Origin of the sequence: Acinetobacter sp. YH12239, assembly GCF_013417635.1 — a bacterium.
In the GTDB taxonomy this organism is placed as follows: domain Bacteria; phylum Pseudomonadota; class Gammaproteobacteria; order Pseudomonadales; family Moraxellaceae; genus Acinetobacter.
Genome location: NZ_VPDP01000005.1, coordinates 57,672 through 115,342, shown reverse-complemented (window position 1 = coordinate 115,342; position 57,671 = coordinate 57,672). Strand labels below are relative to the sequence as shown.

49 protein-coding genes and 2 pseudogenes (2 of these 51 cut by a window edge) are annotated in these 57,671 nt (G+C 38.9%); 21 read left to right on the top strand and 30 right to left on the bottom strand.

Features of this window, described 5'->3' with window-relative positions; translation table 11 throughout:
* A protein-coding gene (locus FTV17_RS06615; RefSeq protein ID WP_179998663.1) for a GNAT family N-acetyltransferase crosses the window boundary here: on the top strand, nt 1–368 show its 3' portion. Its footprint begins 88 nt before the window's first position; only the last 368 of its 456 coding nucleotides appear in the window; the start codon falls outside the window, past its left edge; its stop codon occupies nt 366–368.
* 42 nt (nt 369–410) lie between these two features.
* On the opposite strand, the gene FTV17_RS06610 is transcribed toward FTV17_RS06615, so the two are convergent.
* From FTV17_RS06610 to FTV17_RS06580, 7 genes are all read right to left on the bottom strand, one after another.
* On the bottom strand, nt 411–1,001 hold the full coding sequence (locus FTV17_RS06610) for a tetratricopeptide repeat protein (protein WP_092766758.1): 591 nt from the start codon (nt 999–1,001) through the stop codon (nt 411–413).
* The gene (metW, locus tag FTV17_RS06605; protein WP_092766759.1) at nt 998–1,591 is read right to left on the bottom strand and encodes a methionine biosynthesis protein MetW; all 594 of its coding nucleotides are present in this window, start codon (nt 1,589–1,591) and stop codon (nt 998–1,000) included. The genes FTV17_RS06610 and metW overlap by 4 nt, the downstream gene beginning before the upstream one ends.
* Nucleotides 1,591–2,751, bottom strand: a complete 1,161-nt coding sequence (locus FTV17_RS06600) for a homoserine O-acetyltransferase (RefSeq protein ID WP_179998662.1) — start codon at nt 2,749–2,751, stop codon at nt 1,591–1,593. The genes metW and FTV17_RS06600 overlap by 1 nt, the downstream gene beginning before the upstream one ends.
* 101 nt (nt 2,752–2,852) lie before the next feature.
* Complete coding sequence (leuA, locus tag FTV17_RS06595) at nt 2,853–4,550, bottom strand: 2-isopropylmalate synthase (protein WP_179998661.1); 1,698 nt, start codon at nt 4,548–4,550, stop codon at nt 2,853–2,855.
* A gap of 318 nt (nt 4,551–4,868) precedes the next feature.
* A complete protein-coding gene (locus FTV17_RS06590) occupies nt 4,869–5,552 on the bottom strand; it encodes a Fe2+-dependent dioxygenase (protein ID WP_179998714.1) in 684 nt (227 codons plus the stop codon).
* A gap of 64 nt (nt 5,553–5,616) precedes the next feature.
* Nucleotides 5,617–7,908 (bottom strand): TonB-dependent siderophore receptor, encoded by a 2,292-nt coding sequence (locus FTV17_RS06585; protein WP_179998660.1) that lies wholly within the window; start codon nt 7,906–7,908, stop codon nt 5,617–5,619.
* Between the two features lie 273 nt (nt 7,909–8,181).
* Nucleotides 8,182–10,440 (bottom strand): TonB-dependent receptor domain-containing protein, encoded by a 2,259-nt coding sequence (locus tag FTV17_RS06580; protein WP_179998659.1) that lies wholly within the window; start codon nt 10,438–10,440, stop codon nt 8,182–8,184.
* 265 nt (nt 10,441–10,705) lie between these two features.
* On the opposite strand from FTV17_RS06580, the gene tig reads away from it, so the two are divergent.
* From tig to FTV17_RS06560, 4 genes are all read left to right on the top strand, one after another.
* Nucleotides 10,706–12,037 carry a trigger factor gene (gene tig / locus FTV17_RS06575; RefSeq protein WP_179998658.1) on the top strand — a complete coding sequence of 444 codons (1,332 nt, stop codon included), beginning with the start codon at nt 10,706–10,708 and terminating at the stop codon, nt 12,035–12,037.
* Nucleotides 12,038–12,231: 194 nt separating this feature from the next.
* Complete coding sequence (gene clpP, locus FTV17_RS06570; RefSeq protein WP_035265270.1) at nt 12,232–12,843, top strand: ATP-dependent Clp endopeptidase proteolytic subunit ClpP; 612 nt, start codon at nt 12,232–12,234, stop codon at nt 12,841–12,843.
* 33 nt (nt 12,844–12,876) lie between these two features.
* Entirely contained in the window at nt 12,877–14,187 is a 1,311-nt protein-coding gene (clpX, locus tag FTV17_RS06565) for an ATP-dependent protease ATP-binding subunit ClpX (protein ID WP_179998657.1), read from the top strand.
* A gap of 138 nt (nt 14,188–14,325) precedes the next feature.
* Nucleotides 14,326–15,078, top strand: a complete 753-nt coding sequence (locus FTV17_RS06560) for a DUF2846 domain-containing protein (RefSeq protein ID WP_179998656.1) — start codon at nt 14,326–14,328, stop codon at nt 15,076–15,078.
* A 27-nt stretch (nt 15,079–15,105) separates the two neighbouring features.
* Here FTV17_RS06560 and FTV17_RS06555 read toward each other — a convergent pair whose 3' ends face one another.
* From FTV17_RS06555 to FTV17_RS06520, 8 genes are all read right to left on the bottom strand, one after another.
* A complete protein-coding gene (locus FTV17_RS06555; protein ID WP_179998655.1) occupies nt 15,106–15,648 on the bottom strand; it encodes a DUF2059 domain-containing protein in 543 nt (180 codons plus the stop codon).
* A gap of 71 nt (nt 15,649–15,719) precedes the next feature.
* Nucleotides 15,720–17,246: a fumarate hydratase gene (locus tag FTV17_RS06550; RefSeq protein WP_179998654.1), complete on the bottom strand. Its 1,527-nt coding sequence runs from the start codon at nt 17,244–17,246 to the stop codon at nt 15,720–15,722.
* Between the two features lie 495 nt (nt 17,247–17,741).
* Nucleotides 17,742–18,119, bottom strand: a complete 378-nt coding sequence (locus tag FTV17_RS06545; RefSeq protein ID WP_179998653.1) for a surface-adhesin E family protein — start codon at nt 18,117–18,119, stop codon at nt 17,742–17,744.
* A 14-nt stretch (nt 18,120–18,133) separates the two neighbouring features.
* A complete protein-coding gene (locus FTV17_RS06540; protein WP_179998652.1) occupies nt 18,134–19,000 on the bottom strand; it encodes a hypothetical protein in 867 nt (288 codons plus the stop codon).
* A gap of 5 nt (nt 19,001–19,005) precedes the next feature.
* Nucleotides 19,006–19,479, bottom strand: coding sequence for a hypothetical protein (locus FTV17_RS06535; protein ID WP_075167434.1), 474 nt, complete (start codon nt 19,477–19,479; stop codon nt 19,006–19,008).
* A 173-nt stretch (nt 19,480–19,652) separates the two neighbouring features.
* The gene (gene pta, locus FTV17_RS06530) at nt 19,653–21,794 is read right to left on the bottom strand and encodes a phosphate acetyltransferase (RefSeq protein ID WP_179998651.1); all 2,142 of its coding nucleotides are present in this window, start codon (nt 21,792–21,794) and stop codon (nt 19,653–19,655) included.
* Between the two features lie 56 nt (nt 21,795–21,850).
* Nucleotides 21,851–23,074: an acetate/propionate family kinase gene (locus FTV17_RS06525; RefSeq protein WP_179998650.1), complete on the bottom strand. Its 1,224-nt coding sequence runs from the start codon at nt 23,072–23,074 to the stop codon at nt 21,851–21,853.
* Nucleotides 23,075–23,457: 383 nt separating this feature from the next.
* Entirely contained in the window at nt 23,458–24,723 is a 1,266-nt protein-coding gene (locus FTV17_RS06520) for a glutamate-5-semialdehyde dehydrogenase (protein ID WP_179998649.1), read from the bottom strand.
* Between the two features lie 287 nt (nt 24,724–25,010).
* Between FTV17_RS06520 and FTV17_RS06515 the strand changes: the two genes are divergently transcribed.
* Entirely contained in the window at nt 25,011–26,333 is a 1,323-nt protein-coding gene (locus tag FTV17_RS06515) for an alpha/beta fold hydrolase (protein WP_179998648.1), read from the top strand.
* 63 nt (nt 26,334–26,396) lie between these two features.
* On the opposite strand, the gene FTV17_RS06510 is transcribed toward FTV17_RS06515, so the two are convergent.
* Together FTV17_RS06510 and nagZ are read right to left on the bottom strand one after the other, a co-directional pair.
* Entirely contained in the window at nt 26,397–27,242 is an 846-nt protein-coding gene (locus FTV17_RS06510; protein WP_179998647.1) for a class I SAM-dependent methyltransferase, read from the bottom strand.
* Nucleotides 27,243–27,312: 70 nt separating this feature from the next.
* Complete coding sequence (nagZ, locus tag FTV17_RS06505) at nt 27,313–28,332, bottom strand: beta-N-acetylhexosaminidase (protein WP_179998646.1); 1,020 nt, start codon at nt 28,330–28,332, stop codon at nt 27,313–27,315.
* A 196-nt stretch (nt 28,333–28,528) separates the two neighbouring features.
* Here nagZ and FTV17_RS06500 point away from each other — a divergent pair, with 196 nt between their 5' ends.
* The 7 genes from FTV17_RS06500 to FTV17_RS06470 all read left to right on the top strand — a co-directional run bounded on the left by FTV17_RS06500 (nt 28,529) and on the right by FTV17_RS06470 (nt 38,368).
* Entirely contained in the window at nt 28,529–30,712 is a 2,184-nt protein-coding gene (locus tag FTV17_RS06500) for a carboxy terminal-processing peptidase (RefSeq protein ID WP_179998645.1), read from the top strand.
* Between the two features lie 214 nt (nt 30,713–30,926).
* Nucleotides 30,927–32,993 carry a bifunctional diguanylate cyclase/phosphodiesterase gene (locus FTV17_RS06495; protein ID WP_035265296.1) on the top strand — a complete coding sequence of 689 codons (2,067 nt, stop codon included), beginning with the start codon at nt 30,927–30,929 and terminating at the stop codon, nt 32,991–32,993.
* A 120-nt stretch (nt 32,994–33,113) separates the two neighbouring features.
* Entirely contained in the window at nt 33,114–34,706 is a 1,593-nt protein-coding gene (locus FTV17_RS06490; protein WP_179998644.1) for a peptide chain release factor 3, read from the top strand.
* An 83-nt stretch (nt 34,707–34,789) separates the two neighbouring features.
* Nucleotides 34,790–35,614 (top strand): hypothetical protein, encoded by an 825-nt coding sequence (locus tag FTV17_RS06485; protein WP_179998643.1) that lies wholly within the window; start codon nt 34,790–34,792, stop codon nt 35,612–35,614.
* Nucleotides 35,615–35,744: 130 nt separating this feature from the next.
* On the top strand, nt 35,745–36,692 hold the full coding sequence (locus tag FTV17_RS06480; RefSeq protein WP_179998642.1) for an RsiV family protein: 948 nt from the start codon (nt 35,745–35,747) through the stop codon (nt 36,690–36,692).
* Nucleotides 36,693–36,699: 7 nt separating this feature from the next.
* Nucleotides 36,700–37,533, top strand: coding sequence for a TatD family hydrolase (locus FTV17_RS06475; RefSeq protein ID WP_373687192.1), 834 nt, complete (start codon nt 36,700–36,702; stop codon nt 37,531–37,533).
* A gap of 67 nt (nt 37,534–37,600) precedes the next feature.
* Nucleotides 37,601–38,368 carry a ThiF family adenylyltransferase gene (locus FTV17_RS06470; RefSeq protein ID WP_179998640.1) on the top strand — a complete coding sequence of 256 codons (768 nt, stop codon included), beginning with the start codon at nt 37,601–37,603 and terminating at the stop codon, nt 38,366–38,368.
* A 62-nt stretch (nt 38,369–38,430) separates the two neighbouring features.
* On the opposite strand, the gene dusA is transcribed toward FTV17_RS06470, so the two are convergent.
* Nucleotides 38,431–39,453 (bottom strand): tRNA dihydrouridine(20/20a) synthase DusA, encoded by a 1,023-nt coding sequence (dusA, locus tag FTV17_RS06465; RefSeq protein WP_218945298.1) that lies wholly within the window; start codon nt 39,451–39,453, stop codon nt 38,431–38,433.
* 132 nt (nt 39,454–39,585) lie between these two features.
* On the opposite strand from dusA, the pseudogene FTV17_RS06460 reads away from it, so the two are divergent.
* Nucleotides 39,586–40,189, top strand: a pseudogene (locus FTV17_RS06460) (integrase); the annotation flags it as partial.
* Here FTV17_RS06460 and FTV17_RS06455 read toward each other — a convergent pair.
* Nucleotides 40,138–41,282 (bottom strand): annotated as a pseudogene (locus FTV17_RS06455) (IS3 family transposase). The pseudogenes FTV17_RS06460 and FTV17_RS06455 sit on opposite strands and share 52 nt — an antisense overlap.
* A 310-nt stretch (nt 41,283–41,592) precedes the next feature.
* Here FTV17_RS06455 and FTV17_RS06450 point away from each other — a divergent pair.
* The 3 genes from FTV17_RS06450 to FTV17_RS06440 are packed head-to-tail and all read left to right on the top strand — an operon-like array spanning nt 41,593 to nt 43,803.
* Entirely contained in the window at nt 41,593–42,648 is a 1,056-nt protein-coding gene (locus FTV17_RS06450; RefSeq protein ID WP_179998639.1) for a hypothetical protein, read from the top strand.
* 5 nt (nt 42,649–42,653) lie between these two features.
* Complete coding sequence (locus tag FTV17_RS06445; RefSeq protein WP_179998638.1) at nt 42,654–43,091, top strand: hypothetical protein; 438 nt, start codon at nt 42,654–42,656, stop codon at nt 43,089–43,091.
* Nucleotides 43,084–43,803 (top strand): hypothetical protein, encoded by a 720-nt coding sequence (locus FTV17_RS06440; RefSeq protein ID WP_218945297.1) that lies wholly within the window; start codon nt 43,084–43,086, stop codon nt 43,801–43,803. Before FTV17_RS06445 ends, FTV17_RS06440 begins: the two co-directional genes overlap by 8 nt.
* A gap of 522 nt (nt 43,804–44,325) precedes the next feature.
* Here the strand turns inward: FTV17_RS06440 and FTV17_RS06435 are convergent.
* The 4 genes from FTV17_RS06435 to FTV17_RS06420 all read right to left on the bottom strand — a co-directional run bounded on the left by FTV17_RS06435 (nt 44,326) and on the right by FTV17_RS06420 (nt 47,941).
* Nucleotides 44,326–44,817: a GFA family protein gene (locus FTV17_RS06435; protein ID WP_257219896.1), complete on the bottom strand. Its 492-nt coding sequence runs from the start codon at nt 44,815–44,817 to the stop codon at nt 44,326–44,328.
* Between the two features lie 153 nt (nt 44,818–44,970).
* Complete coding sequence (locus FTV17_RS06430) at nt 44,971–46,140, bottom strand: zinc-binding dehydrogenase (RefSeq protein WP_179998637.1); 1,170 nt, start codon at nt 46,138–46,140, stop codon at nt 44,971–44,973.
* A gap of 153 nt (nt 46,141–46,293) precedes the next feature.
* A complete protein-coding gene (locus FTV17_RS06425; RefSeq protein ID WP_179998636.1) occupies nt 46,294–47,496 on the bottom strand; it encodes an MFS transporter in 1,203 nt (400 codons plus the stop codon).
* The gene (locus FTV17_RS06420; RefSeq protein WP_179998635.1) at nt 47,489–47,941 is read right to left on the bottom strand and encodes a RidA family protein; all 453 of its coding nucleotides are present in this window, start codon (nt 47,939–47,941) and stop codon (nt 47,489–47,491) included. The genes FTV17_RS06425 and FTV17_RS06420 overlap by 8 nt, the downstream gene beginning before the upstream one ends.
* Nucleotides 47,942–48,007: 66 nt before the next feature.
* Here FTV17_RS06420 and soxR point away from each other — a divergent pair, with 66 nt between their 5' ends.
* On the top strand, nt 48,008–48,508 hold the full coding sequence (soxR, locus tag FTV17_RS06415) for a redox-sensitive transcriptional activator SoxR (protein WP_035265311.1): 501 nt from the start codon (nt 48,008–48,010) through the stop codon (nt 48,506–48,508).
* Nucleotides 48,509–48,561: 53 nt separating this feature from the next.
* Here soxR and FTV17_RS06410 read toward each other — a convergent pair whose 3' ends face one another.
* Nucleotides 48,562–49,485, bottom strand: a complete 924-nt coding sequence (locus tag FTV17_RS06410; protein WP_179998634.1) for a DMT family transporter — start codon at nt 49,483–49,485, stop codon at nt 48,562–48,564.
* A gap of 797 nt (nt 49,486–50,282) precedes the next feature.
* On the opposite strand from FTV17_RS06410, the gene FTV17_RS06405 reads away from it, so the two are divergent.
* From FTV17_RS06405 to FTV17_RS06395, 3 genes are read left to right on the top strand one after another with little or no spacing between them, the layout of a single operon-like run.
* A complete protein-coding gene (locus tag FTV17_RS06405) occupies nt 50,283–51,410 on the top strand; it encodes a Re/Si-specific NAD(P)(+) transhydrogenase subunit alpha (RefSeq protein ID WP_179998633.1) in 1,128 nt (375 codons plus the stop codon).
* A gap of 11 nt (nt 51,411–51,421) precedes the next feature.
* Nucleotides 51,422–51,745, top strand: coding sequence for a proton-translocating transhydrogenase family protein (locus tag FTV17_RS06400; RefSeq protein WP_035265316.1), 324 nt, complete (start codon nt 51,422–51,424; stop codon nt 51,743–51,745).
* A gap of 3 nt (nt 51,746–51,748) precedes the next feature.
* Complete coding sequence (locus FTV17_RS06395; protein WP_179998632.1) at nt 51,749–53,194, top strand: NAD(P)(+) transhydrogenase (Re/Si-specific) subunit beta; 1,446 nt, start codon at nt 51,749–51,751, stop codon at nt 53,192–53,194.
* A 41-nt stretch (nt 53,195–53,235) separates the two neighbouring features.
* On the opposite strand, the gene FTV17_RS06390 is transcribed toward FTV17_RS06395, so the two are convergent.
* The 6 genes from FTV17_RS06390 to FTV17_RS06365 form a co-directional block, all read right to left on the bottom strand.
* Nucleotides 53,236–53,853, bottom strand: coding sequence for an N-acetyltransferase (locus tag FTV17_RS06390; RefSeq protein ID WP_179998631.1), 618 nt, complete (start codon nt 53,851–53,853; stop codon nt 53,236–53,238).
* Nucleotides 53,854–53,956: 103 nt separating this feature from the next.
* Nucleotides 53,957–54,364 (bottom strand): ribosome silencing factor, encoded by a 408-nt coding sequence (rsfS, locus tag FTV17_RS06385; RefSeq protein ID WP_179998710.1) that lies wholly within the window; start codon nt 54,362–54,364, stop codon nt 53,957–53,959.
* A 99-nt stretch (nt 54,365–54,463) separates the two neighbouring features.
* On the bottom strand, nt 54,464–55,237 hold the full coding sequence (locus FTV17_RS06380; RefSeq protein ID WP_179998630.1) for a hydroxypyruvate isomerase family protein: 774 nt from the start codon (nt 55,235–55,237) through the stop codon (nt 54,464–54,466).
* Nucleotides 55,238–55,249: 12 nt separating this feature from the next.
* Entirely contained in the window at nt 55,250–56,122 is an 873-nt protein-coding gene (locus FTV17_RS06375) for an NAD(P)-dependent oxidoreductase (protein WP_179998629.1), read from the bottom strand.
* A 39-nt stretch (nt 56,123–56,161) separates the two neighbouring features.
* Nucleotides 56,162–56,950 carry a crotonase/enoyl-CoA hydratase family protein gene (locus FTV17_RS06370; protein ID WP_179998628.1) on the bottom strand — a complete coding sequence of 263 codons (789 nt, stop codon included), beginning with the start codon at nt 56,948–56,950 and terminating at the stop codon, nt 56,162–56,164.
* 110 nt (nt 56,951–57,060) lie between these two features.
* Nucleotides 57,061–57,671, bottom strand: the 3' portion of a protein-coding gene (locus tag FTV17_RS06365; RefSeq protein WP_179998627.1) for an ATP-binding protein. It continues 2,194 nt past the right edge of the window; the window shows 611 of its 2,805 coding nt (coding positions 2,195–2,805); its start codon lies beyond the right edge, outside the window; the stop codon is at nt 57,061–57,063.

Below are 57,671 nucleotides of genomic sequence, written 5' to 3'. Positions count from 1 at the left end.
ACTTTGATGAAATACCAAAAAGTAAGTCCCTATTTTCAAAAGAAGCTCTTGTATCGCACATCAATCATCAAGAGATAAAATACTTTGTTGCAGAATTAAAGCAGTCGCTTGTTGGGGTGATTGCTTACAAACAACCCGCCCATATTTTTCATTTTTTTGTTCATCCAAATCTACAATTTCAAGGCGTTGGAACTCATTTATTTAATTATGTGTTAGATCAATTAACTCAAATGGAGATCCAATCCATAACAGTCAATGCGCATATAGGGGCTGTTCATTTTTATAAAAAATTAGGTTTTACTTCGCAGAGTGAAGTGGAAATATTCGAAGATATGAAATTCATAAGAATGAATAAGATGGTCGAATAAAAAAAGCACCGATAGGTGCTTTCTTCAAACTTATAAGCGTAATTAACGGCTTTGAATCCATTGATCAGCACGGTCACGTGCAGTACGAATTTGTTCTGGTGTCAGGTTGGCAGCCAAAGCCGTCTTTTTTGTCTCAGACATATTGATCACTTTATTATCTAACATGCCATCACGTGTAGAAAGCTCATACCATTGGTAAGCACCCATATAGTTTTTCTTTTGCTCTTCCATAACGGCTAAATTGAAGCTTGCACGATTGTCACCATGACTTGCTGCTTTTTCGAAGTATTGGCGAGCTAAGGTTTCATTTTTAGCAACACCAATACCGTCAGCATACATACGACCCACATTCAGCTGAGCAGATGAAATACCTTGATCGGCTGCTGCCTTATACCAAACGAAAGCTTGCTTTAGGTCTTTAGCAACATCTTTACCATGTTGATAATGTGTTGCCAAATAAAACTGGGCAGCCGGTTGGCCTGCTCGAGCAGCTTTTTGGAGCTCAGATACAGGCATACGTGAATACTGTGCAGCCAGTGCAGAAGTTGATGGTTGTTGAGGTACATAATCTGCATGAACTTGGAAACTCAACAACCCTAGAAATAATGAAGTACCTAAGAATAACTTTTTCATAGAGCGCTCACTCGATAAATCGCGACCTCGCCAAACAAGTTCGGGATATGCTTGCTGAGCAAACTCCCTTGTTGATTCCCATTCACGGCTAAACGGTCAATAATTTTAATTTGATTCTCAGCACAAAGTGCTTCGAAGTCCTTAAACGTGCACAGATGAATATTTGGAGTGTTATACCACATATAGGGTAAGGCATCCGAAACAGGCATTTTCCCTTTTAAAGCAAGAAAAGAGCGTGTTTTCCAGTGTGCAAAGTTAGGAAAAGTAATAATTGCTTGTTTCCCAACACGCACCATATCGCGCAAAAGCACATCAGGTGCATCTACAGCTTGCAAAGCTTGTGCCATGACAACATAGTCAAATGACTGGTCTGCAAAGCGTCCCAAACCGAGGTTCAAGTCTTGTTGGATGATATTTAACCCTCGACTGACTGCAATTGCAATCTTTTCTTGATCAATTTCTAATCCGTATGCACGAATGTTGTGCTTTTTGCTCATATGAGCCAGTAACTCACCATCGCCACAACCAAGATCTAAAATGCTTGAATCTGGTTTAATCCATTTCTCTGCAAGCTTCTGATCGATACGCATTACACGGTCTCCTTAGGGGTTGAAGCAAGATGGTCTACACCACCTAAGAAAGCCCTTAAAGTCTTGACATATAAAGGGATAGGGAACAAGAACGAGTCATGACCTTGTTCTGCATCAATATCAACATAGCTCACAGGCTTATGATTGGTAATCAATGCATCCACAATTTCAACAGAACGGGAAGGAGAGAATCTCCAATCCGTAGTAAATGAAATTACAAGGAATTTACATTTTGTATTCGACATTGCTTTAACTAAAGATTGTTCATACTCGCGAGAAGGATCGAAGTAATCCAAAGCTTTAGTCATGATCAAGTAGGTGTTCGCATCAAAGTTACGACTAAATTGTTCACCTTGATAACGAAGATAACTTTCAACTTGGAATTCAACATCGAAACCATACATGAATTTGCCAGATTTTAAATCACGACCAAATTTTTGTTTCATGGCTTCTTCAGAAAGGTAGGTAATGTGACCTACCATGCGCGCTAGAATAAGACCACGTTTAGGATAGCTATCTTTTTCTAAATAGCGACCATGATGAAAATCAGGATCGGACAAAATGGATTGGCGCGCGACCTCATTAAATGCGATATTTTGCGCTGAAAGTTTAGGCGCACTGGCAATAATGACACAGTTATTTAATCGGTCAGGATAATCTACAGACCACTGAAGTGCCTGCATGCCTCCCAAAGAGCCACCAATAATAGAGTGCCAAACAGTGATACCAAGACGATCAGACAGCATTGCTTGAGTTTTAACCCAATCACGCACGGTCACTAATGGAAAATCTGGACCATAAGGACGATTTTCATTTTCAGGATTTGGGGAGGTTGGTCCTGTTGATCCGTTACAACCACCAATATTGTTTAATGCCACCACAAAAAATCTATTGGTATCAATTGCTTTGCCTGGCCCAATACAAGCATCCCACCAACCTGCTTTTTTATCATCTTCATGGTGATAACCAGCAGCATGATGATGACCAGAAAGCGCATGGCAGATCAAAATTGCATTGGATTTATCTGCATTGAGTGTGCCATAAGTTTCGACCATCAATTCGAAACGTGGTAAAACGCGGCCACATTCTAATGCGAGTGGTTCTTCAAATTGGAACTTTTGTGGAACAACAATGCCCACTGAGTCAGCTGGAAAAGACACAGGATAAATTCGCCTAAAATCTTAAGTATGAATAAATAAAAGGATACCACTTGAGGGTATCCTTCTAAAGTCATTTTCGTGCTAAATATTATTGCTAATATTTATACTGCCGCAGCGATCACTTGATCTGTGCTCAAAACACCTTGATCAATTAAACGATTTGTACATGCAATAATTCCTTCAATAGATGAAGTCACGATGTTGTCATGTACACCAGCACCGAATGCTGATTTACCTGTACCTTTGACTTGAAGTTCAATTAGTGCCAACGCTTTAGCATTTGCACCAGAACCAATGCTACGTTCTTCATAGTTCACAACATCGATTGGCAACTGTAAAGCATCTAAAATTGCAGAGATTGGTCCGTTGCCTTCACCACGTAGATGTTGAACTTGACCACCGACTTCAATATCTAATTCAATGACTTGATTGCCATTTTCATCAGATAATCGATAGTTTTTCGCGACATAATGTTTATCTTTCTGATTTACATATGTACTTTGGAATAAACTCCAAATTTGCTCAGCAGAAACTTCTACGCCTTCTTTGTCAGCGACTTGTTGCACGACTTGCGAGAACTCAATTTGTAAGCGACGTGGTAATACGACGTTGTAGTTCGACTCTAACAAGTATGCGATACCGCCTTTACCTGATTGTGAATTGACACGAATGACTGCGTCATAATCACGTCCCAAATCTTTAGGATCAATTGGTAAGTAAGGCATATCCCAAATTTCTTCGTTTTTCTGGAACTCAAAGCCTTTTTTAATCGCATCTTGGTGTGAGCCAGAAAATGCAGTAAATACTAAATCACCCGCATATGGATGACGTGGATGAACGGGTAAACCTGTACATTCTTCAATAGTAGAAATGATTTCATTAATATTTGAAAAATCTAGATTTGGAGCGACACCTTGGGTATACATATTTAATGCAATCGCTGCAACGTCAACGTTACCTGTACGTTCACCGTTACCAAATACACAACCTTCCACACGATCAGCACCAGCCATGATCGCTAACTCAGATGCTGCAATACCGCATCCACGGTCATTGTGACAGTGTACAGAAATAATGACACCGTCGCGGCGTTGTAAGTTGCGATGCATCCATTCAACTTGGTCAGCGTAAACATGAGGCCCAGAAACTTCAACAGTCGCGGGTAAATTCAAGATAACTTTATTATCTGGGCGAGCATCCCAAATTTCAGTGACTGCATCACAGACATCTTTTGCAACTTCTAATTCAGTCGCGGTAAAGCATTCAGGAGAGTATTGGAACACCCATTCAGTTTCAGGATATTGCGCTGCATATTCTTTCACTTTTTGAGCCGCATTCACCGCTAAGGCTTTCGCACCCGCTACATCAACATTCAATACTTTTTGACGGAATGTTGGTGAGTTTGAATTATAGATATGCACAATTGCACGTTTTGCACCTTGTAATGATTCAAATGTACGTTGAATCAAGTGATCACGAGCTTGAACTAATACTTCAATATAGACATCATCTGGAATATGATTTTCTTCGATTAATTTACGGGTGAAGTCAAAATCAATCTGTGAGGCAGATGGAAAGCCAATTTCGATATGTTTGAAACCAATTTTCACCAACATTTGGAACATCTTGAATTTTTGTTCGATGTTCATTGGTTCGAAAATAGCTTGGTTACCGTCACGAAGGTCGGTGCTCATCCAAATTGGCGCTTTATTAATTTCGTTATTTGGCCATTGACGGTCAGGTAAGTCTACACGTTGGTACATGCGACGGTATTTTTTGCTTGGATCAGCCAACATCATGAGATAACTCCTTTCATAGCACAACATGCTTGGGTCTTGTGTAAAGGCACTGCGCTATTTATATCGATTGTGTCTATTCTATCAATTTACAAGTGGCTTACTGCATCATTTTGCTGAATTCTCTAAAAATCTTTTGAATATATAGAGCTTAGCTATACCGTCACAGTGCTTGTAAATTCTTTCTTTTATTATAGTGCGATCTTCAAGAGAATTATTCCCTGATTTAGATCAAAGTATGATGAATGTGAAATTTTTTTTCATAATATAATGATCATTTAATAATTAATTTCATTATAAAAATTTAAGATGAAAAATAAATTACAGTTCTGCCCATTTTCGAATTAAATTGTGATAGAGGCTCGTGAGTTTGATGACTTGCTCATGTTGATCCCCTAATTCCATACGAAGTTGCTGAATAGATTGATCTAAAGTAAATAACATATGTCGATTTGAATCATCTCGAATCATACTTTGTATCCAAAAAAATGATGCCAAGCGACACCCCGATTGGATAGAAGTGACTTCATGTAAGCTAGTAGATGGATAAAGTATCAAATCTCCTGCAGGGAGTTTGACTTCGTGATATCCATAGGTATCTTCAATGACTAATTCACCGCCGTCATATTCGTGCGGATCACTCAAGAATAAAGTGCAAGATAAATCTGTTCTTAAGCGTTCTTGTGAGCCTTGAACTCTGCGAATCGAATTGTCGACATGAAAACCGAATGATTGATGCTGTTCATAGCGATTAAACAGAGGGGGGATGATATCTAGTGGAATTGCTGCTGATAAGAATAAAGGATGTTGACCTAGGGATTCTAAAATAATATCACCTAGATGTTTGGTGAGGGGATGATCATTAGAAAGTTGCTGATTATGTTTCACTGTTGCAGAGAGTGTTCCAGCTGTTACCTTTCCATTGACCCAATCTACTTTAGACATTTCTTCACGAAAATATCGAACTTGTTCGGGGCTTAGAATATTTGGAATATGATGAATCACTACGATCACTCACTGCTTTAGGTGATGAAAAGCATAGCTCGTATAGAGCTATGCTGAAATGAAATTAAAACTTGAAATTTAAAGACAATACAGCATTTCGACCTTCAGCTTCAGTTGCATAATGTGAAGCATAAGCTTTCGTGAAATAACGTGTATCTGAGAGATTATTGACGTTCAATTGAAGATCAATATCTGAATTTACTTGATAGCGAGCCATGGCGTCATAACGAACATAGCCTGGTACAAATTTGGTATTTGCAGCATCTCCATACACTCGATCCATAGCTAAAACACCAGCACCTAATTGTAATTTAGGGAGAACTTGGTAAGTTGTCCACAAAGTGGCAGAGTGTTTTGCGACATTTTGGACTTGGTTACCATTAGTTGGGCTAGCCGAATAACTTCCATCGCTATTTTTGACATAACCTGCATCAATAATTTCACTATCTAAATATGTGTATCCTACAGATAAAGCCCATTTATTTGTGATATTGCCGTTTAAGCCTAATTCAACGCCATCAACACGTGTCTCACCAATATTTCTTGTAAATCCATCACTATCTAAAGCGCGAGTATTTTCTTTTTCTGTACGGAAAATAGCAGCTGTGAGATTAATTCTGTTATTCAAAAGGTCCCATTTGGTTCCGATTTCATAGGTTTTGACTTCTTCAGGTTTGAGGTTGTTAATTGCTCTTGCTTGTGCATCAGTTGTATTGCGTCCAGGGACACTTAACCCTTCTGAACCATTACCAGCATCGATTCCAACGGGATTAGCTGAAGTCGCATAGCTTGCATAAATTGATCCATTTTCTCTTGGTTTAAAGGTTAATCCAGCTTGATAATTGAAGAAATCGTGTTTTGAATTATATTTTGTTCCTGCTTGAATTGCTGAAGTGCCTGAACCAGTATCTTGATTGTATTTCATTTCAGTTTCGAATTCATCCCAGCGAATACCAAGGTCAAGGAGCCACTGAGGATTAAGCTCAATATTATTTAGGGCATATACTGATTGTGTTTCAGATTTAATCTTCATGACATTTGGATTCGCTTGAACTTTACCTAGCCAAGCATCATTCGAATTGGGGTTATAAAGATCAGTACACCAACCATTTGAAATATTTAATGAGCATGCATTATTAGCACCACTACCGCCTATTAACGTGGTATTAGGGTCGGTTACAATGTTTATGCCGCGTTCAGAATCTTGTTTACTGTATTCAGCACCCAAATTGAAATTATGTTTTATGATGCCTGTTTGGAATTTACCTGTTAATGCGAGTTGATCTGTAAAACTGTCAGTGGTTGTTAGGTTGGTATTTAGACGACGCCAAACTTTTCCATTTGCGACGTTGCCCTGACTGTCATCTGGTTGAGTCCATAAGTAATTATTTTTTGATTTGCTATAGACAGCAGTATTCGTCAAGCTTAAATTTTCGCTAAAATCGTGCTCTAGCTTAAGGGTCCCACTTTGATTTTCTTGCTTTTGAAAATCACGATTTAACCAACCGTAGTATGTACCCTGTTTAACATCAACGGGTGAGCCGACGGTCGCTTTTCTGTCAGTGTCGTATTTATATGGAATACCTGAATCTGGCTTATCATCAGACTTTAGGTAGTAGTAGGCTAGTGTCGCTCGAGTGGGCGTGTCTAACCCAAAGCTAATACTTGGTGCAATACCAGCACGTTCATATTCAGCGCCATTATGTTGTCCCGCTTTTTCATTCTGGTGACCCATTGCCACGACACGAGTCGCAATACCATTCCCAAAATCTTTATTTGCATCTAATGTGATACGTGCATAAGCATCAGTACCGCCAGCAACAGAGCCTTGGAAAGCATCTCCAGATTTGGCTAATTTGGAAATTAGGTTAATACTACCACCCGTAGAACCTCCACCACCTAAAGTAGAGGCGGAGCCTTTGGTGACTTCAACCTGCTCGACTGCAAACATTTCACGGTTTTGAGAAGTAGAGTTCCTCACACCGTCAACGTACATTGAACTTTCAGAGTTATAACCACGGATAAATGGACGGTCACCATTTGGGTTGCCACCTTCGCCCGCACCAAGTGTAATTCCTGGAACAGTTCTTAAAGCATCAGACAGCGTAGTCACTTGAGTATCTTGTATCTGTTTTTGAGAAATAACAGAGATTGATTTGGGGGTATCGAGTAGGGGGGCAACGTATTTAGCGTTTGAGGATTTGTCGACTTTAAATGACTGCTCTGATTGAGCCTCTGATTTAATTGTTTCTAAATGCGCTGTATCTTCTTGTGCAAAAGTTTGACCTGAAATAACAGCCAATGACGTTGCTATAGCAGATGAAACGATTTTTTTACGTGTTGTGATAAAGGCCATGTTTAACCTGATATGAATTTGTTTTCAGGTTGAGAATAATAATGATTCTTTTTTAGCTTGAACGGGTCTTAAAATTGATATTTGCGATTTAAGTTAAACTAAATAACGGAAGCTTAAATGTAATAATGTAATATTTTATATATAAGTAAATGAATTTAAATAATATTGGAAAAATTAAAGTTTCTACATTTTTGTATGGCTATTTTTAATAGGGAATTTTATTTTATTAAAATAAAAAACCCTGCTAGCGCAGGGTTTATTAAATTCAACAGTTTAAAATTTGAAAGTTGTACTTAGTTGAACGCGACGACCTTCTTGAGTGTTGGTATAACGGTTGTAGTACTGATCATCTAAAGTGACATATTGAAGATCAACAAAATCTTTATCAAAAATGTTGTAGATAGCAATGCCGACATCTATATTATCATTCACAGTATAGTTTGTACCAAGGTGCCATTGGGTGTAACCTTTGAAATCACCTAACGCATTTTTAACATTGCCTTCTTCACGTAATTGGCTACTACGATATTCACCACGCAACCATAAGCTCATGTTATCAGCAGGCACATAGTTAACTAAAAGGTTTGCCACATGTTCTGCATTATCTATGTCATCTGTTGTATTACCCAAAGCATCGGTAAGTTCACCTTTAGTCCATGTATAGTTCGCCGATAACTTCCACTGGTCATTTAACTGATAACCTGCACCTACTTCAATACCATGAGATTCTGCTTCATCCGCATTATAAGGGCGAGCAAGGGTTAAGTTACGATTTGATGCGGTGTTCCAATCTATGCCCCATTCTGCAAACTTGGCATTACATGCATCTACTGCACCAGAACAATCGAATTCAATTGGACGACCGTTATAACTCACCCCAGGCACATAAGTACCTTTCGCAACTAAATCAGCAATATCTTTATCCTGAATATGTACTAAAGAGTAACCAGCACCAACTGTTGTGATTTTATCTTTAGTCTTGTTTTGGAAGAATGTTAAGTTGGCATTAAAGCCAGCTTGGTTGTCGAAATAAACACCAAGTTCGTAGTTTTCACTTGTTTCAGGCTCTAAGTTAGCGCTACCTAATACCGGTGCACGACCTTGGCTCGCAACGTTTGATAGACCTTGAGTTAATTGCTCTAAACGTGGCACTTTATAGCCTTCAGAATATCCACCTTTTGCAGTCCATTGTTCATTCACATTCCATACGACATATGCACGTGGTGTGAAGAAATCACCAAAGCTGCTGTGGTCGTCAAAACGCCCCCCTAAAGTTAAGTTTAAGTTTGGTAAGATGCTCCAAGTATCTTCAATAAATAAGCCATATTGGTCAAAAGACAGTTCAGGGTTGGCACGGCGGATGCCATCCTTAACGCTTGATTCCCACCACTGGGCACCAACGGTTAAGCTATGATTTTCAAATTTTTGGGTGCTAAATTTAGTATCGAAATAGGTGTCTTCACTTGTTAGTTTGCGATCATTGAAATTATTTTTTTCAGCAGCACTTAACATGCCTGCAGGGATTAGACGACCAATAGTTTCAGTTTCAACATGTGAAATGCTGCTCTCAAGCTTACCAAAGTCGGCATCCCATTCATGTGAGATATATCCTTTAGTACGTTCATATTCTTGGCTTGGGCCATAACCCTGTGTTGCTGATGGGGCTAATGGTTTACCAAAGTTATCAAGGTAAGTACCTAATTGACCGCGGCTGTTATCGAACCATTGTTGTGTATTTTCAACATCTAATGCAATTGTATGGTCAGCATGTGGTGTTAAAGTAATACGTGCACCTAAAGTTTCAATGTCAGACTTAGTCGGGCTATTACCTTGTGTTAAAGCACCATTTGGATCACTCAGATAAGATTGTTGACGCTCGGCTTTACGGCCACGTAATTGCACGCCAACTAAATCTTTAATTATAGGGCCAGAAGCAAACACTTCAGCTGAATATTGGTTCCCAAAGTCAGAACTATTCGGGAGAATGGTACCATTAAGTGTTAATGATCCTGTCCATACATCTGAGACTTTTTTGGTGATAATATTAATTACCCCACCCATAGCATCTGAACCATAAAGGGTTGACATTGGACCACGAATAACTTCTATTCGTTCAATTGCAGAAATTGGTGGAATAAAATTATTATTTGATTCGCCGAAGCCATTAGGGGTGATGCTACCTACAGAGTTTTGCCGTTTTCCATCAATTAACACTAAGGTGTATTCTGCTGGCATACCACGCATACGGATATTAAGTGTACCTGTTTTACCAGCTGCTGGACTAATATCAACACCTTCAACTCCTTTAAGTGCATCAGCAAGAGAGGTTACACGTTTGGTTTTGAAATCTTCGCTTGTTAAAACTGTAATTGATGCAGGAGCATCTTTGATTTTCTGTTCGTAACCAGCTGCAGAAACTACAATTGTAGAAAGTTGATGAGCACTATTTTCATTTGTCGTATTTGCAGATGTTACACCGCTAGACAAAGCGAATAATGCAACTGTAAGAGGTTGAAGCTTAAACTTACTCATATTATGTTCTTCCGCTGGTATGAGTGATGCTTGAGGGCATGATCAAATTTGATGCAAATATTAATGATAAACTTTATCATTTGCAATAAAAAACAAACAATAATTAAGAAAAATGAATTGAATATGGTCAAACCTTATGAGCAAAAAAATATTCTCAGGTATATAAAAAAGATGGTTTGAAAAAGGTATTTTGTATATCTTTGATTGTTGTCATATAATGTGGCACTTTAAAAATTGCAATTACTATTTCTATATCGAGGAAGCCATGCAAGTAACTTCTGAAGCGGTTTCGGGCGTAGCCCGTCGTTTAAATGTATCTGTACCGACGAGCCGTGTTAATGAGCAATTCGAAGCTCGTTTAAAACGTACTGCTAAAACAGTTAAGATCAACGGCTTCCGTCCAGGTAAAGTGCCTTTAAATGTTGTTCGTCGTGAATACGGCGCGAGCATTTACCAAGAAGTGGTAAATGATGTTATTCGTGACACAGTATTCGAAGCAATTCAACAAGAGAAAATCAATGCTGTAGGCATGCCTAACATTGAAAAAGTTGAAAACAAAGAAGATGCTTTAGTTTATGAAGCAACTGTTGAGGTTTACCCAGAAGTTTCAGTTAAGTTTGACGGCTTAGAAGTTGAACGTAAATCTACTGAAGTAAATGATAAAGATGTAGATCAAATGATCGAAAATCTTCAAAAGCAACGCGCGACTTGGACTGAAACAAAAGGCATGGCTAAAAAAGACATGCAAGTTACTTTTGATTTCGAAGGTTCTATTGACGGCGAAAAATTTGAAGGTGGTTCTGCTGAAGACTTCAAACTTGTACTAGGTTCTGGTCGTATGATCCCTGGCTTCGAAGACGGTATCGTTGGTATGAAGAAAGGCGAAGAGAAAGTAATTGATGTAACTTTCCCTGAAGATTACCAAGCAGAAAACCTTGCAGGTAAATCAGCTCAATTCAAAATCACAGTTAAGCTTGTTGAAAAACAAAAGCTTCCTGACGTAGATGCTGAATTCCTAAAAATCTTTGGTTTAACTGAAGAAGAAGGTGTTGAGAAGTTAAAAGCTGACGTTCGCAAAAATATGGAACGTGAAGTGAAAAACGGTCTTCGCAATCAAGTGAAAGGTGCAACTTTTGATGCGCTTGTAGCTGCAAATGAAATCGAAGTACCTACATCTATGTTGTCTCAAGAAATTGACCGTCAACGTCAACAAATGATCCAACAGTTTACTCAACAGTTTGGTGCTCAAGGCGCTAAAGCATTTGATTCAAGCATGCTTCCAGATGAATTATTCAAAGAGCAAGCTGAAAAATCAGTAAAATTAGGTGTTTTGGTGAGCAGTATTCTTGCTGAAGCAAAAATCGAAGTTGATCAAGCACGTGTAGAAGCTTATATCGAAGATATGGCGACTTCTTATGAAGATCCTACAGAAGTTATTGAATACTTCAAAAATGATAAGCAACAACGTGCACAAATCGAAGCTGTTGTTTTAGAAGACCAAGTTGTAGATCACATCTTAGCGTCTGCTAAAGTAACTGATAAAGCTGTTAGCTATGAAGAATTGTTGAAAGAACAACAAGCTCGTCAACAAGGCTAATCGGTTATCCGAAGGAAGAGGCGCTTAACGCGCCTTTTTTCTTGTAAAAAAAATATGGATCAACTTGTCCTGTATTCACAAAGCCTAATCAAAAAATATCTGATATTTAATGGTGAATATTTTGCATTTTCGACAATTATCCCTCATATTGTGAAAATGTATTGAGTGACAAAAAATTCAGGAATAAATAACGTATGTATGTTCCAACAATTGATAATGCTTTGGTTCCAGTTGTCGTAGAGCAATCATCTCGTGGTGAGCGTTCTTTTGATATTTTCTCGCGTCTTTTACGCGAACGTGTCATTTTCTTAACGGGTGAAGTTGAAGACAATATGGCGAACTTAATCGTTGCGCAAATGTTGTTCTTAGAAGCTGAGAACCCAGAAAAAGATATTCATTTGTACATTAACTCACCTGGTGGTTCAGTGACTGCGGGTATGGCAATTTACGATACGATGCAATTCATCAAACCAGATGTCGTGACGTATTGCATGGGCCAAGCGGCATCAATGGGCGCTTTTTTATTGAATGCTGGTGCTAAGGGTAAACGTTACTGCTTGGAAAACGCTCGTGTTATGATTCACCAACCATTGGGTGGTTTCCGTGGTCAAGCCTCAGATATTGAAATTCATGCACGTGAAATTCTATTTATTAAAGAGCGTTTGAACCGTCTAATGGCTGAACACAGTGGCCAAGATTACGAAACTGTTGCACGTGATACAGACCGTGATAACTTTATGACCGCTCAAGCTGCAAAAGAATATGGTTTGGTCGATGAAGTTTTAACGAAACGTCCGCAACTTTAAGCTGTAAAGCATAGAAATTTATTTGGAGTGAAGATGTCTGAAAATCCTCAAGGACAAAAGCATTGTTCATTTTGCGGTAAAACGCAGTCTGAAGTGGGTAAACTCATTGCAGGCGAGGACGCTTACATTTGTAATGAATGTGTAGATGTATGCTTAGATTTAGTTCAGACGAGCCAGCAAGTCGAAACAGGTGAATGGGCAACTCGTCCATTACCTAAGCCGCATGAAATTCGTGCAGCTTTAGATCAATATGTGATTGGTCAAGACACTGCGAAAAAAACGCTCTCTGTTGCGGTATATAACCACTATAAACGTCTCAAAGTGACTCAATCTACTGCAAAGTCAGAAGATCGTGTAGAACTTGCTAAAAGTAATATCTTACTCATAGGACCAACAGGTTCGGGTAAGACTTTATTGGCACAAACTTTAGCGCGCTTATTAGATGTTCCATTTGCCATGGCTGATGCAACGACATTAACTGAAGCTGGTTATGTTGGTGAAGATGTTGAGAATATCGTACAAAAATTGCTACAAAAAGCAGATTACGATGTTGAGAAAGCACAGAAGGGTATCATTTATATCGACGAGATCGATAAGATTACCCGTAAGTCTGAAAATCCTTCAATAACACGTGATGTCTCAGGTGAAGGTGTTCAACAAGCGCTTTTAAAAATGATCGAAGGCACGGTAGCTTCAATTCCACCTCAAGGTGGTCGTAAGCATCCACAGCAAGAGTTCATTCAAATTGATACGTCTAATATCTTGTTTATCTGCGGTGGTGCATTCTCTGGTTTGGAGCGTGTCGTTCAACAGCGTCAAGAAAAAGGTGGAATTGGTTTCACTGCTGACGTGAAGACTAAAGATGACTCTAAGAAGTTATCTGAATTATTTAGTCAGGTAGAAGCTGCCGATCTTGTGAAATTTGGTTTAATCCCTGAATTCATTGGTCGTCTGCCAGTGATTGCAACGCTCGAAGAATTGGACGAAGAAGCATTAATGCAAATTTTGACTGAACCAAAAAATGCGTTAACGCGTCAGTATCAATACTTGTTCGAAATGGAAGATGTTGATCTATTATTCGAAGATTCAGCATTGCGAGCAGTTGCGAAAAAAGCACTTGAGCGTAATACAGGTGCTCGTGGTCTGCGTTCAATTCTTGAAAACGTCTTGCTCGATACGATGTACGATTTACCAAGTCGCTCTGATATTGGTACTGTTGTGATCAATGAAGCTGTGATCAATGAAAATGCTGAACCAGAATATCGAGCTGAGCGCCAACCTAAACAAGAACAACAAGTTGAAGAAAAGGTCGATTTAAAGATTTTAGATACTAAATCTGCTTAATTGATTGTAATTCATCTGAAACGCGTAAAAAGTCCCACTTTTTGCGCGTTTTTTGTTTTTAATCTCGGATTGAGATGATAATCTAACGATAACAAAAATATGACATAGAATAAAAAGTATACGTGATGAGGGATAATCATGCGATCAACCGTAGCAGTATGTGCTTTGAGTCTGTTTCTTGTGGCATGTCAGACACATAAAGGGCTTAACGAAAATAATCAAACTCATGTGGTTTCAACGTTAAAATCGGTAGATTTTAGTGAGAAAAAATCTTTTGTATCTCAGAAGCTAGATCAATATAAAGTTGCAGGATTTGATCTGGGCTCATGGGTAAATCAAAAACCCGGACAGTTTTTTAGCCGTGTAAAACCTCAACATCAGCAAGCCGCAGTGTTGTATCTGTACCGTCCTGATAGTAAGTGGAATCGTCAGGAAATTATTGCACCGAGTTTTTTTCTAAATGGTAAGCGCATTCCGAGTTTAATCAGCAATCATTATTATTGGATAGAGCTGGCTGAAGGGGATTATCAACTTAGTATCAGTCGACCTTTAACTGTGATGCATTTTCAAAAACCTTTGGTTGCAAGTTTTAGTGTTAAAGCGGGGCAGCAGTATTTCTTAAAATATGAAGAAGAACAGTTTCGAGGTGGACCAAATGGTAGTGAAGATCTCCTCAGAGTTGGACCATTGATGCAAATGCCAACAAAACAGGCATTAAGAGAAATTGGCATGACTCAGTTGAAAACGCCTGGGCTTAACTATGTTGCTGTTATTCAACCGAACGGAACATTGCAAAAATCAAAAGAAAAAATTAAAAACAAAGAATATAAAGCCAGTGATGATGTGCGCTTAACAGAACCTTTTAAGATATATGATCCACGCACATGGTAACTCTGATTCAGCAGAATGGTTTTTAGCTTATTTCGAGTCAGTATGAATACTTTGTTTTTGTAGTTGTTCTAATTTCTTTTGAACTTCAGCAAAATTCTTTTCTGTAGATTGTAAAGAGCCTGCAAGTTGTTGATTCAGGATTTTCATGGATTCTTGAGCAACAAGTGGACCTTTATTTAAAATGGATTGACCTGTTGGAGAGGAATAAAAGTCGATCTGGGCTTGAACTTCTTGTGCATCATAGACATCTTTGTAAATTTTGAGATAGATCGGTTTAAGTTTTTCCCAAGAAGTTTGCTTAATATTTTCTTGGTGAATTTTATCAGCCAGCTCATTGGCAATAACTTGTTGTTGTGGTGTTAATTTTTCGGTCTTAACAATATTTTTAACAATGCTATAGGCCTGTTGATCAATTTGGGGTCGGATTTGTTTAAGCGTACTTTGTAAGAGCTGATCTAAATTCAATACTTGTATGAGTTTTTCGATTTGTTGATCAGATGCTTGAGCTGCCATAACAGCAGGTGAGCAGATGATGCATCCGCTCAAAAATAATGTTCTTAAAATTTTCATGAGTATTCTCGGTATAAAAAAGCACCCTAATGATAGAGTGCTTTTTGAACTTGAGACAAGTCGAATATTATTTATTGTGCAGCTGCATCTACAACTGGAATTTTACCAATTTTAGCCTGCCAGATTTTTGGTGCAGTGGCGTGTACAGATGTACCGTTTACGTCTACTGCAACAGATACAGGCATATCTTTAACCACGAACTTGTAGATTGCTTCCATACCTAAATCTTCGAAAGCGACAACTTCAGCTTCACGAATTGCTTTAGATACCAGATACGCAGCACCGCCTACAGCCATGAGGTAAGTTGCTTGGTTGTCTTTGATCGCTTCAATCGCAGCAGGACCGCGGTCCGCTTTACCGATCATACCGAAAAGACCAGTTGCTTCTAAAACTTGACGTGTGAACTTATCCATACGTGTTGCAGTTGTTGGACCTGCAGGACCTACAACTTCGTCACCCACTGGATCAACAGGACCAACGTAGTAAATAAACTTACCTTTAAGGTCTACAGGAAGCTCTTCACCGTTGTTTAACATATCAACCATACGTTTGTGCGCAGCGTCACGACCTGTATAGATTGTACCGTTAAGAAGAAGCGTATCACCTGGTTTCCAAGAGTTCATTTCTTCTTGCGTGATGTTATCTAAGTCAACACGTTTAGAAGAAGATGAGTCCCAAGTGACTTCAGGATAGTCTTCAAGTTTAGGTGCAATAATATTCGCAACACCTGTACCGTCTAGTGTGAAGTGTGCATGACGAGTCGCAGCACAGTTCGGAATCATACCCACTGGTTTGCCCGCAGCGTGACAAGGGTAATCTTTAATTTTGATGTCTAGAACAGTCGTTAAACCACCAAGACCTTGTGCACCAATACCTAAAGCGTTTACTTTCTCGAAGATTTCGATACGAAGTTCTTCAAGTTTATTTTGCGGACCACGACGAAGTAATTCGTCCATGTCGATCTCTTCCATCAATGCTTCTTTTGCAAGCATCATGGCTTTTTCAGCAGTACCACCGATACCAATACCAAGCATACCTGGCGGACACCAACCTGCACCCATAGTTGGAACAGTTTTCAGTACCCAATCCACGATTGAGTCAGATGGGTTAAGCATTGCAAGTTTAGATTTGTTTTCTGAACCGCCACCTTTTGCTGCAACAGTGATATCTACTTTGTTACCTGGAACAAGTTTGTGGTAGATCACAGCAGGGGTGTTGTCTTTGGTATTCTTACGACCAAAAGCAGGATCAGCAAGTACAGATGCACGAAGTACGTTAGAGTTTTCTAAGTAACCTTGGCGAACACCTTCGTTAATCGCGTCGTCTAAGCTCATCGTTAAATCAAATTTAACGTCCATGCCCACTTCAACGAATACGTTGACGATACCAGTATCTTGACAGATCGGACGGTGACCTTCGGCACACATACGTGAGTTGATTAAGATTTGTGCGATCGCATCTTTGGCAGCTTTGTTTTCTTCACGGTCATACGCACGACTCATTGCTTGGATAAAGTCTTGTGGATGATAGTAAGAAATGAACTGAAGCGCATCTTTAACGGATGTGATCAAGTCGTCTTGCTTGATAATAGTTGTCATACAAATATCTCTTGAGCGGGCTGATAGCTAGCGGGCTAAATTATAAGACAAAATGGCAATGTTGTGGGTATTTTGGCAGGGGATTGGGCGAAAGTTTATAGAGTCTTTAGGCGACTTTTTTGTCGCGAAAAAAAGACGTTTTATGACAGGGTTTTGTAATAATTGAGGTGATATGACCGTCAAAATATGTCATATTATTTTACTTGAAAATTTTAAGTTTTTGAAAAATATAATTATTTAATTTTAAGATTATTTGTCATATTTTATTATTGTTATATAAATGTCATAAATCTTTCGCATAATCCACTCATCGAAACAAGAGACTCTGAACAATGCTTACAGGTATTTTGATGGCAGCTGGTTTTTGTGTATATATCGCTGCAACTTGGATGTACGGTCAGAAAGAAGATCAAGCCTAAGCTTCATCTTCTTTTTTATGTCTTTAGTATTGATCATAAAAATAATCAAACATTTAAAATCATAAAAAATAAATTTTTAAGATTTAATTTCATTTTCACAAATATATTCAATCATGCCGGAATTGTTTTTCTCCAGTTTAAAGCTTTCTGGATTGGCCATTTCCCAGACCATGCTGCCATTTTGGTAACGGCTTAAGCGTGAAATGTATTCACGGTTTGAAGCGCAGTCCAAAATGAAATCTGAGCGTAATTCATTATATTTGAGTTTACCTTCTGTTTTGCTGCTGTTAAATTTTTGCGCCACAACGACATGGTGATATTGCCCTTGTTTCTTAATGCTATCTAAATCAATTTGGAAGGTGATTCCATTATTTCTCAGCATAGTTTTAAAGTTTTCTGCGTATACACTTTGGATCGTAATGATACTCATGAGTATAAGAAGTATTTTTTTCATTTTTTATTTTCATCCTAATTTAAAAAGACTTTTTTGATAAAATTTTCTGTTTGTATTTTATTTTGACGGTAGTCTGAAATACCTTTGGCAGAAAAAATTGCATAATCACATCTGACGATCGGTGCAACATTTGGCTTTGTAGGGTTGGTTTTGCAGTTAATCGGTGAGACAGCTTGATCGACTCGATATTCATGGTCGAAATTGACTTGAAGATATATTTCACCATTATCTTTAAAGATTTGGACTGAACCAAATTGATGCCCAAGTTTTTGTGCTAATTGTTCAGCTTTGAGCTTCGACTTAAATTCAATACGATCATAATATCCGAAGGTAGATTTCAAAAGGTTTTGATCCAGTACGCCAACTGAGCTATAGACATTAGGAACCTCAATTTTTGAGAGTGCAAAACTTTGCTGATGCTGGTCGACGTTAATACCTTCAAAATTAATCTGATAGGCTGAACCCATATCTTTGATATGCGTTTTTAAGGTGACTTCACTGCATGAGTTGGAGACAGAAGAAGGCTGTCTTCGATCTTCAGCAAAAGTACTGTTACAAATACGCAGCTTTGTCGTGGTATCAGAGAGTGATCTTAAAGATGAATAATAACGTTTCCAAATATGATCAAAATATTGACTACGCGCTAAACTAGAAAAGTAGTTTTGGTTTGATACCAATCCCTTAAAACGTGTGGTTTCATTGACACTACTTTTTGGCACAATAATACTAAAACGATTTTTTGCGCCATTTAAGGGTTCACTTTTGGTAGATTGACCTGAATAGCTTAAAACTTTTTGATAAAGATTATTTTGTTCGCCTGTCACTTGGCAGCCTGTGAGTAACAACAGACTTGATGTGATGATTAAAAATTTCTTATTCATGATCATTACTCAAATACATAACTGACATCGACCGACAAAATTGGCGTTAAGCTTTGAATAATGCGTTGATTTTGATGATCAAAATAGACTTTCCAAGGATTGGCAATATTTTGACATTCAAATAAACCATAATATTTTTGTAAGTTTGGTGTATCTAAAATTTCTGCTCCACGATATGGGTATAAAGATTTAGGATGTTGTTCAATTTGAACCAGTTGTCCTAAGTCTTTTTCACAATATTGTTGAGCGCGTTCATACATTACCACACCAGCTTTGTATGAAACATTATTCAATGTAATTTGACGTGGACTTTTAAATTTATCGTGAAAATACTCTTGAACTGTAGGATATTGAACAAAAATGTTTTCATTTAGGTCGCTTGAAGAGTTCCATTTGTCAATGGCTTTGGTAAGCCAGCCAGCTTGAGTAAAGGTGCTGGTTAAGGTGAAACAGCCAAGTAGCATGAGTTGACGAATCATGTCTTATTCCCTATAAAAATTAAAATATTTATAAAGTTTTAGTAAAAAATGTTTATATATCATGAGGTAATGAATATAAATCAATAAAGGTGAAAGATACAGGAAAGAACCTGCAGATACAAATAGACCATTCAAATTTGACTAAATTGAATGGTCTAGTGAAGCTTAGTTTTTTAGACCGATTGTTGATCTGCTTGAATGGCAGTCAATGCAATGGTGAAAACAATGTCATCGACCAAAGCACCACGAGATAAGTCGTTGACCGGCTTATTTAAACCTTGCAACATTGGTCCAACACTTACAACGTTTGCAGAGCGCTGAACAGCTTTGTAGGTGGTATTACCTGTATTTAAGTCAGGGAAAATAAAGACATTGGCACGTCCAGCCACCTGCGAGTCAGGAGCTTTAGAACGCCCCACACTTTCCACAGAGGCAGCATCATATTGAAGTGGTCCATCGATCAATAAATCTGGGCGACGTTCTTTTGCGATGCGTGTTGCTTCAGCAACTTTTTCAACATCAGCTCCTGTCCCTGATGTTCCTGTTGAATATGAAATCATGGCAATACGTGGATCAATACCAAACGCTTTTGCTGAATCGGCAGATTGAATCGCGATTTCTGCAAGTTGCTCTGCGTTTGGATCTGGATTGATTGCACAGTCACCATAAACATAAACTTCGTCTGGTAGTAACATAAAGAAAACAGACGAAACTAAAGAGTAATCAGGTGCCGTTTTAATCAACTGAAATGCAGGGCGAACTGTATTGGCTGTGGTATGAACTGCACCTGAAACTAATCCATCCACTTGATCTAGTGCCAACATCATCGTTCCAAGAACCACTGTATCTTGTAACTGTTCTTTCGCTTGCAGTTCATTTAACTTGCCTTTTCGCAACTCAACCATTGGCGCAACATAGTTGTCACGGATGAGGTCTGGATCAATGATTTCTAAATCATCTGGTAATTCAATCCCTCGAGCTTTGGCCACATCCAATACTGCTTCTGGTTTTGCCAGTAAGATACAGTGAGCAATACCGCGTGATTGGCAGATCGTGGCTGCTTGAATCGTACGAGGTTCATCGCCTTCAGGAAGAACAATTCTTTTCTTCGCTGCGATTGATTTTTGTACCAGCTCATGACGGAATGCAGATGGAGAAAGACGTGGTTGGTATGAGCCATTCAGCAACTGCGTTACCCAATCCGCATCAATATGGCTAGATACAAATCGAGTAACTTGTTCAGCGCGAGCAGTATCATCTACAGGAATTTCATTGCTTAAATTAGCCAGTTGAGTCGCCGTTTCAAATGTACTCAATGGTGTGTGTAAAATAGGTAAACCCTGTTTTATCGCAGCTTGGCAGAAAGCCAGTACTTGTTGATTAGGCGCATAATGTTCAGTCAGTACTAAACCTGCAAGAGGAATACCATTGCTGCTTGCTAAACTACTTGCAAGTAATACATCAATACGATCTGATGCGCTAATAATCAGTTCGCCTGCCGTGAATTTGTGCAGTTCGCGCTCGATATTTGAAGCGATCAGGCTACTATGCAAAACGCGTCGTTGTGCAGCCTCACCTAAGTTAATCCATTCTGCTTGAATATGTTGCGCGATATCAGACATTCGCGGCACACTTAAAGTATTGCTGAAGGGGACTAATGCAATAACAGGAAGTTGTTCCGAACCAATGAGCGGATACGTTTTTTGAATTTCGCCGACAAATTGTTGAGTCTCTTGTGTCAAACGCAGACTTGGATCAATGGTCACTGGAATCTGTGCAGACTCCTCAGACAGACCTTTGGTTCGCATGAAAAGCACACCAGCTGTACGGTTGCTGTTTGCTCCACCAAAATTACGTAATTGGGTTTCTACTTTTTCTGCTGTATAGGCTGGTTGTTTGATATCAGCATTGCTCACAATGATGACTTTCGCATCTAGTGCTTGAGCAAGTTGAGCATTCAGTTCAGATGCAAAACTATCACGACTGTTTGGAACTAACCCTTCCACAATAATAAGATCATGTTTTTTAGCAATTTGACGATGTAGACGAACAGCTTCCTCTAATAACTCATCACTTTCATCAGCATTTAATTGCTGAACTACATTTTGATATGAGATTGGTTCAACTGTTTCGTTCTGAGAAACATGGCGGAATAACGCTGTGGTACGATCGAAATTTTCAGCATGTACTTCTTGTGAAAATGGCTTAACAAAACCAGCTTTTACACCTTGACACTCAAGTGCATAAATTAAGCCTAAACACGCTGATGTCAGACCTACACCTTCACCAGTTGGAACAAGTACAATTGTTTTCATATCATCAAAATCTATATCTAAAAATAAAAAAGAAATATGTCTGAGCGGGCGACTACTTAAGCAGTCGCGGTTTCAAGTTCAGACTTTTTTTCAGATGAATTCACATCTCCGATTTGATTCACCACATGTTCTGTTTCTTGTGCAATACGTCCTTCTTCATCTGTAGGAATGACCCAAATTTGTGGACCAGTACCATTATCAATGCGACCTTCTGTACCGCGAGCTAATTGGTCATTTTTTTCTTTGCTAAAGTTAAAACCAAAATGTGGCAAATAAGATAATGTTTTTTCACGGATAAATGCTGAGTTTTCACCAATACCACCTGTGAAGAATAAGCCATCAAGACGAGGTAAACCACAGCTGAGTGCTGCTAATGATTTAGCAAGACGATAGCAGAATACTTCAATAGCAAGTGCAGCATCTTCATTGCCTTCTTCTGAAGCTTCGATGAGTGTTCGCATATCGTTTGACAGGTTTGAAAGTCCTAATAAACCAGATTGGCTATTGAGCATTCTGTCAATTTTGTAAATGTCCCATCCCAGATTTTTGGCTAAAAAATTATGTAAGCTTGGGTCTACATCACCACTACGGGTACCCATCACTAAACCTTCGAGTGGCGTTAATCCCATAGAGGTGTCAACACTTTTACCATTCCAAATTGCACAAGTAGAACTACCGTTGCCTAAATGAGCGGTGAGCCAACCACCTTCACGGAAACTACCAGCAAGCTCAGAACCACGATCTGATACATAGGCATGGCTCGTACCGTGGAATCCATAGCGGCGAACATTATGTTCAGTGTATAAAAATTTTGGTACCGCATAACGATAGGCATGCGCTGGCATTGTTTGATGGAACGCTGTATCAAACACTGCAACTTGCGGTAAGTCTGGGAACAAACGTTTAGTCGCTTCGATCCCAACGAGATGTGCAGGATTATGTAATGGAGCTAAAGGTGTTGCTTCACGGATTTTTTCAATAATTTCATCGGTGATTAACTCTGCTTGAGTTAAAGAACCACCATGTACAATACGATGACCAATGGCATCAGGCTTGTGATTCGCTAAGCGAGATAATCCAACTTCAAGTGCTTCTTTGTGGTCTGCATTTGGAATACGAATATCAACTGGTTCGTTGCCTACAGTCACGCCTTTGATGCGCGCTTCTGGCGTACCTAAGTTTTCAGCAAGACCATGAATTCGGAAATCTTGATCTTTAAGTAATAATGCAAACTTGATCGAAGAAGAACCGCAATTGATGATAAGAACTGAATGAGGCATGGTATGTTCCTTTACTGGCAATTTTAATATTTCGTTTGTTTTCTTCCAAATGAACAAAAAATGTTATTTCTTGATCGTGGAGCATTTGTAACATGCGTTTTTTTATTGTCCTAGATAGACTTTAGGTGATTAGACTTAAGCACTATCGACCACTAAGGCAATAATAATTAAAATTTATAGTCTTTCTTTATTCATTTATTAAATAAATGATGGTTATATTTTAATTAAATTGTATGGGTAAAACATAGCATGTATTGTATTTTTTATATACCACTTCTGCTTTGTAATTGATTTAATTTATACGTTTTTTATTTCGTTATGATGAGTTGAATCACTCAAAAACAAAGCCCTTTACTCAAAGGGCTTTGTTTTTTAAGTTAGGTTTATTGACGGATTTGGCCATCGCCTAAAACAATCCATTTTTGTGAGGTGAGTCCTTCTAATCCGACTGGACCTCTGGCATGAATTTTATCTGTTGAAATGCCGATTTCAGCACCTAAACCATATTCAAAACCATCAGCAAAACGGGTAGAGGCATTGACCATGACTGAACTTGAATCGACGCGAGTAAGGAATTTTCGCGCCGTGCTAAAGTTTTCAGTAATAATCGAATCAGTGTGATGCGATCCGTATTTATTGATATGCAAAATTGCTTCATCAACGCCACTGACTACTTTAACCGCTAAAATAGGTCCTAGATATTCCTCATACCAGTCTTCTTCGGTCGCAGTTTTAATCTGTTCACCTAAAATTGCTTTGACTTTCAAGCAACCACGCAACTCAACTTGTTTTTCAGCATAAAGTTCAGCAATGCGAGGCAGAAAGTCGTCAGCAACTTTTTCATCAACCAGCAACGTTTCCATGGCATTACATACGCCATAGCGATGAGTTTTTGCATTTAACGCAATTGGCAATGCTTTTTGTAGATCAGCTTGGGCCTCAACGAAGACGTGACAATTACCATCAAGATGTTTGATTACAGGAATAGTCGCTTCACGTGTAATACGTTCAATTAAGCCTTTGCCACCACGTGGAACAATAACGTCAACATACTCAGAGAGGGTAATCAATTGCCCAACTGCAGCACGATCTGCTGTATTGACAACTTGGACTGCGTTAACTGGTACACCAGCTTGCTCTAAACCTTTTTGAATTGCGGTAGCAATGGCTTTGTTTGACTCTAATGCTTCTGAACCACCGCGAAGAATGATGGCATTGCCAGACTTAATCGCTAAAGAGGCTGCTTCTAGAGTGACGTTAGGACGTGATTCATAAATCATACCTACGACACCTAAAGGCACTCGCATTTTTCCAAGCTGAATACCAGACGGGCGATAAGCTAGGTCGGTAATTTCACCAATGGGATCAATTAAACTGATGACATCTTTAAGACCTTGTAACATTCCACTGAAGCGTGTGGGTGTAAGTTCCAAACGATCGAGTAATGCGCTGTCTAAATTGTTTTCATGACCACGAGTCATGTCTAGTTTATTCGCAGCTAGAATTTGAGCTTGATGGTCTTCCAAAGCGGTATGGATTGCCGTCAAAGCATTATTTCGTTCAAAAGTCGAAGATCCAGCCAAAAAGCGTGAAGCTTCACGCGCATTCTGACCGACGACTTGCATGTACTGTTCGATGGAGTCTTGCATAGCAGTTTAACTGATCATTTTAAAATCTCATTCAAATAGTAGCAGCGCAGATGACAACAATCTATGTTTATCAGCGAAAAAAGCTAAGTTGATAAAACTTGTAACTATTTTTAGAACCTAACGGCAGTTAAAAAAGATAAAAGGTGAATTCTTGCATTGCGCAGATTTCATGCATCTGTATAAAATGAAATGAATGTTAATTATGTTGCATAATCATAACGAATTGAGAGTATGATCAAATTAACGGCTGTGAAAACAAAACAATAAAGCCAAATGGAGATAAGGGAATGAATTCCATGATAAAAATGGAGCTTGAAGATTATTCAGCTGAAGACAGCACTCATTTTTTTGATCTGTACCATAAAAATAGTTTTAAAGAGCCGCCACGAACCACATGGATTGATGGCTGGAAAATTGAATATATGGCGATCGCATCGCCAGAAACACTGTACCAGACGCCAACGCTGATTGTCGGAGGCGCATTTCAAAATTTTAATTCATATAAATATTGCGTTGAACAGCTCTTCGAGAAAGGACCTGTTATTTTAATCGACTTACCATCTTTAGGTTCAAATCAACAAATCCACAATCGTGATACTGGAATTTCTGCTGGTACTCTAGAGCTACCAGAGCTTTCAAAAATGTTAGGTCAATGGTTGGATTTGGTGGAGATTAAGAAAGTCTCTGTCATGGGGATGTCATTAGGCTCTGTGGTTGCTTCCTGTTTTGCTCATTATCGCCCAGAACTGGTAGATCGATTGATTCTGATGGGCGTCATGCAGAAGACGCGGAAAAGCTGGCGTATGTTGCTTGAAGAGTCATTAATATTGATGCAAGAGCAACGTATGGATGAGTTTGGTCAGGCTGTCATTTTGTATTTGGTGAATCATGCAAAATTAGATCAAACGCGTATGTCTCCAACAGCTAAACGACTTTTTTATAAGCAGATGTCTGAGTTTGATATCGCTGAGCGTGAGCGATATGAAATCAACTGTAATCGTTTATTGCGTCTTTCCCATGTTCCAATTCCGATGTGTAAAACATTGGTCGCATGTGGTCAATTCGATAGTTTTACTTTGCCATTTGAGAATGCGAATTTTGCCTTGCAATGTCCAGATGTTGAGTTTGCAATGATTGCAAATGCGGATCATGTGCCTCAATTGCAACGTCGTAAAGAAACCATGAATCTTTTTACCAGTTTCTTAAAAGGCGAATCGATTCAAAATCTAGATGGGATCATTTATTTAGATAAAGACCAAATGCAATCATTGGATCGTAGAGGGGAAGTTCGATTTGCCCTTAAAAATGCACATTCTGTTTTAATTCATCAAACAAATGCAGAACGTTTTGAAGTTGAAATTAAAGACCTGAATTACTTTGGTGTATCATTCTTTTTGGATGACCCATCTCAAGTTGAAGTCTTACAGGAAGATGCTCGAAGTTTTGCAATTGAATTTGAGGATGAGCAAGGACATTTTGCTGTCGAATGTTTAATGTTCGATTTTATTGGAAATGAAGTAAGAGCATTATTCAAGCATGGTTATTTTGAGGTGGCTGATCGCTTACTTCAATTTATAGATACCCATAAACACAATGACAGCGTGGATTAGGCTGTCATTGAATTCAATTGAATCAGAAAATCGACTCTTCTTAATATTTAGATAAACGAATCATTATTTTATTGCATGAATCATCCATACTAGATCACCAAGATGCTGATCTGTATCCATATTTTGATTCTTTTTTTCAAAATACAGTTGAGGTTGAATGACTTCAATTTCAGTAAAACCTGACAGTTTAAAAAAGTGCTGTACCTCTAAAGGGTCTTTAAAGTGGAAGGTAAATGCACTTCTTGAAGCGTATTTGAGTAATTTGCTGCTCGACCAAATTAAGTTAGCCAGTTTATGTTGGACAGGTTCGGGATAAAGGTCAGTTAAATAATGAAGCGTTTGAAATGGTTGACCAAAACGTACAATTGAATTCAGCAATTGTTTGAGTAAATCTTGATTAAAATAATTGATTAATCCTTCACTGATAATCACTAGCGGTCGTGTTGGGTCGAATTCGTCAAAAGCTGTTTTGAAATCATCCGTGAATAAGTCTGCTGATAAAACTTTAGGGCTTTCGGGATCGATTTTATTCAAAGCGGATTGTTTTGTGGCAGCCATGTCTGGTAAATCTAATTCGCGATAATTTATTTCGGGATAATGAGATCTAAACCACCAACCACGAGGTGAAAGTCCCGCTGCAATTTCTAAAATTTGCAGGTTTGGATATTGTTTGATTAATAATTTTAAGTGATCGTCTAATAATGTATGTCGTGTCTTCAAGGTTGAACGCATACTTCCACCGACAAACTTCTCAGCCATACTTTCAAAAGGGTGAGCGAATTGCGCTAATGCTTTGCCTTTCGAAGTCGCAAATGCTTCGTGAGAGATACCCATTTGATACCATATATAGCCAGTGTAGTGAGCAGTAAACGAAATATGACGGTGCTTTGATTGTTTTGATTGAGACATACACATCCTTGGCTATGATTATTATTGGATTGGTCAAGATAAAGGGAGCATTAGAATGCTCCCTGTATTATTAAAATGATTGTCTAAAATCTTCAATGACCTTTTTGACAGATTTCCATTCGTTGCCTAAGTCAAGTTGTTCACCAATGCGAATCTCTTGAATCTTACCGCGCATACGCTCTAACCGTTCTTGGTTCGGCAATGGATAATTCTCTATGGCACTGAGCGCGACACATGCAGATTCCCGATTATTGCAGACTAAGCCCATATCACAGCCAGCTTCAAGCGCGGCTTTGATGCGAGCATCTGCACCACCTGCAACACAAGCTGCTTGCATACTTAAGTCATCAGAAAACAAGACACCATCGAACTGAAGTGTTTCACGAAGTACTTTTTGAACCCAATACTGAGAAAAACCAGCAGGATTTGGATCTACTTTTTCATAAATCACATGTGCTGGCATGAGTGCGTCAAGTTGAGGTTGGAGTTGAATAAAGCTTTGCATATCTTGAGCTTCAATTTCAGCATAACTTCGTGTATCCACAGCTGCAGCAATATGTGAATCTGCTTTAACCGAGCCATGGCCAGGGAAGTGTTTACCCGTGGTTGCCATACCTGCGCGTTTCATACCTTGCATAAAGGCTTGGGCTAAAGGGATGATATCTGAGATATTTTTAGCAAAAGCACGATCACCAATAACATCGCTGATGTCGTTAAGGTCTAATACAGGTGCAAAGCTAAAGTCGATCCCGACTGCAAGAACTTCGGTAGCCATGAGCCAACCGCATTGTTCAGCCAATTCAATTGCTCGTTCTGGCTGTCTTAGATAGAGCTCACCGAAACGTCCCATAGCAGGAAGGAGAGTGAAGCCTTGTTTTAAACGTTGTACGCGTCCGCCTTCTTGATCAACTGCAATTAAAATATCGGGGCGAACTTGGCGCATATGATCCGTTAAGGCGCGAACTTGTTGAGGTGATTCAATATTTCTTCCAAACAAAATGACTCCACCGACTTGTGGAGATTGTAGGAGTTGAATATCTTCTTGATTAAGTGTTGTGCCCTCAATATCAAGCATCAATGCGCCAATCATAGTGGAATCCGTGATTCTAATTTTAAAAGAGAAAACAATACCCGAATTCTGCAATGATTTGCTACATTTTCTTAGTACAGATTATGATAAAACTATACGGCAGAAATAAAAAAGTTGTTTAAGGTTTTGAATATTAATATTTCTATCTGAAAACAATAGTGTAAATTTGGTTTATCCAAGGAAAGACAAATTCGTTATGAAACTTCAAACAATCGCTTGCGCGGTAGCCATTGCCACTGGTGGTTTATTTTTTGGTCATACAATTAATGTTGCGATCGCAGCGAATGAACCAGCGGTTCAACAGGTTCAGAATATAAAGCCCACACAAGAACAAGCTTTAGTTTCAAGACAATTAGCAACTTTGGTGGATCGTCAGCACTATTTAAATATGCGTTTAGATGCTACGACCTCACAACGTATTTTTGATATGTATATTGATAGTCTTGATCCTGACCATAGCCTTTTCTTGGCAGATGAAGTGGCAAACTATAAGAAAAAATACGGACCAACTTTTGGAGCGGCGCTTAAAGCGGGTAACCTTGAAGGACCTTATGCCATTCACGCTCAATACCGTGACCGTTTAAAGTCATTCTATGAGTTTATGTTGGCAGAGTTAAAAAAACCGCAAAACTTAAATCAACCTAATGTGTTTATCGAGTCTGATCGTGAAAAGGCTCCATTTTTCAAAAATAAAGCTGAGCAAGAAAATCAATGGCGCAAAATGCTGGTGTCTCAGTTAATCAATTTAACGATTGCTAAAGAAGAAGATTTGGCTAAGCAAAAAGCGCTGAAAGATGATCCTTCTTTAGCAGCAGGGCAAGATCTCACTTCAGCTGAAGATTTAACGCCAGTTCAGACTTTGACCAAGCGTTATATGCGTCAATTAGAACGTATGAAGCGTACAAAAAGCGATGACGTTTTAGAAAAAACGCTCAATGCTATGTTGGCGACTTATGACCCGCACAGTAATTATTTCCCACCAATTGATGCGATTGAGTTAAATCGTCAGACCACATTGCAGCTTGAGGGGATTGGTGTGTCGATCCGCCCAGAACGCGGGAATGAAGATTATACGCGTATCGAGACGATTGTAGATGGTGGTCCTGCGTTTAAGACGGGACAGGTTAAGTCTGGTGATCGTATTATTGGTGTCGCGCAAGACGGTGACAAAATGGTCGACGTCATTGGATGGACCAGTTCTGAAATCGTTGGATTGATCCGAGGTAAACGTGGGACTAAGGTCACCATTAAATTGCTCGGACCTGGAGCATCTATGAGTCAGGCACGTACCGTAACTATCGTACGTGATGTGATTCAAGAAGAGGATGCAGGTGTACGTTCAAGAACAGTAGAAATTGTACGAGATGGCAAGAAACATAAAGTTGGGGTAGTTGAAATTCCATCGTTCTATTACAACTACCGTGCCCGTCGTGCTGGTGAAAGCTATCGTTCAGTATCTGAAGATACCAATAATGCATTGAAAAGTTTAGCTGCGCAAAATGTCGATGGCATTATCGTCGATCTTCGTAATAACCCTGGCGGTTCACTCGAAGAAGTGGCAAAAATGATTGGGCAAGTGATTAAATCTGGTCCAGTGGTTCAAATTCGGGATGGGAATGGTAACGTCAGTGTCTTCGAAGATCGTGATGGAGGCGCTCAAACCTACGCAGGTCCATTGGCTGTCATGGTGAATCTGGCTTCTGCATCAGCAAGTGAAATCTATTCAGCTGCTGTGCAGGATTATGGTCGTGGGATTGTGATTGGAAGTACTACGACAGGTAAGGGTACAGCTCAAGTTCAATTGGACAGCTTAGCGTATGGTCAAGCGACATTGACGCAACGAAAGTTTTACCGTGTTACTGGTGGAAGCACACAAAATAAAGGGGTTGTGCCTGATATTCAATTGGTTGATATCTACGATGAAGAGTTTGGGGAGCGTAAAGCTAAGAATGCTTTAGAGTGGGATACCATCCCTACAGCTCCTTTCAAACGTGAGGGAGAAGTGCAAGCCTTTGTACCCAAATTAGCTGCTCATTCAAAACAGCGTGTTGCGAATGATATTCAATTTAAGTATCTAGAAGCGCGTAAAGCGATTTCGCAGAAAGCTAAAGAGAAAAAACAAATCGTGTTGGATATCGATCAACGTAAAGCTGAACTCATCGCTTTGGAAAAAGAAACGTTGGCAGAAGAAAACAAACGCCGTATAGCAATGGGTAAAACTGCTTATCCAAATTGGGAAAGTTATCAGGCGTCGATGGAAGCTTTGGCTGAATCGCGTGCTAAGATGAAAACTAATCAACGCCCACCTTTACCTGAAGAAGAGGCATTTGTCACTGAATCAGCTCATATCTTACTCGATTACATTGCCTTGCAAAAATAAAAATATTTATTGTTAAGTTTTACTTAAAAATGGCGTATTTCGATACGCCATTTTTTATGGATCTCGCCGAAAAACAACTTGACGTTCAATGAGATGGTGATATTGTTGTAGGCGACAAATGCTCATTAAAAAGTTGAACCTTCTTACATTTATTTGCTGTACTTTTGGGGTTTAAATAAAATAAAAACAGGTTCAGGTACGGATAAGTCTCTATATGATTCATATGAGTTACGATTATGCAATGGTGGCGGGTTCTGCTGTGGCGGCAGTGATCGTCTGCTTTATTGCTATTTCATTTGAACAACTCATTAGTACCCACAAAAACCCAGTTGGTCAAAAAGTGCTGCTCGGTGTAAGTGGCATGATTTTTGGACTTGCGATTTGGGTCATGCATTTTGTTGGAATGCTGGCTTGTCATTTACCCGAAGATCATAGTTTCGATATAGGTTTAACGCTATTCTCTTATGTGATCGCAGCTCTCGCTTCAATTTTTGCCATATGGCTCACGACTAGATCTACACTTCCTTTAGCTAGATTGGTTTTGGGTGCACTTCTGATGGGTTTCGGTATTTCAGGTATGCACTATACTGGAATGGCGGGATTGATCGTTCCCAACTACATTATTCGTTATGACACCATTTTGGTGATTTTCTCTGTACTGATTGCTGTATGTGGTTCAGGATTGTCATTCTGGCTGATGTTTAAATATAAGCGTACCTATCACAATAAATTGGCTTTCAAGCTTGCCGTGGCATTCATGATCGCTTTTAGTATTGTGGGAATGCATTATATTGGTATGGCGGCTGCGACTTTCCAACCCGTGGATGCCAAATATGCAGCATTGAATCAACTCCATGAAGGTCAAGGTTTATTACTTTTTGTCATTATATTTGTCACATGCTTAGTCTTGGTGGTCAGTTTTTTTGTCGCTATTTTAGAATTACGACTTGAAGAGCGAAATCAACAATTAATCAAAATGAATAAGGAATTGGAAAGCCTTGCCCTTCAAGATAATCTGACCAAACTTCCAAATCGACTTTTTTTGCTTGATTACACCACTTCATTATTTTCACTACACCAATCTAAAGATCATAAAGTTGCATTCATTTATATTGATTTAGATCGTTTCAAGGCAGTGAATGATGCTTTTGGACATCATATTGGTGATCAGCTTTTAGTGAATTTAGCGCATCGACTGCATGCACTACTCGAAAAAAACCAAAAATTAATTCGTATTGGTGGTGATGAGTTTTTATTGGTTGTTGAAGATTTTTCTACAGACCAAATTGATCAAGTTGCGAATCTAGTATTGAGTAAAATCCAAGAAGGATTTGTGATTTCGGGGAAGGAAATCAATATCTCAGCAAGTTTAGGTGTGGTCTATTATCCAGATCATGGTGCTGATTTACATGATTTGTTGGTGAATGCTGATGCTGCAATGCTGATGTCAAAAGAGCAAGGTCGCAATACTTATAGTGTGTTTAACTATTCATTAGATCAACAAGAAATCGCACGTAGCCAATCAAAACTTATCAATGATTTGTATCGTGCCGTTGAAGAACAACAATTCATTTTATTTTATCAGCCGAAATTCACAGCAGATTTTAAAATTTGTGGTGTTGAAGCTTTAATTCGTTGGAAGCATCCAAGTCTAGGACTTCTAGCACCGAATATGTTTATTGAGGGTGCGGAGCAAACAGGTCTTATTATTAAAATGGGCTACTGGGCTCTTGAACAAGCGTGTATACAGATTCAAGCTTGGCAAAAAAAGAAATTGCCTTTCTGCCCGATCGCTGTAAATTTATCAGCTGTTCAATTTGAACATAAAGCGTTGGTAGATACATTAAGATGTTTAATCACACAATACCAGATCGATCCAGCCCATTTAATTATTGAGATTACTGAATCGACAGCAATGCATCATATCGATGTCAGTATTCGTACTTTTGAGAGCCTACGTAACTTGGGGATTGGGCTTGCGATTGATGATTTTGGAACAGGTCATTCAAGCTTCTTATATTTAAAGAATCTCCCAGTAGATGAACTTAAAATTGACCGTGAATTTATTCGAAATCTTTCACCCAATACAAAAGATGAAATTATCTTAGAAAGTATTATTGTATTGGCTAAACGTTTAGGTTTGGTGGTGACAGCTGAAGGCGTTGAAACTCAAAAACAAGCCGATATCTTAAAACGTTTAGGTTGTCAGCAATTACAAGGCTATTTATTGGGTATGCCATTACCTGTGGATCGTTTAGAAAGCACATTTAAGAACTATTAACTTCTGGTCAGTTTCTGATTCATCACATTCACATTCGGTATTGATCTGCTACAATATCGCCAATTTTTATTTTGATCTTTTTTGATCTTCTAAACTGCATGTCTGCAGTAGGTGTTATTCATGAGCTTTAAGCAAGAGTTAGCGGAGCAAGTTGCTCAGCGACGTACATTTGCCATTATTTCCCACCCCGATGCGGGTAAAACCACAATGACGGAAAAGTTATTGTTGTGGGGGCAAGCGATCCAAGTTGCAGGTATGGTAAAAAGCCGTAAATCTGACCGTGCTGCGACATCAGATTGGATGGAAATGGAAAAAGAGCGTGGTATCTCGATCACGACCTCTGTGATGCAGTTCCCTTATAAAGACAAAATGATCAACCTGCTCGATACACCAGGGCATGAAGATTTCTCTGAAGATACATATCGTACCCTTACAGCCGTAGACTCAGCGTTGATGGTGATTGATGGTGCGAAAGGTGTCGAAGATCGTACTATTAAGTTAATGGACGTGTGTCGTATGCGTGACACACCAATTATTTCATTCGTCAACAAAATGGACCGTGAAATCCGTGAGCCGCTTGAGCTCCTCGACGAAATCGAAAATGTCCTGAAAATTAAATGTGTACCGATTACTTGGCCAATGGGTACAGGTAAAGATTTCGCAGGTGTATTTAACCTGATCGAAGAAAAATTCTATGTCTATAAAGCAGGTTTTGGTTCAACCATTACAGATATCGAAATTCGTGACGGTTATGACCATGCTGACCTTCGTGAAAAAGTCGGTGAATTAGCTTGGGCTGCATTTGAAGAGTCACTAGAATTAGTTCAAATGGCAAATGAACCGCTTGATCGTGAAGAATTCTTAGCAGGGCGTCAAACTCCAGTATTGTTTGGTACAGCGTTGGGTAACTTTGGTGTAGACCATGTCTTAAATGCATTTAGTGAATATGCACCACCACCAAAAGCACATCCTACCCAAGACCGTAAAGTTGAAGCGACTGAAGAGGGTTTCTCTGGTTTTGTCTTTAAAATTCAAGCCAATATGGACCCTAAACACCGAGATCGTATTGCTTTCATGCGTATCTGTTCAGGCAAATATGAAAAAGGCTTGAAAATGAAGCATGTTCGTATTGGGAAAGATGTGCGTATTTCAGATGCATTAACCTTCTTGGCAGGTGATCGTCAGCATTTAGAAGAGGCATGGCCAGGCGACATTATTGGTTTACACAACCATGGTACGATTCAAATCGGCGATACTTTCACTTCGGGTGAAAACTTGCAATTCACAGGTATTCCTCACTTCGCTCCTGAAATGTTCCGCCGTGTTCGTTTAAAAGATCCTTTGAAATCGAAGCAACTTCAAAAAGGTTTAAAAGAGCTTTCAGAGGAAGGTGCAACTCAGGTATTTATGCCACAAAACAGTAATGATCTTATTGTAGGTGCTGTGGGTGTTCTTCAATTTGAAGTTGTTGCTTATCGTTTAAAAGAAGAATACAAAGTGGATTGTATTTACGAGCCTGTGAGCATTAACACTGTTCGTTGGGTTTCATGTCCAGATGAGAAAAAATTTAATGAATTTAAGAAAAAAGCACATGATCAACTTTCAGTTGATGGTGGTGGGCATTTAACGTACTTAGCACCTAGTCGTGTCAATTTACAATTAATGCAAGAGCGTTATCCTGACATTCTTTTCCGTAATACACGTGAACATTAATTTTGCTTGAAAATGTAAAACAGCTTCCTCGTGAAGCTGTTTTTGTATCAGAATAACCAATGCTTTAATTTTGGTTGATTCTTGTGATTACTCTAAATTTACAAAAAAAACGATTGCGTATTCTTCTTGCTACCTTAGTCATTGGGGTGGCATCTTGTGAAAAACAACCAGAGTCTACGGCACAAAAGTCAGCGCAGTCAGCCCAAGTTAAAAACGCTGATGTGCTACCATACTTAAATGATGACGCGTTTCAAGTTGAAATAAAGAGCGAAAATTGCACAAAATCGGTCTGCGAAAAAATTGAAATTTTAAGTCTAAAAACCGCGGATCAGTGGGTCAATCAACAGCTTAACAACCATTTGGCTTTTGTGATCCAAGATCAAATTAATGAAAAAGAAAAATTGAGTTTGGATCAATCCATCGAAACTTATATAAGTCGCTCTGAATCATGGATGAAGGAGTTTTCACTGAATCAGCCTTATGAGCTGGATATACTGACGCAAGTCGCCACTCAACGAAATCAATATGTGTTGATCCAATTCATCGTAAATACAAAACAAGCTGAAGTGATCGTTAAAGATCGTGGTTACTTTATGGTATTGGATCGAAAGCAGAAAAAAGTTTTACAGTTGCAGGATGTGATTCAAAAGAACCAAATTAATGACTTTGAAAGAATGCTTCAGGTGTCCTATCAAAAATGGTTAAAGGCCCAGACTAGTGAAGTGAGAAGTATCGCTCCAGTGAATCTCAGCTGGCAAAATCAGGAATGGTTCTTTGATGGTGAAGGGATTGGTGTTCATATTCGTGCGAACGAAATTGTCAAAGGTGGTGAGCAATTGGATATCTATTTGAATCATGCTCAAACCAAGCAAGTAGTTGTGCCGCAGATCTTTCAAAAGATGTTTTGAAATATTACAAATATTGTAATGTAGCATATACAATTGCAGTTAAACCCATACAAACGAAGCTTGAGCTATCAATTTCATCGGGTTAGGCTTAAATCAATGATAAATGACCGTTTCTCCTCAGGGTTGTGAGATGTTAAAAAATAAAATAGTTTGGACTGTATCTGTACTTACTGCCGCAATTACGCTGAGCGCATGTCAGCCAAAAGGGGACGGGCCTAAAGAATCACCTGACACTCAAACCCAAGCAGCATCAGAAGTTCAGGTACTCATGCTTCAGGGTGAAACTGAAAAAGTGCCTGTTCGGTTGGTAGAATGTGATGGTAACAATTGTCCAGAAATTTCAATTGATCGATTGAGAACGAATCAATTTGTGTTAGATGGCTTAATTGATCAAGCGATTATCAAAAATTTACAAGAAACGCTAGAGTTGTTCGAACCTGAGCAGACGCTGTCTAAAGACAAAGATACTCAAGCCGCAAGTGAAGTTGTTGAATATAAAACTGCAGCGCAGTTACTTGCAGAGCAGATTCAGCCCTATATTGATAATTTTGTGGGTTTAGATAAAGAGTTAAAGCACTTGGGGGTTGGACATCAAATTAGTTTGAGTATTAGTCCTAAAATTTTAAATTCACAAGGACCACTTGCAACCGTCGTATTGAATACGAGTAATTATTTAGGAGGTGCACATGGTTCTTCTTCACAAACTTACTTTAATTTTGATTTGAAACAGCAGAAACAAGTGTCACTGGATCAAATTTTAGTGAAAGACCAAAAGAATAAATTAAATCAATTGGCCCATGAAGAATTTAAAAAATGGGTCATAGATTCGCAGTTAGCAGATAACGTTGAAGAGTATGAAGAGGCTTGGAAATTTAAACTCACTGATAATTATTATTTGGGTAAGAAGGGTTTAATTCTTCAATACGGTGAATATGAAATTGGTCCTTATGTGGTGGGTTTGCCAAGACTCACGATTCCTTATGAAAAGCTACAGGGTGTGATTAAACCTGAAATGCTGGAAGCTGTTCATCCTGCGGGTCAAGTTGCTGTACCTCAAGCTGCAGGTGAAGCAAAATAACATGTCCATGCCACGTTTGTTTGATACGCATACGCACTTTGATGTAGAAGATTTTGACTTCGATCGTGAGCAACTTGCGTATCAGGCTAAACAGAAGGGAGTGGATGCCCTGGTACTGATTGGGTTTCAACACCAACGCTTTAATATATTGATTGAAACACACCATTGGTTAAATGGTTTAGATCAGGCACCGAGGAGTTATCTCGCTCCAGGTCTACATCCTTTTTATATCGAACAACATCAGCCTCATCATCTAGACGATTTAAAAAAAATTCTTGAAGCACAACAATGCATCGCCGTTGGAGAAATTGGTTTAGATACTTTTCTCAAGCAACATAAGCAGTCGGAAGTTTTCGCTAAGCAACAGGATTTTTTTGCGCAACAACTCGATTTGGCTCAACAATTTAAGCTTCCTGTGCTGTTACATATTCGCAAATCTCATGCTGAAGTATTAAGACTGTTAAAAGCAAAGCAATTTGTTCACGGTGGTATCGCCCACGCATTCAGTGGAGGGATAGAAGAAGCGAAGGCATTTATTCAACTTGGATTTAAGTTAGGGGTCACGGGACAGATTACCAATCCAAATGCTAAAAAATTACACCAAATAGTTCAGTATGTTGGCATTGAACATCTGGTCATTGAAACAGACTGTCCTGATATGACGCCATTATGTTGTCAAGCTTCAACTGAACACCGTACCCGTAATACCCCACAGAATTTAATTTATGTTTTAGAAGGTTTGGCACATAGTCTAAATACGAGAGTCGAAGACATTGCGCAACGTGTTTGGGAGAATAGTGTGTCTGCACTCAACCTAAAAAATGAACTGAAATTGTCGTGAGTTCAAAACTCTCCATTCCTCTGAAGTTTTGCTAAAATACGCCTTTTCCAAATAGTGTTAGAGCAATATGACTGAATTAGTTCATGATGATGAATATGAACGCCGTTTTACCGGTGTAGCCAAAATTTATGGCGAAGAAAATTTTCAGCATTATGAAAACAGTCATGTCATGGTGATCGGTATTGGCGGTGTTGGCTCTTGGGCTGTCGAAGCTTTGGCTAGAACAGGTTTGGGCGAGCTCACATTAGTGGATATGGATTCTGTCGCAGCATCGAATATTAATCGTCAGTTACCTGCGATGACATCAACATTAGGTCATGAAAAAATTGAAGTGATGGCAGAGCGTTGTCGCCAAATCAATCCACGTATAAAAATCAATTTAGTTGATGATTATCTAACGCCTGAAAATGTAACAGAGATTTTGAGTTCAAATCCAGATGTTGTGTTGGATTGCATTGATGATGTCAAAGCAAAACTCGCATTGATGCTACATTGCCGTTTCAATAAAGTCCCCTTGATTGTATCTGGTGGTGCTGGTGGTAAGTTAGATCCACTCAAAATTCGGGTCGCAGATTTGTCAAAAACTGAATACGATCCGATGCTGGCAAAATTAAGAAGTCAGTTACGCTCAAAAGGTATCTGTAAAAAGCCGAAAGAGAAGTTCGGTATCACCTGTATTTATTCGGTGGATAATCCTTTTTCGAATGCTGATGTTTGTGCGAGTGCTGGGTTAAGATGTGGGGGCTATGGTTCAGCCGTGGTGGTGACATCAAGTTTTGCAATGGTAGCTGTAGCTGAAGTGTTAAAACGATTAGATTCGATTCAAGCAAAATAAGCCTAAAAGTGATTATCAAAAAAGGTCTCTATCAAGAGACCTTTTTTACAGATGATATTTGTTTATTCAGCATTGATTTTTAAGCTTTCTTGTTCAGCATGTCTTTGAATGGCTTGTTGCATACCGATTAAGGCATTTTCAATATCTTTTAATGTTTTCGCGTTACCGCCACTCAGGGCTTGACGCCATTTTCGTGCACCAGGAAGGTTTTGAAATAAGCCTAAAATATGACGTGTAATCACTGAAAGTGGCGCACCATCAGCTAAACGTTTTGCAATATATGGCATCATTTCCTGCATGATCTCAAAACGGTCAGGTACTGACAAATTCCATAATTGCCCTAGTTCAGCCAGTAGATAAGGATTGTGATAAGCCTCACGACCAATCATGACACCATCCACATGTTGTAAGTGTTGTTGAGTTTCAGCAAATGTTTTGATCCCACCGTTGATTTCGATCAATAGTTCTGGGCGATCTTGCTTTAAGCGATAAACATCTTCATAACGTAAAGGCGGAATGTCCCGATTTTCTTTCGGTGACAAACCTTGTAGTAAAGCAATGCGTGCATGCACGATAAAATTTTGACATCCCGTTTTTGCAACGGTATCGACAAAATGCAGCATCTCCTCATAAGATTGCATATCATCGATGCCGATTCGGTGTTTTACCGTGACGGGAATATCAACTGCATTTTGCATTTCAGCAATACATTCAGCAACCAGCTCAGGCTCAGCCATGAGGCAAGCACCAATTTTATTGTTTTGAACGCGATCACTAGGACAACCAACATTCAAATTGATTTCATCATAGCCCCAATCTTGAGCCATTTTAGAGCAGGTTGCGAGGTCTTTAGGATTTGATCCACCAAGCTGTAACACAATAGGGTGTTCTTCTTTGCTGTAATCTAAATGACGTGCTGCATCGCCAAATAAAATTGCGCCTGTGGTCACCATCTCGGTGTACATGATGATATTTGGATTGAATAAACGTGCAAAAAAGCGGTAATCACGGGTCGTCCAATCCATCATGGGTGCGACGCTGATTCTCGGAGATTGAGTGTTTTCAATGTTTTTGTTAATAGTCATTAAACATCATACCTTTAATCTATATTCTGCAATCTGCGAGAATCTGTTTGAACCTATATTTAGGTGGGTAAATCAATTTGCATTTACACCAAATTTTACACCATAATGAAAAAATATCTTTTGGTGTAAATTATGGGGTCAATTACAGCAAGGAAGGGTGCAGATGGTAAAGTTAACTATCGTGCCGCAATTCGAATAAATCGAAAGGGGTTTTCCTGCTTTTTCTGAAAGTAAAACATTTCATTCAAAAAAGATGGCTGAGAATTGGCTTAAGAAGAGAGAAGTCGAAATTCAAGAAAATCCAGATATTTTGCTTGGCAAAGAAAAGCTGATTGATCTCACCTTATCCGATGCTATAGATAAATATTTGGATGAAGTCGGGAGCGAATACGGAAGAACGAAACGCTATTCTCTGCTCTTAATCAAGAAGCTGCCAATCGCGCGCAATATTATCACAAAAATAAAATCAGTACATTTAGCTGAGCACGTTGCTTTGAGAAGGGCAGGAGTCCCATATCTTAAGCTCGAACCTATCTCAAGTAGTACTCAACAACATGAACTCTTACACATTCGCGGAGTTCTGTCTCATGCTGCTGTTATGTGGGATATTGATATCGATTTAAATGCTTTTGATAAAGCTACCTCACAATGGACTGCTCCCAGTATCCTAGACACGAGACAGCCTCATTTTGAAGCTGCCTCGAATGCTTCTGGGCTCATTCCGTCGAGGTGCGAATGACGCCTGATTCGATTGTAAAACATCTCGATATAATCAAACACATCTGCACGCGCTATTTCTCGTGTTTTATAGATCCTCTTTTTAATTCTTTCCTTCTTTAAGCTGCTAAAAAAGGATTCTGCAACAGCATTGTCCCAACAGTTTCCACGACGACTCATACTTGGAACTAAATTATGCTTCTGACAGAATTTCTGCCAGTCTCCACTGCTGTATTGTGAGCCTTGGTCTGAGTGTATGATCACAGGTTCATTGGGTCTGCGTCGCCATACCGCCATAAGAAGTGCATCTAAAACGATATCCTTGGCAAGCGTAGGTTTCATTGACCAACCGATGACTTTCCTTGAATATAAATCGAGAACCACCGCCAGATATAACCAGCCTTGCCAGGTGCGTATGTATGTAATATCAGTTACCCACGAGGTATCAGGTGTTTTTACAACAAACTTTCGATTTAAATGCTTAGGTGGCACAATCTGAGGACGACCACGACCATAACTTTTATGCTTCTTATCTCCTCGAACAGCGGTAATGCCATTGTCTTTCATGATCTTCAACACACGATTAGGTCCACAGCTTTCAGCTAGCTCTTTAAGATCCAGCGTAATGCGACGATAACCATAGATGCCATAACTGGCATCATAAGAAGAACGGATTAGTTGTAATAACCGTCTATCTTCAATTGTTCTGCCTGATTCGGGTTCATGTAGCCAAGCATAATAGCCAGCACGAGCAATCTTAAGAACTCGACACATCGTTTTAATCTTAAATTGATGGCTGTATTCCAGAATAAACTGATACTTTACTCGGGCGGGCTTGCAAAGCGGCGTGAAAGCAGTGCTTTCACTTTAAGATGTCCCGTTCCTCTTCAGTCTGTTTAAGCTGACTTTTAAGGCGAAGGATTTCTTTCTTTGCCTCGAGCAATTCATGTTCATCAGGGCTGTTGCGTAAAGGTTGCACTGCCTTTAGCCATTTATAAATGCTGTGTTGTGATACGTCTAAACGTTCTGCGACATCAGTGACAGAATATCCGGGTTCAGTAATCAATAACAGCTTCATCTTTAAACTCTGGGGTGTATCGTTGTCCACTCATAATGTTCTCTCCTATGCAAAAAGAATAGACGACATTTGTCTAGGAGAGTGGTGGCAGTCCAAAAAGATGGTTATTTGTGTCTAGAATTTTGGTGGCTATTCATAGATTGGTATTTAAGTGCAACACCAAGTTGTTGGCATAATACCTGATTCAGACTTTTAAAGCCGAGTCTTTTTCTTGGGCGATGATTAATACGTTGTGTGATTTCTAAAATCTAAATTTAACTCTTAGTTGAATAAATAGTGTTTAATTTGTTGATTTGTTATACATTTAACAAAGTTATAAATCATGCATAGTTGAAAAGAAGATAATGGAAAATAATGAACATCCTAGATCTGAACTAATTCGTAAGATTAAAATGTGTGAAGAACGCAGAATAGATCTAGGCATAATTGAAGAAATTTTTGAACAGGCTGGAGTAGAGGTGGCCCATAGATGGAGTTCACTTACGTCTGAAGCTGCGGTTTGTAGTGATACGAAAGCAGAAAAAATAGAAAAAGTAATAGGAAAGTTACTTACAAATCATATTTATTTCGATGATAAATTGATTATGGTTTTTGATAGGTTGAATGAAGACGAGGCTCAAGATTTTATTAGTGCATTTAGTGATATTTATAGCACAGATGAAGCATTAGTAGATTCAGAGTATGTGTCTCATTCTTGTAAAAATATCAATGCAAACTTTACGATTTTCAACTTTAAAATTATGCGTGAAGTTTTGGAACGTAAGGAACTTACCGAAGAGGATTTAGGTGAATTAGGTGAAACATTAAGTAAATACAATAGAATTGTTGGTTATCGCCCAGTTGAAATTACTTGTTATGATGCTGTAATCATTGATACTTTAAATAATCGTTTAATTTTACAACTTGATCTAGGTAGTATCGTGTTGGCAAATGCAGTCGACAACTTTTTCAATAAGCTGAGATCTAATATTAATAAGGCTTTTAAGAATTCAGGCATCTTTAATTGTCGCATTCCAGAGAAAGCACAGTTTGAAAACCTTTATACATGTATTCAAAACTTCTATGATAATAGTGAAGGCGAAGTTACGAAGGCTTCTTTTTCAACTTCAAAAAATAATCACCATGAAACGTTACGAGATAGAGCAAGAGATATTCGTAAAGCCGAATACCACTTAAGAGGAAAAGCAGCTGAGGAGGCTATCGGCGGTAAAATTCGTTCTTATCGTATTAGTAAACGTTTTGAACGTGTAACAGATCAATGGCCTCAAGTATATGTAGGTATTCATTATCGCTATTTCAATAAATCAGGTGCTAAAAATTTATATGAAGCGCATATCTTTGATATTAAATCTTATGATGATTATCAATTCACAATTAATAAAATATTAGCAAATAGATGATTATTATGAACTACGAAGTAAAAGACAGTTTTTTTCATAAAAAAATTTTTAATCAAAAATTTTCAGAATTATCTAATGTGAAAACAAGCTGTTTTTTAATTCTAGATTATTTATTAATTGCTGGACGAGATTTAGAGGTGAGTTTTAGTTTCGATCAACTACGTGAGAATGTTGATAAAAGTATTAGCGATGAAGATTTCATATGTAGTGTTTTCTATTTAACGAGAGATGATATACAAATTTTAGAACAAGGCTATTCGGCATGGAAAGCGGTAGAAGATAGGTATGTTGAGGTTAAAAAAGATAAAGTTATTAGGATGATAAATTCTAAAGTTTATTCACATCCCTATACTGGTGAAGAATTGTCTGAAAGGCAGTTCTATGCAGAAATTATTCCATTTTTTGCTGTTACTCAATATTTTTTGGATCATAAGAATGACTGAGTCTTCACTAATGCATATGAATCCTATGATTCAGACCTTATCTGAAATTATTTATGTGGATAGCCATGATCGTTTTTTAGAGCTTTTAGAAGATAAACTAACTGAACTTTCCACATTAGTTTGTGCTACTGCTAAAAAGAATACTAGTGTTGAAAATTATAAAAGTCTTTTTGCATATAGTGATGAAATAGCTTGTCCTATTAAGAGAAAAAGTTATATTGCTGATTTGGAAAAAAAACTTGAAGATGATATCTCTATTCAACTTATTAATTTGCTGAATCAAAATGGATTTGATGCAGGGCATGAAGATTTTCATAATGGACATGTTGATATTGTTATTAAGAGTCACAATAAAAAATTTAAATGGTTGGGCGAAGCAAAGCTATATGGTGGGAATAAATATAGTGAAAAGGGATTATATCAACTAATAAATGACTATTCTTTAGGAAAATTAAATGAAAGTGGTGGTGTATTGATATATCTAAATAGTACTCAATATTCCGTCAAAAAAGTCATGCAAAATTGGGATTCTCATCTGAAGGAATTATCTAAAGACACAAGCAATAGGTTAAACTCTTTCACTTCTGAATTTAAAATAGATAAGGAAGGTAAGCAAGATAGCTCTATCTTTTACTCAACACATGAGCATCATCGTTCAGGTGATCCCTATAGAATTCGTCATTGTTGTTTGGATATACGAATTGATTTTTAAAAAATTAATACGAAATCGAACATTGCTACAAATTAAACTTTGTTGAATTATTATAAATAGAAATACACCAAAAAACTGATTGGTCTGATAAATCATTAGCGTGTATTGTGATCCACTATGGAAAATAACAAAGCAAAGACTCTTAGGGCTTTTACTATTACTTTTCACCTAAATATTTAAATTTAAACATTTCTGGTTTTTATCTAATAATTTTTTTTACGCCAAATTTACGCCGTTGATTGGTTTTTTAATCATAAATTGTTGAATTTTATTGATTATATTTTAAATATTGTCCAATCCATCATGGGTGCGACGGAAATTCGAGGCTGTAAGGATTGGATATCAGACATGGTGAAACCTAGATTTAGTAAATCGTGAAAAGCTCGGCATCTTACCATAATTTAAAAAATGGGTCATTGAGGTGTAATTAAGATTGGAAGAGATGATGTATTGAAGATAATCAATAACCTCTCATACCTTACTGAGTACACCTTGATTAATTTTACCTTACTAATCTAAACTTTAATGTTCATTTAAAGACAATATTCTCTCTTTAAGCCCTGTTAGAATAAACTTAGTTGCTTGAGTTTGACTCTGGATAAAACCATTATATTTTGGCAAATCATCAGCTACATCTTGCACACGACGATGGTAAAAAATATGCATATTTTCAGGGGGAACTTGCGAGAAGTCTTTTAAGTTCCATTTAGGAATAAATACCAGCTGATCTAATATTCCAAATTCAATAGAAGGGGACTGACATTGTTTGCATATCCCACGACGGATATTGGGTGGTGACTTCAAACGTTTAAAAGTAGTCTGTTCAATATTCAAATCACAAACATCTTGTTTTAGAAATACCAAAACATCGGAAAATGTCTTACCTGTATATTCTTGGCAAACTTGGCAGTGACAAATAAAATGTGCGATGGGTGCATGAGAAAAGCGAAAAGTATTTGCGCCACAAGAACAACTTGCTTCAACATTGAAAAGCATGTGATTTAAATTTGACATAAAACTTCCTTGTTTAAGATCTATTCATAGATGAAATTAAAAATTTAAAGTTCGATTGAGTATCATGCAGGATGAATAAGGGACTCTGATCAAGTTTGAGCCCCATAGTAAAAAATCGCTGAGCACTTATGTCGTATAGAACCTAAAGATTATCTAAAGTGCACTGATATCAGATCCGGTCTTTTGGGGGGCGACCAAAATTTTAGCGTGTTGTTCAGGATCACCTAAGGCCTGAAAAGCATCTTTGACTCCTGCAAGACCTACAACGCCCGTTATCAGAGGAGAACAATCAATTTGACCTTCAGCGATCATATGGAGCGCATCTCTGAACTCAAGTGGCGTATAACCAATCACAAACTGGATTTCGATTTCTTTGTTTAAAGCCAAAGCGGGTTCGATGCTGTCGGATTGCATACATACACCCACACCGATAATTTTAGAAAATAATGGCGCACCGTTAATAATCTGTTGAAGGATGCCTGGCATCCCGACACACTCAAAAATCACAGGACGTTTGGGTAAAGCACCTAATTTGTCAGCCACACGCCACGCATGCCACCATGGAATATGCATAGACTGTATCTTTTCAAAAATACCGATCCCATAGTTAATCGCTTCAGAAGCATCACCCAATAAACCGTATTCTTTCCAACTCTCAAAAGGCGAGGATTGTTTAGGATCAATGACGACATCTGCGCCACAAAGTTGAGCCAGCCTACGGCGATTTGGTGAAAAGTCACTGGCAATAATTTTTTTCACACCAATCGCTTTGAGCATTAAAATGACACCTAAGCCTACTGGACCACAACCAATAACAATTGCGGGTTCTGATTTCTTTATTCTGCTCCGACGTACTGCATGTAAAGCAACTGCCATTGGCTCGGTCATTGTCGCAAGATCGGGATGTAATCCATTTGGCACCGCAAACATGAGTTGAGATTGCACCAAGATTTGTTCGGCATAACCACCAGAAGCTTGAGGGGAAAGACCCGTTGCTTGATAACCCCACTGATCAACTTTCAAGAGTGGCATCGCACAAACTAAGGTATCTGTTTTAAATTTTTTTCTAGTTTTAGGACCATAATCTAGAACACGACCGCAAAATTCATGCCCCATGACAAAACGGTCTGTTGACTTTGCAACACCTTTTAGACCCACTTTAGCCGTAAGTTCATGCATGTGGTCACAACTATGTTGCATATGTAAATCACTGCCACAAATACCACATCGCACAACTTCTAATAAAGTTTGTCCTTGTGATGGTGTTAGATGGCTGACATCTTCAAGTGTTAATTCATTTTGATGACATACAACAGCTTTCATTCTTGTCCACGAATATTTTTTATAATGATAGTGAACAGTGTGTGTGATTACGCACAAGAGATACACAGCTTTAGAGGACTGAATGATGACTGCAGAGGCTAAATTATTGAAAAAGCCTCCATTTATAGAGGCTTAACATGCATATTTTATGAATTAGCTGAGTTGGGTTCGATGATAACGTTGATCCAATAGCGTGAATAGTGCCGTACAACTGACCAAGATTAATCCTACGATACACGCCATTGCCCATCCACCATGATCCCAAGCATAAATTCCTAGCGCGGAACCACTTGCGCCACCAATGAAATAGCTGGTCATATAAAGTGAATTTACACGTGATTTAGCATCCGGTCTTAAATTAAAAATCACATTCTGGTTGCTACTATGCACCAATGCTAGGCCGAGATTCATCAGTCCAAAACCGATGATATAGCAACTTAAATAGAATGCACCTAAATAAAGGAATATCCATGCGCTACCTAGGATTAAAATGCCAAACCAAGTGATTTGTTTGACGTAACCACGGTCGGCGATCTTACCAATTTTCTTGGTGGACAAGGCGCCAAATACGCCAACCAAAGTGACTAAACCCACCATGACATCTTCAAGAGAAAAAGAGGATTTAAGTAAAATAGAAATGGTGGAGAAGAGGATGCTCATCGTTGCAAATGCAAAGGCACCAATGATAGAGCGATAGATTAAACGAGGCTCTTCTTTAAGTAGCAGCCCCATGGATTTAAACACAGCAAAATAACTAATTTTAGAGCTAGGAATATAAGGCAGACGAATATTAAGTACCACAGCGACCATTAACATCAAAATTCCACTGACGATATAAATGAGCTGCCAATTAAATAAGTTGGATAACAAACCAGCTAAACTGGTCGAAATCAAAATACCGACCAATAATCCGCTCATCAGTAACCCGACGACTTCACCTGTTCGTTCTGGTCGAACCGCCATCGTGGCAAACGGAATCAAAATTTGTGCTGCAACCGAGAAAAGCCCAGTGATAATTGTGCCAGCCCATAACATATAAAGGTTGAGTGAAAAAGCACAAATAAATAATCCCACTGCTGCAAAGAACATTAAAAATGGGATTAATTTCGTTTTATTGAGAATATCACCAAGTGGTACGATAAAAAGCAATCCGACAGCATAAGAGACTTGAGCCAAAGTGACAGTTAATGCCACATCTGTTGCAGGGGCATTAAAGTAAAGTTGAACAGAGTGAATTAAGGGCTGCGAATAATAATTAGCGCCTGCACAAATACCACAAGCAATGGCCATCAACCAAAGTAAAGCAGTGTCATTCGTGATGTCTTTTTTATTTAAATCGTCAAGATCGTTATACATGAATAAATGGCTCAGTGGATGAGGAGCAGTAAGCTGTGGCTTCGATTTCAATTTGCATGGCGTCTAATGCCAAGCGAGACACAGGGATTAGTGTGCATGCTGGGAAATTTTGATCTTTCCATATTGTATTCATTTTCAGATTTAACAGGTGATGTTTTTGTTGGTCAAAATTGACAATCAAAACGCGTAGAACAGCAATGTTATAAAAGTCGATATGTGCATAACTGAGAGCGATTTTGAGATTTTCGAAGACTTGGTTGAGTTGTTCTGAATAATCAGTGGAATAATGTCCTTCGGCATTTTCACCACCTTGACCTGATATATGAACGACTGTGCTGAAGTGTTTGACCTCACAGATGTGGCTATATCCAAATTGCCTTGAAGAATAAAGCTGAGGTGGATTTTTAGTGGTTAAACTAAATGGTGGCTTATTTGGTTTTGTCATTCTATCTTCTCTGGATTAAGCTTAGAAAAGAATTATGAAAGCTCAACTTAACTTGAGGTCAAGAGCATGGAAGAACAAAAATTACAACAGTGGCTCAGTATAGGCGCGTTAGCTGCTCGAAGTGGTGTATCGGTCGCAGCACTCAGATTTTATGAAGACAAAGCACTTATTTGGAGTGTGCGGACGGAAGGAAATCAACGGCGATATCCTCGATATATGCTGAGAAGGATTGCCATCATCAAAGTGGCACAGCAGGTTGGGATTTCACTCTCTGAAGTGAAGCAAGCATTTAACATACTCCCTAAGAATAAAACCGCGACTAAATCAGATTGGACCGCATTATCGAGTGCATGGCAAAAAATTTTAGATCAGAAAATTTTAAATATGCTTCAACTTCGTCAACAACTGGATTGGTGCATTGGTTGTGGGTGCTTATCTTTAACTGAATGCCCACTAAGAAATGAAAATGATCAAATGGGGTCTACATCGTCGGGTTCTCACTTTGTTCCACTCGACATTAAATTTGACGATGATCAAGGGAAAATAGAAATTCACTATGAAGACTAAGCTTGATCGTGAAGCTTTATTTTGAAATTTGAACTGTGAGGTTAATGTTGTCTTTATTTCAGTTTAGTTTTGGAAAGCGTAATCATCATCACGCCCAATATATTCAGCGCACAACCAAACCATTGAATCATATTCATTGATTCCCCTAAAAAGATAGTTGCCAATATAATGGTCAGAATTGGTCCGAGTGAACCAATCATGGCTGTTTGGGAGGCACCTAAACGAGCAATACTTTGCGCAATGAGAATAGTTGGAATCACCGTTACTCCAATACCTAATGCAACACCATATCCGATTACTTCCATGGGTTGTTGAAGGATATTGGATACAGGGCTTGGCTGAGCAATAAAATAGTGAAGAATCGTCCCTAAGCAGGCGATAGACATCGCTAAGCCTGTAAAATTCCAGGATCCAAATTTCTGAATTAATTTTGGAGTCATTAATAGATAACTTGCAAAGCAAATCGCACTTGCGAAAACTAAACTCACACCTAGCCAAAAATTACTTTCATGAGGCACATTGCTTTGTTCTTGGAACATCACAATAAGCGTACCGCCATAACTTAGTCCAATTGCAAAAATAGTCTTCAGTGAAAGAGGATGTTTGAAAATTACACTTGATGCAATTACTGTCATGGTGGGATATAGAAATAGGATAATACGCTCCAAAGAGGCACTGATGTACATCAGACTCATAAAATCGAGCCAACTTGAAAAATAATATCCAATCAAACCAGCAACGAGGAGTAGTGCCCAATCCTGCGCTGAAAATCCACGATTACGGTGTCGGTTCAACCAACAAATAAAAAGAAAAACGGGTAAGGCACTGAGCATCCTTAAGGCAACCAGCAATGTTGCATCAACATCTTCAGAAACTGCATAAGCTTGTTTGATTAAGATCGCTTTACTACTAAACAAGAATGCTGCCAACAGCGCACATAAACTCCCTAATTGAGTGGGAGTCAGCTTAAGTACCATAAATGTTAAAAATCAATTTTAAATAATGAAAGTATAAGCCAATCTTCATTTTAAGCTCTAAAATTCAATCTCTAATTTTCGCTTAATCACCTACCTAGCGACATAAGGAGTTTTGATTTTTTGTTTAAATGCATCATTGTGGTGCGTAATATGAAAAAAACAGTGGTCTATCAACCCAAAAAATACATCAAAAAAATATTTCAATTTTTTTTTGCAAGGTTTGTAAGCATTCTTTTCAAGAATCTGTCATCTTGTATTTCATCTTTAAGCCAAAATCTAAGCTCAATGTTTAAACCTAGATTTATCTAAATTTTGTCTTATTTATAATTTTTAAGAATGTCTTGAGAATTTGAATCGATTAGTCTGATTTTTTGTCAATTCGGCAAATTGAGATTTATGAGAATGAAAGAAGCAACTAAAAATGTGACATGCACGGCGCTTTAACACAATCAAAAGGGATAAAAAGAAAGCTAAAAAATGTCAGAATGATCAAAGCTTAATAAAGTCAAGCTCCCTATACTGACGATAAATTAGAAAAAAGTTTCTTTTTTGTTAAAAAATGGATCGAAAATTAAACGAATCTAGAACTATTTTTTATGAAAATGATAGATCAAATACCATGAAATTTTGTGATGATTGTGAATCATGAGTTCAAAATGAGGGTATTTATTAAATAAATATTGGGTGGTAATTTAAAAAAGTTCAATTAGAATCCAAAAAATTCACATGAATACATCCAGGGGTATATCGCAGGAATGCGATATCTACTTTAAGAAAAATTAGCTTGAGGAATGCTCATGCAGATCGGAATCCCTACCGAAACTGTAGTTGGTGAAAGTCGTGTAGCTGCGACACCAGAAACAGTAAAGAAGTTAATAGGTGCTGGTCACAGTGTCGTTATCCAACGTAATGCAGGTGTTAAAGCTGCTTATATTGATAGTGCCTATGAACAGGTTGGTGCAAAAATTGTTGATGATGCTTATACCGGCAGTCAATTGGTTTTAAAAGTTCGCGCACCTAAAGGCGAAGAAATACAAAAATTAGCCCCAAACACCACAGTGGTTGCGATGTTTGATCCGTACCGTAATACGGAACTTGATCAATTCGCTGCTCAGCAAGTGTCTGCATTTGCACTTGAGTTATTACCACGTACGTTATCTCGTGCCCAAAATATGGACGTGTTGTCTTCACAAGCAAACTTGGCAGGTTATAAATCTGTGCTTCTTGCGGCGGCAGAGTACCAACGTATGTTCCCAATGTTAATGACAGCGGCAGGTACGGTTAAACCAGCTCGTGTAGTCATCATGGGTGTTGGTGTAGCAGGCTTACAAGCGATTGCAACAGCCAAACGTTTAGGTGCTGTTGTTGAAGCGACAGACTTACGTCCAACAGCCAAAGATCAAGTTGAATCTTTAGGCGGTAAATGGTTAGACGTACCAATGTCAGCAGAAGAGCAAGCGCGTGCCGATGAAGCTGCAAAAAATGGTTATGGTTGGATGCCTGGTGAACAATATATTAAAGACCAAGCTGCAATTGTAGACAAAGCGGTATCGAATGCTGACATCGTGATCACGACGGCGCTTTTGCCAGGTCGTGATGCACCGCGCTTAATTAAAGCTGAAACAGTTGCCAAAATGAAACCAGGTTCAGTCATCCTCGATATGGCAGTTGAAACTGGCGGTAACGTTGAAGGTTCAAAATGCGGCGAAACTGTTGTGACTGATAATGGCGTGAAAATTTTGGGTGTCCCAAATATTCCAGCGACCGTTTCTACAGAAGCCTCAGCGCTATATGCCCGTAACGTTTATAACTTTGTTGAAACGCTTTTTGATCAAGATAAAAACTACAGTATCAATCAAGAAGACGAAATCCAAAAAGCATTGCTGGTCACTCATGGTGGTCAAGTGCTGTTGAAGCGTGGTTAAGGAGACTGATCATGGTTGAAACTATTACAATTTTTGTCCTCGCAATCTTCGTAGGTTATTACGTTGTTTGGGGAGTGACACCTGCGCTTCACACGCCACTGATGGCCGTAACGAATGCATTGTCTTCAATTATTATTGTCGGCGCGATGATCCAAACTGTTGGTTTACCTGTTATGGGTGTTGAGGGGGCTGTTGATTTTCAAACCATCAATGTGGTGAGTGTATTAGGTGCGATCGCTGTTTTCTTAGCAAGCATTAATATTTTTGGTGGCTTCGCTGTAACCGCTCGTATGCTTGAAATGTTTAAGCCAAAGCAAAAGAAAAAAGAGGGTTAATACATGGAATTTATTCGTGAGTATGCGGATTGGTTTTACCTAATCGGTGCCGTTCTTTTTATCTTAACTTTGCGTGGCTTGTCTGGTCCTAAGACAGCAATTGCAGGTAACCGTTACGGTATGATTGCAATGGCAATCGCCGTGTTAACAACTTTCTTTGTTGCTGATAATCCTGTGATATGGATGATTGTCGGTGCAATGGTATTGGGTGCGGTCGTTGGTATTGCTCGAGCTCGTACAGTGCCTATGACACAAATGCCAGAAACAGTTGCTCTCATGCACTCACTCGTGGGTCTTGCTGCAGTGTTGATTGCGATTGCTGCAATTATTCACAACAATAAGCTCGTCGAGCTTGGGCCAGACTTACTGGCTGCAAATGGTGTGAACTTCCATGAAATGAGTCGCGTACATTTATTCGAATTATTCGTAGGATGTTTCGTTGGTGCCATTACATTCACTGCATCGGTATTTGCTTATGGTAAATTGGCGGCAAAGAAATGGGCAAAAACGATTTCAGGTGCATGGGTTAAACCTGTTCAAGCTTTGATTTTTATTGCGATGCTAGCAGCAGGGATTCACTTCTTCTTGACGGGTAACATGACCTCTTTCTGGGCAATGACAGCACTTGCTTTAGCCTTTGGTTGGGTATGGATTGCGCCTGTTGGTGGTGGTGATATGCCAGTTGTGGTGTCTTTGCTTAACTCATTTTCTGGATGGGCGGCAGCAGGGATTGGTTTCACGCTTGAAAACAACATGTTAATTGTTGCAGGTTCGCTTGTAGGTTCATCAGGTGCAATTCTGTCTTACATTATGTGTAAAGCAATGAACCGTTCAATCATCAACGTATTGTTTGGTGGTGCAATGGGTGGTGCTGCAGCACCGACAGCAGCAGCTGGTGCAGCAGTTCAACGCAACTACCGTTCTGGTTCTGCTGACGATGCTGGCTTCTTAATGTCAAATGCAGACAGTGTTGTTATTGTACCGGGTTATGGTATGGCGCAAGGTCGTGCTCAAAATGCGGTGAAAGAGCTTGCAAACTTATTGAAAGAGCAAGGTGTAACTGTACGTTTTGCGATTCACCCAGTGGCAGGTCGTATGCCTGGTCACATGAACGTCCTTTTAGCTGAAGCAGATGTTCCGTACGAAGACATCTTAGAGATGGATGAGATTAATTCAGACTTCCCAGCAACAGATGTGGTATTGGTCATCGGTGCGAATGACGTCGTTAACCCTGCAGCGAAAGATGATCCAAACTCACCAATTTATGGTATGCCTATTCTTGAAGCACATAAAGCTCGTACCATTATGGTGATCAAGCGCTCTATGGCGACAGGTTATGCGGGTCTTGATAATGACTTGTTCTATAACGACAAAACAATGATGATCTTTGGTGATGCGAAGAAAGTTGTTGAAGATATGACGAAAGCCATCAACGGTACAGGTCACTAATTCATAGCTTGTTTTTAAAAAACCACCTTCGGGTGGTTTTTTTATTTTTCATGTGTAGGTTTTCGCCACATTCCCCAAATTTCAGGTGCATCGTAGGGCAGATCGCGAAGGTGAAAGATCACTTCAAATCCATAATGACGATAGAGTCCAACATTGCTTGGTGTTGCAGTTTCTAAATAACATGGGATACCGTGTTGATCGCTCTTTGTGAGAATAGGTGTTAAGACTTTGCTGGCTAAGCCTTGTCCTTGGTGATCAGGACTTACACCTATGAGTTGTAAATAATAATGCGCCTCACTGGGATGATGTTTCTGCACCAGATTAATGATGTGAATAAATTTCACCAGTTGTCTTAAACCAATAATCTTCGTTAATTGAGGGAGGAGTTTAACCTGCTGAATGAGGTTTAAATCCCACTGATTTGGCGGAATCCAAAGTGCAGCAACTGAGCGATCGGGATTGGTATAGACTTCATTATATGGTTGAGCGATATCTTTCAATTGGATACTAAAAAATTGCTCAAGTTTTGCATGTTTTTGTTGGAAGCTCAGTTTTTCAGCTTGGATCGCCCAGTTGCAAAACTCTTCGTTCCAAAAGGATTGCATTAATGTTTCGACTAATGCATCGTGATCTGCTCTTGTGGCTTTTATCATGGTCATATCAAGGTAAACCAAATCAGTGATTGTGTTTTTGTTGGCTTTATTGTTATTAATATAAAATGCAAAGTATAAAAAAGCGACCCAGAAGGTCGCTTTAATATGTTTATGCTACAGACTCTGTAGTTGAAGCATTACGCCATAAGTTTTCTAAATCATAAAACTTACGTGCTGTAGGTAACATGAGATGTACTACAACAGTGCCAAGATCAACAAGGATCCATTCTGCATCGCTTTCACCTTCAATACCGATAGGGCGAAAACCTGCTTTACGTGCTTCATCAGCGACGTTGTTTGCAAGCGCTTTCACGTGACGTGTAGAAGTACCTGAAGCAATGACAATTGCATCTGCAACATTGCTCACTTCGCTAACATCAATCGTTGTGATTTCTTTTGCTTTAACGTCAAGCAATGCTTCTTGAACAACTTTTAAGCAAGCTTGAACGTCTTGTTTTGGAGAATTCAAAGAGAGTTCGTGAGAATTAGAAGCGCCGGGCGATGGTTCTAAATTCATGAGAAGTGTATTTTCCTGACTATAACTCATCTTTCACTATAGCGCTTTCTGCTTGAAAATTCAAACTTTGAACAAATTTCATACCACAATATGATGATATTAAAGAAGTTTATTTTTCCATGAGAAAGAATTTGTTGAATGAGATTGGGGGCGATATTCGGCTGCGACAAATCCTTCATACATGCTATTTGCAATGCATTCAAAAATAGTGGAATAGTCAATTGTCCCTGTGAGTGGTTCATGTCGACCTGGTACATCTGCAAATTGGATATGCCCAATGTGTTGCATATTTTCTTTGAGTGACAGAATCAGATCTTCTTGCATTCTAGCCATATGATAGCAATCGAATTGCATTTTTAAAGCTGGATGATTGACGTCTTTCAGTAATTCTTTGGCTTGATGCATTGTTTGAATCATGAAATTTGGCATATCAAAGCCATTAATCATCTCAAAAACGGGTTGAATCCCATGCGCTGTGAAGATCTCGCTGACATATTTAAGATTTGAGACTAAGGTTTCATAGCAGATCTGATATTCAACATTATCTGGTTGCTTGCCAGCCAAAATATTCACTCGAGGAACATTGAGTGAACATGCGTATTCAATCGCAAGGTCAACAGCTTGTTTAAATTCATCAGTTTTACTTGGGATGCTCGCTAATCCGCATCCGCCTTGCATTAAATCTCCGGCAGGAACGTTGATGAGACACAAGCTAAGTTGATGTTCATTAAGTTCATGCTGAATTTGCTTAATACTCAGCTCATATGGAAATTGAATTTCTACATGTTGGAACCCATATTCGGCAGCCAGCGCAAAGCGTTCGATGAGTGGAACTTCTGTAAAGATCATCGATAAATTAACAGCGAACTTCATATTGAATGCGACCTATTTATTGTTTTGTTCAACTTGCAGAATGACTGAGGCAAGGTCTGATTCAGAAAAGCCGTTGGATTGATGCGCTTTCAATTGTTCTAAGGCTTGTTGAGCGACAGGAATATTAAGGTCAAATTGTCGAGCCAAACTCAAGGCGTTATTTAAATCTTTAGACAGCGTCTGAACTTTCCATTGCACAGGCTCAAACTCATGCGTTGCCATACGTGGTGTTAAAATTTGAAAAGGTTTAGAGTCGGCGAATCCACCTGCTAAGGCGGGTGCAAGCAGTTGAGTATCAACACCCGCCTGATCTGCTAAAGCAACAGCTTCTGCGATGAGTGTGCTATTTGCAGCAACGATGAGTTGATTACAAATTTTGGTGGCTTGTCCTGTTCCAGTTCTACCCATACAGGTTACACGTTGTGAAAGAACTTGATACATTGGTTGTAAAGATTCGATGATGCTCGATGGTCCTCCAGCAAAAATAACTAAACTGCCATTTTCAGCACCAGCTGTTCCGCCTGACACAGGAGAATCTATCCAATGCGCTGATTTCGCAGCGGCACGTTGTGCAAGATTTTTAGTTTTATCCACAGATAGACTCGAGAAGTCCACAATAATCTGCTCGGGTTGAATCAGTGATTCAATTTGAGAAAAAACAGCCTCTACCGCATTGTCATCGGCTAAACAAGTTAAGATCAGATCAAATTGTGCTATCTCAGAGAGTTGAAGGGGATGTGCCCCAAGCTGGATTAACGGCTCACATGCGCTGGGGCTTCGGTTCCAAACAGCAGTGTAAAACCCAGCCTGTATCAATCGAGTCGCCATTCTGCTGCCCATTAAACCCATACCTAAGAATGCGATTTTAGTTTGACCGTTAATCATTATTGAAGCTAGTCCCTGATCTAAGTTTTGAAAACCAATTTATTTAAATTGACGTGGTAAAAATTCCAAATCTGGATTTTTATCTTTTTTACGCGCAATTTGACTGTTTTTGCCAAGGAGTAATTTGAGTTGCCAAATTTTCTCAAGACGAAGTGATTTTTTGGGTGCGTGTTCCATCGCATCTAAGACCTGTTTGACTGCAGCTAAGGCATCAGGTGAGCGCTGCAACATTTCGTCGGCAAGCTGTTGAGCTTTTTGCATCGGCGCGTCATCAACATGTGTGATCAATCCAATTTCTTTGGCATATTGACCATCAAATACACGAGCTGTTAATGATAATTCTTTGGCTAGGTCGACTCCAATAATACCTTTGATTGAGCGCGTTAATCCCATATCTGGAACTAAGCCCCAACGGGTTTCCATAATCGACATTTGGGTGTTGGGGTGAGCAATTCGAATATCAGCCGCTAAAGCCAATTGCATACCTGCACCGAAGCAATACCCATCAATAGCTGCAATGACTGGAACAGGGAGTTCTTGCCAGATTAAAAAAGCTTTTTGAAATAGACTTTGACCAGGCTTGATAAGTTCCCATGCGGCATAAGCACGATTTTGTGGATTATTCAGGTCTGTTAAATCAATACCGGCACTAAATACGTTGGCTTCACCAGTGAGAATCACACAGCGGATAGTACGATCAGATTTAATTTTTTTTGCGACTTGCACCAACTTTTTCAAAAGTTGAAAGCTCATCGCGTTACGTTTGTCGGGACGATTCAGAAAAACCGTCGCAATTCCATTATTTTTTTCTACACGTATTACAGCCATTATTGTGACTCGAGTTTATTGTTCCTTGTTTTAAGCATAACATGTCCAAAATAGACTGTCGTGACAGTAGAGTCATCACGTATTGCCTAAGATAGTGTGTTGATCTTCTATTAATGATTCAGAATGGACTCGGCTGCTTCTTTTACTTGTCCAATCGCATGTTTTAATTCATCCAACCGTTTCATCACATTTTCAATAAATTGCTCATCTGCTTTTCTACGCTCTTTACGCAGCGTTGAAACGAACTGTTCAAATTCACCCGTGATGCTTTGTAAATTCGGAGTGCCGACGTAGCGTGTTGCCCCATATAAACGGTGTAGTACATGTTCGAGCTGCGGATAATCTTCAAGTTCGATGAGTTGTTCTATTTCAGCAAGTTCATTTGGGAAACTATCCACCAGCATCTTCAATAAATCTTGTGCTAAATCTTCTTTATTCGCTGCCAATTGAACGCACTGTTTCCAATCTAAAACCTGATGATCTAAGGTTTCGATACGTAAAGTTTTTTCTTGGGATTTAATTGGATGAATAAACTTATCACTGCTCCAATGGGTCAGAATCTGAATAATGTGATCCATTTGGATTGGTTTGGTGACATAGTCATCCATGCCGACTTTAAGCAACTTTTGTTTCTCATCTGCTAAAGCATGTGCTGTAAGTGCAATGATCGGTGTGTGACGTCCCTCGATGGTGGATTCTAGTGACCTGATCGCACGAGTCG

Bases quoted from the DNA above. Each gene is read 5' to 3' on its own strand.
- FTV17_RS06610 (WP_092766758.1), bottom strand. From the start codon at position 1,001: ATGAAAAAGTTATTCTTAGGTACTTCATTATTTCTAGGGTTGTTGAGT.
- metW (WP_092766759.1), bottom strand. From the start codon at position 1,591: ATGCGTATCGATCAGAAGCTTGCAGAGAAATGGATTAAACCAGATTCA.
- leuA (WP_179998661.1), bottom strand. From the start codon at position 4,550: ATGATGTTGGCTGATCCAAGCAAAAAATACCGTCGCATGTACCAACGT.
- FTV17_RS06585 (WP_179998660.1), bottom strand. From the start codon at position 7,908: ATGGCCTTTATCACAACACGTAAAAAAATCGTTTCATCTGCTATAGCA.
- FTV17_RS06580 (WP_179998659.1), bottom strand. From the start codon at position 10,440: ATGAGTAAGTTTAAGCTTCAACCTCTTACAGTTGCATTATTCGCTTTG.
- tig (WP_179998658.1), top strand. From the start codon at position 10,706: ATGCAAGTAACTTCTGAAGCGGTTTCGGGCGTAGCCCGTCGTTTAAAT.
- clpP (WP_035265270.1), top strand. From the start codon at position 12,232: ATGTATGTTCCAACAATTGATAATGCTTTGGTTCCAGTTGTCGTAGAG.
- clpX (WP_179998657.1), top strand. From the start codon at position 12,877: ATGTCTGAAAATCCTCAAGGACAAAAGCATTGTTCATTTTGCGGTAAA.
- FTV17_RS06560 (WP_179998656.1), top strand. From the start codon at position 14,326: ATGCGATCAACCGTAGCAGTATGTGCTTTGAGTCTGTTTCTTGTGGCA.
- FTV17_RS06555 (WP_179998655.1), bottom strand. From the start codon at position 15,648: ATGAAAATTTTAAGAACATTATTTTTGAGCGGATGCATCATCTGCTCA.
- FTV17_RS06550 (WP_179998654.1), bottom strand. From the start codon at position 17,246: ATGACAACTATTATCAAGCAAGACGACTTGATCACATCCGTTAAAGAT.
- FTV17_RS06545 (WP_179998653.1), bottom strand. From the start codon at position 18,119: ATGAAAAAAATACTTCTTATACTCATGAGTATCATTACGATCCAAAGT.
- FTV17_RS06540 (WP_179998652.1), bottom strand. From the start codon at position 19,000: ATGAATAAGAAATTTTTAATCATCACATCAAGTCTGTTGTTACTCACA.
- FTV17_RS06535 (WP_075167434.1), bottom strand. From the start codon at position 19,479: ATGATTCGTCAACTCATGCTACTTGGCTGTTTCACCTTAACCAGCACC.
- pta (WP_179998651.1), bottom strand. From the start codon at position 21,794: ATGAAAACAATTGTACTTGTTCCAACTGGTGAAGGTGTAGGTCTGACA.
- FTV17_RS06525 (WP_179998650.1), bottom strand. From the start codon at position 23,074: ATGCCTCATTCAGTTCTTATCATCAATTGCGGTTCTTCTTCGATCAAG.
- FTV17_RS06520 (WP_179998649.1), bottom strand. From the start codon at position 24,723: ATGCAAGACTCCATCGAACAGTACATGCAAGTCGTCGGTCAGAATGCG.
- FTV17_RS06515 (WP_179998648.1), top strand. From the start codon at position 25,011: ATGAATTCCATGATAAAAATGGAGCTTGAAGATTATTCAGCTGAAGAC.
- FTV17_RS06510 (WP_179998647.1), bottom strand. From the start codon at position 27,242: ATGTCTCAATCAAAACAATCAAAGCACCGTCATATTTCGTTTACTGCT.
- nagZ (WP_179998646.1), bottom strand. From the start codon at position 28,332: ATGATTGGCGCATTGATGCTTGATATTGAGGGCACAACACTTAATCAA.
- FTV17_RS06500 (WP_179998645.1), top strand. From the start codon at position 28,529: ATGAAACTTCAAACAATCGCTTGCGCGGTAGCCATTGCCACTGGTGGT.
- FTV17_RS06495 (WP_035265296.1), top strand. From the start codon at position 30,927: ATGATTCATATGAGTTACGATTATGCAATGGTGGCGGGTTCTGCTGTG.
- FTV17_RS06490 (WP_179998644.1), top strand. From the start codon at position 33,114: ATGAGCTTTAAGCAAGAGTTAGCGGAGCAAGTTGCTCAGCGACGTACA.
- FTV17_RS06480 (WP_179998642.1), top strand. From the start codon at position 35,745: ATGTTAAAAAATAAAATAGTTTGGACTGTATCTGTACTTACTGCCGCA.
- FTV17_RS06475 (WP_373687192.1), top strand. From the start codon at position 36,700: ATGCCACGTTTGTTTGATACGCATACGCACTTTGATGTAGAAGATTTT.
- FTV17_RS06470 (WP_179998640.1), top strand. From the start codon at position 37,601: ATGACTGAATTAGTTCATGATGATGAATATGAACGCCGTTTTACCGGT.
- dusA (WP_218945298.1), bottom strand. From the start codon at position 39,453: ATGACTATTAACAAAAACATTGAAAACACTCAATCTCCGAGAATCAGC.
- FTV17_RS06450 (WP_179998639.1), top strand. From the start codon at position 41,593: ATGGAAAATAATGAACATCCTAGATCTGAACTAATTCGTAAGATTAAA.
- FTV17_RS06445 (WP_179998638.1), top strand. From the start codon at position 42,654: ATGAACTACGAAGTAAAAGACAGTTTTTTTCATAAAAAAATTTTTAAT.
- FTV17_RS06440 (WP_218945297.1), top strand. From the start codon at position 43,084: ATGACTGAGTCTTCACTAATGCATATGAATCCTATGATTCAGACCTTA.
- FTV17_RS06435 (WP_257219896.1), bottom strand. From the start codon at position 44,817: ATGTCAAATTTAAATCACATGCTTTTCAATGTTGAAGCAAGTTGTTCT.
- FTV17_RS06430 (WP_179998637.1), bottom strand. From the start codon at position 46,140: ATGAAAGCTGTTGTATGTCATCAAAATGAATTAACACTTGAAGATGTC.
- FTV17_RS06425 (WP_179998636.1), bottom strand. From the start codon at position 47,496: ATGTATAACGATCTTGACGATTTAAATAAAAAAGACATCACGAATGAC.
- FTV17_RS06420 (WP_179998635.1), bottom strand. From the start codon at position 47,941: ATGACAAAACCAAATAAGCCACCATTTAGTTTAACCACTAAAAATCCA.
- soxR (WP_035265311.1), top strand. From the start codon at position 48,008: ATGGAAGAACAAAAATTACAACAGTGGCTCAGTATAGGCGCGTTAGCT.
- FTV17_RS06410 (WP_179998634.1), bottom strand. From the start codon at position 49,485: ATGGTACTTAAGCTGACTCCCACTCAATTAGGGAGTTTATGTGCGCTG.
- FTV17_RS06405 (WP_179998633.1), top strand. From the start codon at position 50,283: ATGCAGATCGGAATCCCTACCGAAACTGTAGTTGGTGAAAGTCGTGTA.
- FTV17_RS06400 (WP_035265316.1), top strand. From the start codon at position 51,422: ATGGTTGAAACTATTACAATTTTTGTCCTCGCAATCTTCGTAGGTTAT.
- FTV17_RS06395 (WP_179998632.1), top strand. From the start codon at position 51,749: ATGGAATTTATTCGTGAGTATGCGGATTGGTTTTACCTAATCGGTGCC.
- FTV17_RS06390 (WP_179998631.1), bottom strand. From the start codon at position 53,853: ATGACCATGATAAAAGCCACAAGAGCAGATCACGATGCATTAGTCGAA.
- rsfS (WP_179998710.1), bottom strand. From the start codon at position 54,364: ATGAATTTAGAACCATCGCCCGGCGCTTCTAATTCTCACGAACTCTCT.
- FTV17_RS06380 (WP_179998630.1), bottom strand. From the start codon at position 55,237: ATGAAGTTCGCTGTTAATTTATCGATGATCTTTACAGAAGTTCCACTC.
- FTV17_RS06375 (WP_179998629.1), bottom strand. From the start codon at position 56,122: ATGATTAACGGTCAAACTAAAATCGCATTCTTAGGTATGGGTTTAATG.
- FTV17_RS06370 (WP_179998628.1), bottom strand. From the start codon at position 56,950: ATGGCTGTAATACGTGTAGAAAAAAATAATGGAATTGCGACGGTTTTT.